Annotated in this window: 54 protein-coding genes, 1 pseudogene and 1 riboswitch (2 of these 56 only partly in view); of the genes and pseudogenes, 40 read left to right on the top strand and 15 right to left on the bottom strand. The window is 34.3% G+C overall.

The window, feature by feature from the left end:
* Positions 1-445: the 3' end of an arginine--tRNA ligase gene (gene argS, locus H628_RS0101420; protein WP_027824850.1), read on the top strand. 1,232 nt of this gene lie to the left of the window's left edge; 445 of the gene's 1,677 nt are visible here — the last part of the coding sequence; its start codon lies beyond the left edge, outside the window; its stop codon occupies positions 443-445.
* A gap of 77 nt (positions 446-522) precedes the next feature.
* Positions 523-1,434 carry a class II fructose-bisphosphate aldolase gene (locus H628_RS0101415; RefSeq protein ID WP_006586423.1) on the top strand — a complete coding sequence of 304 codons (912 nt, stop codon included), beginning with the start codon at positions 523-525 and terminating at the stop codon, positions 1,432-1,434.
* A 27-nt stretch (positions 1,435-1,461) separates the two neighbouring features.
* On the opposite strand, the gene H628_RS0101410 is transcribed toward H628_RS0101415, so the two are convergent.
* Positions 1,462-2,331: an RluA family pseudouridine synthase gene (locus H628_RS0101410; protein WP_027824849.1), complete on the bottom strand. Its 870-nt coding sequence runs from the start codon at positions 2,329-2,331 to the stop codon at positions 1,462-1,464.
* 81 nt (positions 2,332-2,412) lie between these two features.
* Here H628_RS0101410 and H628_RS0101405 point away from each other — a divergent pair, with 81 nt between their 5' ends.
* From H628_RS0101405 to H628_RS0101370, 8 genes are all read left to right on the top strand, one after another.
* Positions 2,413-4,473: a PBP1A family penicillin-binding protein gene (locus H628_RS0101405; protein ID WP_027824848.1), complete on the top strand. Its 2,061-nt coding sequence runs from the start codon at positions 2,413-2,415 to the stop codon at positions 4,471-4,473.
* Positions 4,474-4,485: 12 nt separating this feature from the next.
* Positions 4,486-4,839, top strand: a complete 354-nt coding sequence (locus H628_RS0101400; protein WP_027824847.1) for a YlbF family regulator — start codon at positions 4,486-4,488, stop codon at positions 4,837-4,839.
* A 5-nt stretch (positions 4,840-4,844) separates the two neighbouring features.
* Positions 4,845-6,068, top strand: a complete 1,224-nt coding sequence (locus tag H628_RS0101395) for a metallophosphoesterase family protein (protein ID WP_027824846.1) — start codon at positions 4,845-4,847, stop codon at positions 6,066-6,068.
* Positions 6,049-8,478, top strand: coding sequence for an AAA family ATPase (locus H628_RS0101390; protein WP_027824845.1), 2,430 nt, complete (start codon positions 6,049-6,051; stop codon positions 8,476-8,478). Before H628_RS0101395 ends, H628_RS0101390 begins: the two co-directional genes overlap by 20 nt.
* 1 nt (position 8,479) lies before the next feature.
* A complete protein-coding gene (locus H628_RS0101385) occupies positions 8,480-9,424 on the top strand; it encodes a 3'-5' exoribonuclease YhaM family protein (protein ID WP_027824844.1) in 945 nt (314 codons plus the stop codon).
* Between the two features lie 129 nt (positions 9,425-9,553).
* On the top strand, positions 9,554-9,964 hold the full coding sequence (locus tag H628_RS0101380) for a hypothetical protein (RefSeq protein ID WP_027824843.1): 411 nt from the start codon (positions 9,554-9,556) through the stop codon (positions 9,962-9,964).
* A 37-nt stretch (positions 9,965-10,001) separates the two neighbouring features.
* Positions 10,002-10,199, top strand: a complete 198-nt coding sequence (locus H628_RS0101375) for a hypothetical protein (protein WP_027824842.1) — start codon at positions 10,002-10,004, stop codon at positions 10,197-10,199.
* 85 nt (positions 10,200-10,284) lie between these two features.
* Positions 10,285-10,845, top strand: coding sequence for a TetR/AcrR family transcriptional regulator (locus H628_RS0101370; RefSeq protein WP_236692226.1), 561 nt, complete (start codon positions 10,285-10,287; stop codon positions 10,843-10,845).
* Between the two features lie 30 nt (positions 10,846-10,875).
* Here the strand turns inward: H628_RS0101370 and H628_RS0101365 are convergent, their stop codons facing one another.
* From H628_RS0101365 to H628_RS0101345, 5 genes are all read right to left on the bottom strand, one after another.
* Positions 10,876-11,610, bottom strand: a complete 735-nt coding sequence (locus H628_RS0101365; protein WP_027824840.1) for an amino acid ABC transporter ATP-binding protein — start codon at positions 11,608-11,610, stop codon at positions 10,876-10,878.
* Positions 11,610-12,287: an amino acid ABC transporter permease gene (locus H628_RS0101360; protein WP_027824839.1), complete on the bottom strand. Its 678-nt coding sequence runs from the start codon at positions 12,285-12,287 to the stop codon at positions 11,610-11,612. The genes H628_RS0101365 and H628_RS0101360 overlap by 1 nt, the downstream gene beginning before the upstream one ends.
* Before the next feature lie 105 nt (positions 12,288-12,392).
* Positions 12,393-13,178 (bottom strand): transporter substrate-binding domain-containing protein, encoded by a 786-nt coding sequence (locus H628_RS0101355; RefSeq protein WP_027824838.1) that lies wholly within the window; start codon positions 13,176-13,178, stop codon positions 12,393-12,395.
* A 229-nt stretch (positions 13,179-13,407) separates the two neighbouring features.
* Positions 13,408-14,703 (bottom strand): MFS transporter, encoded by a 1,296-nt coding sequence (locus tag H628_RS0101350; RefSeq protein ID WP_027824837.1) that lies wholly within the window; start codon positions 14,701-14,703, stop codon positions 13,408-13,410.
* 109 nt (positions 14,704-14,812) lie between these two features.
* On the bottom strand, positions 14,813-16,180 hold the full coding sequence (locus H628_RS0101345; RefSeq protein WP_027824836.1) for an MFS transporter: 1,368 nt from the start codon (positions 16,178-16,180) through the stop codon (positions 14,813-14,815).
* A gap of 122 nt (positions 16,181-16,302) precedes the next feature.
* A riboswitch (TPP riboswitch) is annotated at positions 16,303-16,400 on the top strand.
* Positions 16,401-16,439: 39 nt separating this feature from the next.
* On the opposite strand from H628_RS0101345, the gene H628_RS0101340 reads away from it, so the two are divergent.
* The 3 genes from H628_RS0101340 to H628_RS0101330 all read left to right on the top strand — a co-directional run bounded on the left by H628_RS0101340 (position 16,440) and on the right by H628_RS0101330 (position 19,217).
* Positions 16,440-17,009 (top strand): ECF transporter S component, encoded by a 570-nt coding sequence (locus H628_RS0101340; RefSeq protein WP_027824835.1) that lies wholly within the window; start codon positions 16,440-16,442, stop codon positions 17,007-17,009.
* A gap of 108 nt (positions 17,010-17,117) precedes the next feature.
* On the top strand, positions 17,118-18,611 hold the full coding sequence (gene yjeM, locus H628_RS0101335) for a glutamate/gamma-aminobutyrate family transporter YjeM (protein ID WP_027824834.1): 1,494 nt from the start codon (positions 17,118-17,120) through the stop codon (positions 18,609-18,611).
* Positions 18,612-18,695: 84 nt separating this feature from the next.
* Positions 18,696-19,217 (top strand): GNAT family N-acetyltransferase, encoded by a 522-nt coding sequence (locus tag H628_RS0101330; protein WP_027824833.1) that lies wholly within the window; start codon positions 18,696-18,698, stop codon positions 19,215-19,217.
* 42 nt (positions 19,218-19,259) lie between these two features.
* Here the strand turns inward: H628_RS0101330 and H628_RS0101325 are convergent, their stop codons facing one another.
* The 4 genes from H628_RS0101325 to H628_RS0101305 all read right to left on the bottom strand — a co-directional run bounded on the left by H628_RS0101325 (position 19,260) and on the right by H628_RS0101305 (position 24,187).
* Positions 19,260-20,579 (bottom strand): cytosine permease, encoded by a 1,320-nt coding sequence (locus H628_RS0101325; protein ID WP_027824832.1) that lies wholly within the window; start codon positions 20,577-20,579, stop codon positions 19,260-19,262.
* A 56-nt stretch (positions 20,580-20,635) separates the two neighbouring features.
* Positions 20,636-21,901, bottom strand: a complete 1,266-nt coding sequence (locus H628_RS0101320) for a dicarboxylate/amino acid:cation symporter (protein ID WP_027824831.1) — start codon at positions 21,899-21,901, stop codon at positions 20,636-20,638.
* 129 nt (positions 21,902-22,030) lie between these two features.
* Positions 22,031-23,293, bottom strand: coding sequence for a uracil-xanthine permease family protein (locus H628_RS0101315; RefSeq protein WP_006585076.1), 1,263 nt, complete (start codon positions 23,291-23,293; stop codon positions 22,031-22,033).
* A 183-nt stretch (positions 23,294-23,476) separates the two neighbouring features.
* Positions 23,477-24,187, bottom strand: a complete 711-nt coding sequence (locus H628_RS0101305; protein ID WP_006585075.1) for a winged helix-turn-helix transcriptional regulator — start codon at positions 24,185-24,187, stop codon at positions 23,477-23,479.
* A 114-nt stretch (positions 24,188-24,301) separates the two neighbouring features.
* Between H628_RS0101305 and H628_RS0101300 the strand changes: the two genes are divergently transcribed.
* The 6 genes from H628_RS0101300 (at position 24,302) to yjeM (H628_RS0101275) (ending at position 30,040) form a co-directional block, all read left to right on the top strand.
* Positions 24,302-25,168 (top strand): phosphate ABC transporter substrate-binding protein, encoded by an 867-nt coding sequence (locus H628_RS0101300; protein WP_034538077.1) that lies wholly within the window; start codon positions 24,302-24,304, stop codon positions 25,166-25,168.
* Positions 25,169-25,172: 4 nt separating this feature from the next.
* Positions 25,173-26,072 carry a phosphate ABC transporter permease subunit PstC gene (gene pstC / locus H628_RS0101295; protein WP_027824829.1) on the top strand — a complete coding sequence of 300 codons (900 nt, stop codon included), beginning with the start codon at positions 25,173-25,175 and terminating at the stop codon, positions 26,070-26,072.
* Positions 26,073-26,075: 3 nt separating this feature from the next.
* Positions 26,076-26,957: a phosphate ABC transporter permease PstA gene (pstA, locus tag H628_RS0101290; RefSeq protein ID WP_027824828.1), complete on the top strand. Its 882-nt coding sequence runs from the start codon at positions 26,076-26,078 to the stop codon at positions 26,955-26,957.
* A 14-nt stretch (positions 26,958-26,971) separates the two neighbouring features.
* Complete coding sequence (gene pstB, locus H628_RS0101285) at positions 26,972-27,724, top strand: phosphate ABC transporter ATP-binding protein PstB (protein WP_027824827.1); 753 nt, start codon at positions 26,972-26,974, stop codon at positions 27,722-27,724.
* A 17-nt stretch (positions 27,725-27,741) separates the two neighbouring features.
* Positions 27,742-28,449: a phosphate signaling complex protein PhoU gene (gene phoU / locus H628_RS0101280; protein ID WP_027824826.1), complete on the top strand. Its 708-nt coding sequence runs from the start codon at positions 27,742-27,744 to the stop codon at positions 28,447-28,449.
* A gap of 112 nt (positions 28,450-28,561) precedes the next feature.
* Positions 28,562-30,040: a glutamate/gamma-aminobutyrate family transporter YjeM gene (yjeM, locus tag H628_RS0101275; RefSeq protein ID WP_027824825.1), complete on the top strand. Its 1,479-nt coding sequence runs from the start codon at positions 28,562-28,564 to the stop codon at positions 30,038-30,040.
* Between the two features lie 65 nt (positions 30,041-30,105).
* Here yjeM (H628_RS0101275) and H628_RS0101270 read toward each other — a convergent pair whose 3' ends face one another.
* The gene (locus tag H628_RS0101270; RefSeq protein ID WP_027824824.1) at positions 30,106-31,548 is read right to left on the bottom strand and encodes an APC family permease; all 1,443 of its coding nucleotides are present in this window, start codon (positions 31,546-31,548) and stop codon (positions 30,106-30,108) included.
* A gap of 90 nt (positions 31,549-31,638) precedes the next feature.
* Complete coding sequence (locus H628_RS0101265) at positions 31,639-32,850, bottom strand: MFS transporter (RefSeq protein ID WP_027824823.1); 1,212 nt, start codon at positions 32,848-32,850, stop codon at positions 31,639-31,641.
* A 132-nt stretch (positions 32,851-32,982) separates the two neighbouring features.
* Between H628_RS0101265 and H628_RS0101260 the strand changes: the two genes are divergently transcribed.
* Positions 32,983-35,247, top strand: a complete 2,265-nt coding sequence (locus tag H628_RS0101260) for an ArnT family glycosyltransferase (RefSeq protein ID WP_236692227.1) — start codon at positions 32,983-32,985, stop codon at positions 35,245-35,247.
* 16 nt (positions 35,248-35,263) lie between these two features.
* A complete protein-coding gene (locus H628_RS0101255; RefSeq protein WP_027824821.1) occupies positions 35,264-36,223 on the top strand; it encodes a glycosyltransferase family 2 protein in 960 nt (319 codons plus the stop codon).
* Between the two features lie 47 nt (positions 36,224-36,270).
* Here the strand turns inward: H628_RS0101255 and udk are convergent, their stop codons facing one another.
* Positions 36,271-36,906: a uridine kinase gene (udk, locus tag H628_RS0101250; protein ID WP_027824820.1), complete on the bottom strand. Its 636-nt coding sequence runs from the start codon at positions 36,904-36,906 to the stop codon at positions 36,271-36,273.
* Positions 36,907-36,987: 81 nt separating this feature from the next.
* On the opposite strand from udk, the gene H628_RS08030 reads away from it, so the two are divergent.
* The 8 genes and pseudogenes from H628_RS08030 (at position 36,988) to H628_RS0101210 (ending at position 42,909) form a co-directional block, all read left to right on the top strand.
* Positions 36,988-37,344, top strand: a complete 357-nt coding sequence (locus H628_RS08030; protein WP_342341410.1) for a MarR family transcriptional regulator — start codon at positions 36,988-36,990, stop codon at positions 37,342-37,344.
* Positions 37,329-38,125 (top strand): annotated as a pseudogene (locus H628_RS07510) (ABC transporter ATP-binding protein); the annotation flags it as partial. The gene H628_RS08030 and the pseudogene H628_RS07510, both read left to right, overlap by 16 nt.
* Before the next feature lie 132 nt (positions 38,126-38,257).
* The gene (locus H628_RS0101235) at positions 38,258-38,998 is read left to right on the top strand and encodes an amino acid ABC transporter ATP-binding protein (protein ID WP_027824818.1); all 741 of its coding nucleotides are present in this window, start codon (positions 38,258-38,260) and stop codon (positions 38,996-38,998) included.
* Between the two features lie 9 nt (positions 38,999-39,007).
* Complete coding sequence (locus tag H628_RS0101230) at positions 39,008-39,835, top strand: transporter substrate-binding domain-containing protein (RefSeq protein WP_027824817.1); 828 nt, start codon at positions 39,008-39,010, stop codon at positions 39,833-39,835.
* Positions 39,832-40,470: an amino acid ABC transporter permease gene (locus H628_RS0101225; protein ID WP_027824816.1), complete on the top strand. Its 639-nt coding sequence runs from the start codon at positions 39,832-39,834 to the stop codon at positions 40,468-40,470. The genes H628_RS0101230 and H628_RS0101225 overlap by 4 nt, the downstream gene beginning before the upstream one ends.
* 13 nt (positions 40,471-40,483) lie before the next feature.
* Complete coding sequence (locus tag H628_RS0101220) at positions 40,484-41,146, top strand: amino acid ABC transporter permease (protein ID WP_027824815.1); 663 nt, start codon at positions 40,484-40,486, stop codon at positions 41,144-41,146.
* A 77-nt stretch (positions 41,147-41,223) separates the two neighbouring features.
* A complete protein-coding gene (locus H628_RS0101215) occupies positions 41,224-42,273 on the top strand; it encodes an inorganic phosphate transporter (protein ID WP_027824814.1) in 1,050 nt (349 codons plus the stop codon).
* Between the two features lie 12 nt (positions 42,274-42,285).
* On the top strand, positions 42,286-42,909 hold the full coding sequence (locus H628_RS0101210; protein ID WP_027824813.1) for a DUF47 domain-containing protein: 624 nt from the start codon (positions 42,286-42,288) through the stop codon (positions 42,907-42,909).
* Between the two features lie 68 nt (positions 42,910-42,977).
* Here the strand turns inward: H628_RS0101210 and H628_RS0101205 are convergent, their stop codons facing one another.
* Positions 42,978-44,270 carry an extracellular solute-binding protein gene (locus H628_RS0101205; RefSeq protein WP_027824812.1) on the bottom strand — a complete coding sequence of 431 codons (1,293 nt, stop codon included), beginning with the start codon at positions 44,268-44,270 and terminating at the stop codon, positions 42,978-42,980.
* 196 nt (positions 44,271-44,466) lie between these two features.
* Between H628_RS0101205 and H628_RS0101200 the strand changes: the two genes are divergently transcribed.
* The 10 genes from H628_RS0101200 (at position 44,467) to H628_RS0101155 (ending at position 55,894) form a co-directional block, all read left to right on the top strand.
* Positions 44,467-45,273 (top strand): DUF4931 domain-containing protein, encoded by an 807-nt coding sequence (locus H628_RS0101200; RefSeq protein WP_027824811.1) that lies wholly within the window; start codon positions 44,467-44,469, stop codon positions 45,271-45,273.
* A 38-nt stretch (positions 45,274-45,311) separates the two neighbouring features.
* Positions 45,312-46,241, top strand: a complete 930-nt coding sequence (gene rbsK / locus H628_RS0101195; RefSeq protein WP_027824810.1) for a ribokinase — start codon at positions 45,312-45,314, stop codon at positions 46,239-46,241.
* Complete coding sequence (gene rpiA / locus H628_RS0101190; RefSeq protein WP_027824809.1) at positions 46,234-46,920, top strand: ribose-5-phosphate isomerase RpiA; 687 nt, start codon at positions 46,234-46,236, stop codon at positions 46,918-46,920. The genes rbsK and rpiA overlap by 8 nt, the downstream gene beginning before the upstream one ends.
* Positions 46,921-46,991: 71 nt before the next feature.
* Positions 46,992-47,912 carry a nucleoside hydrolase gene (locus H628_RS0101185; RefSeq protein WP_034538074.1) on the top strand — a complete coding sequence of 307 codons (921 nt, stop codon included), beginning with the start codon at positions 46,992-46,994 and terminating at the stop codon, positions 47,910-47,912.
* A 17-nt stretch (positions 47,913-47,929) separates the two neighbouring features.
* Positions 47,930-48,655, top strand: a complete 726-nt coding sequence (locus H628_RS0101180) for a GntR family transcriptional regulator (protein ID WP_027824807.1) — start codon at positions 47,930-47,932, stop codon at positions 48,653-48,655.
* 139 nt (positions 48,656-48,794) lie between these two features.
* Complete coding sequence (locus H628_RS0101175) at positions 48,795-51,164, top strand: phosphoketolase family protein (RefSeq protein ID WP_027824806.1); 2,370 nt, start codon at positions 48,795-48,797, stop codon at positions 51,162-51,164.
* Between the two features lie 116 nt (positions 51,165-51,280).
* Positions 51,281-51,937 (top strand): nitroreductase, encoded by a 657-nt coding sequence (locus H628_RS0101170; protein ID WP_027824805.1) that lies wholly within the window; start codon positions 51,281-51,283, stop codon positions 51,935-51,937.
* A gap of 56 nt (positions 51,938-51,993) precedes the next feature.
* Positions 51,994-53,334, top strand: coding sequence for a hemolysin family protein (locus H628_RS0101165; protein ID WP_027824804.1), 1,341 nt, complete (start codon positions 51,994-51,996; stop codon positions 53,332-53,334).
* 103 nt (positions 53,335-53,437) lie between these two features.
* A complete protein-coding gene (hpt, locus tag H628_RS0101160; RefSeq protein WP_027824803.1) occupies positions 53,438-54,007 on the top strand; it encodes a hypoxanthine phosphoribosyltransferase in 570 nt (189 codons plus the stop codon).
* Between the two features lie 123 nt (positions 54,008-54,130).
* Positions 54,131-55,894 carry an ABC transporter ATP-binding protein gene (locus H628_RS0101155; RefSeq protein ID WP_027824802.1) on the top strand — a complete coding sequence of 588 codons (1,764 nt, stop codon included), beginning with the start codon at positions 54,131-54,133 and terminating at the stop codon, positions 55,892-55,894.
* Between the two features lie 57 nt (positions 55,895-55,951).
* On the opposite strand, the gene H628_RS0101150 is transcribed toward H628_RS0101155, so the two are convergent.
* The gene (locus tag H628_RS0101150) at positions 55,952-57,253 is read right to left on the bottom strand and encodes an APC family permease (RefSeq protein WP_027824801.1); all 1,302 of its coding nucleotides are present in this window, start codon (positions 57,251-57,253) and stop codon (positions 55,952-55,954) included.
* Positions 57,254-57,349: 96 nt separating this feature from the next.
* Here H628_RS0101150 and H628_RS0101145 point away from each other — a divergent pair, with 96 nt between their 5' ends.
* Positions 57,350-57,671: the beginning of a GH25 family lysozyme gene (locus tag H628_RS0101145; RefSeq protein ID WP_027824800.1), read on the top strand. Its footprint extends 389 nt past the window's final position; only the first 322 of its 711 coding nucleotides appear in the window; the start codon lies at positions 57,350-57,352; its stop codon lies beyond the right edge, outside the window.

Raw genomic sequence — 57,671 nt, 5'->3', positions numbered from 1 at the left:
TATTGGTGCCGTTGTCTTCCACGACTTGAAGAATGACCGTCTTGATAGTTTTGACTTCGATCTTGAAGATGTGGTTCGTTTTGAAGGTGAAACTGGTCCATACGTTCAATATACTAATGCTCGTGCACAAAGCATCTTGAGAAAAGCTGGCCAAACTGTGACAATTGATGAATTAGACTTAAGTGATGATTGGGCATTTGCGGTAGCTAAGGATTTAGCCGACTTCCCAATGACAGTTGCCAAAGCAAGTGAAAAATTTGAACCTTCAATCATTGCTAAATATGCTTTGAAATTAGCTAAGAGTTTTAATAAGTACTATGCTAATGTACGTATTTTAGATGAAAATGAAGAATTACCTGCAAGATTAGCTCTCGTTAAAGCTACTTCAATGGTCTTAACCCAAAGCCTGAACTTATTAGGGGTTAACGCTCCAAAAGAAATGTAATAAAAGGATAATCTCCCCTTGTTAAAAGCATCACTTATGGGTTAAAATAATAGTGTAAATTTCTAGGAGGTATATCAATGGCTTATTTTGACAATGGTAATGAAATTTTTAAAGAAGCTCGTAAACACCACTACGCAGTTGGTGCTTACAACACTAACAACTTGGAATGGACTCGTGCAGAATTACGTGCTGCAGAAGAAACTAGAACTCCATTATTAATCCAAGTTTCTACTGGTGCTGCTAAGTACATGGGTGGCTACAAGTTCGTTAAGGATATGGTAGCTGATCAAATGGACGCAATGAATATTTCAGTTCCAGTTATTTTAAACTTGGACCACGGTGACTTCGAATCAGCTAAAGAATGTATTAAGCTTGGTTACTCATCAGTTATGTTTGATGGTCACGCACTTCCAACTGAAGAAAACTTGGCTAAGACTAAGGAAATCGTTAAGTTAGCACACGAACGTGGTATTTCTGTTGAAGCTGAAATTGGTAAGATTGGTGAAAACCAAGGCGGTGGTGAATTAGCATCAGTTGAAGACGCTAAGGCATTCGTTGCTGCAGGTGTTGACAAGCTTGCTTGTGGTATCGGTAACATTCACGGTGTTTACCCAGCAGACTGGAAGGGTCTTAACTTTGACCGTTTGAAGGAAATTGCTGAAGCAGTTCCTGATACTCCACTTGTACTTCACGGTGGTTCAGGTATTCCTCAAGACCAAATTGAAAAGGCTATCCAACTTGGTATTGCTAAGATTAACATTAACACTGAATTCCAATTAGCATTCCAAGAAGCTACTCGTGATTACATCATGTCTGAAAAGGACCTTGATAAGGATCACAAGGGTTATGACCCACGTAAGCTTTTATTACCAGGTACTGAAGCTATTACTGCCAAGATGAAAGAAATGATTTCTTGGATGGGTACTAAGACTATCGATGATGAACTTAAGGATGCATCATTCGACCGTTCTTCATTAAACGAAGAATAATAGGATTATTCCCCTTATTAAAAAAGACTATCCGTGAGGATAGTCTTTTTTGTTTGGTAAAGTAATTTTTAATTTTTCAAAAGTAAAGGGCTTAATTAAACTCATCTGATAGGCTGTTAGTTCTAATGGTTCACCATTAAAATTAGGATTGTATAAGGGATCACCGATAATTGGAAGTTTGATACTAGCAAGGTGGACTCTAATTTGATGAGTTCTACCAGTTTCTAAGTCTAATTTTAGTGTCATTGTTTTAGTAGTTATATTTCGTTCAACTACTTGGTAATGAGTAATTGCTCTTAAACCATCTTTATCTATCATACGTTTTCGTTGATCATTCGGATCTTGAGCGATAGGCTTATCAATTATTCCTTGATTAGGGATTGAAGCTAATTTTACTTTAGCATAATAGCTTCTAGACATAATTTTGGTATTTAATTGCCGATTTAGAATTGGAACAACTGCTGGATTTTTTGCAAATAAAAGTAAGCCATTAGTTAGCATATCTAAGCGATGAATAATAAATGGAGTGTAATTCAAATAATGAGTTACGTCATTCATTGCGGTATCATTTTCAAATAAGTTGGGATGAGTTTTTTGGCCAGCCGGTTTGTTTACAATGATAAGATTTTGGTCTTCGTAGACGATTTGAGGTAAGTTATGGCTGGGACTAAGTGGATGTTGCTGATTTTCTATCTTGTCTAGAATAATAGTATATTTATCTCCAGGGAAGATTTTTTGATTAAAATTACGATAAGCATCATTAATTAATATATTTTTTTCGGTTCTTAAAAAATGTCGCCACTTACGGGGAATTAGTAGCTTTTTCAAAAAGTCAGAAACAGTTAGTGCTTCAATATCAGGATATGTAGCAGAAAATTTGTAATGGTAGTTAGTCATATTCTTAAAAAATTCCTATCTTCAAGTTTCAATTTATACTTTGTGCTAAAATCAGTTTGATAACAAAAAAGGAGTATGTTCATGACAGAATTAACTCGTGATAAAAGTCAAAGACATCCTATTTGGCTTTTTATTAAGAAGGTTAACCATCGTTTTCAGTTAGTACGTTGGTTAATCTTGATTGGATTGAGTTTAATCTTTTTAACTTCATCTTATTATACTATTAAAGTTAAAACTTCAAATATAGCAAATCTGAAAGCTTCATTGTCGACAACTACTACAATCTATGATGATCAGGGACAAAAAGCTGGTAGTTTATATTCACAAAAAGGCACATTTGTAGAATTAGATAAGATTTCACCAGCAATGCAAAATGCTGTTATTTCAACTGAAGATCGGACTTTCTATCATAACCCTGGATTTAGTATTAAGGGGATGGCGAGGGCTGCTATCTTATTAATTTTGCATAGGGGAGATATTAGTGGTGGGGGTTCAACTCTTACCCAGCAATTAGCCAAGAATGCGCTATTAACACAGAAACAAACCTTTTCTAGAAAATTAGAAGAGTTATTTTTTGCAATTGAAATTAACCATGTTTATTCTAAAAAAGATATTTTAACTATGTATCTTAATAACGCCTATTTTGGAAACGGAGTTTGGGGAGTAGAAGATGCTAGTCATAAATATTTTGGTATTTCAGCTAGTGAACTAGATGCATCTCAAGCTGCGACTTTAGCTGGGATGTTAAGAAATCCTAGTTTTTATAATCCGATTGATCATATGCAAAATGCACTTGCTCGTAGAAATTTGGTCCTTAGTTTAATGGTACAAAATAAAAAACTCTCTGCTAGTTCAGCAAAAAGTTATCAAGCAAGTTCATTAACATTGAGAGATAACTATGTTCAAGATGATGGTTATAAATACCCATACTTCTTTGATACTGTTGTTGATGAGGCAATAAAAAAATATGGCTTATCTGAAGAAGATGTAATGAATAAAGGCTTGAAGATTTACACAACTTTGAATACTAATTATCAAGCTGGGATGCAGAATTCTTTTGAAAATAGTGCCAATTTCCCTGCTTCAGCTAGTGATGGTACCAAGGTACAAGGTGCTAGTGTTGCTGTTGATCCAAAAACTGGAGCGATTAGAGCAATAGTTGGTGGCCGAGGGACCCATGTCTTTAGAGGCTATAATCGTGCAACTCAAATGCAGCGTCAACCAGGCTCCTCCATTAAGCCATTAGCTGTCTATGCACCGGCTTTAGCAAGTGGATATCATTATGATTCGGATTTGTCAGATAAACTACAAACTTTCGGTAAAAATAAATATGAACCTCATAACGTCGATAATCAATATTCCAATTCAATCCCAATGTATCAAGCTGTTGCCCAAAGTAAAAACGTGGCTGCAGTTTGGCTTTTAGACAAAATTGGGGTTAATAAAGGAGTTCAAGCCTTACAGAATTTTGGCATAAAAGTCGCAAAAAGTGATCAAAATTTGGCTTTAGCACTTGGGGGCTTATCAACAGGAGTTTCTCCATTGCAAATGGCAAGAGCATATAGTGCATTTGCAAACCAAGGGAATTTACCTAATAACACCTATTGTATTACTAAAATTGAAGATGCTAGTGGCAAAGTAATTGCTCAAAATAATAATATTGGAAAGCATCGGGTAATAAGTTCAGATAATAGTAAAGAAATGACTTCAATGCTTTTAGGAGTTTTTACTAATGGGACTGCGCAAGCGGCACAACCAACTGGTTATAAGGTAGCAGGTAAAACTGGCTCAACTGAAGTTTCTTGGGCATATGGGACCAAGGACCAATGGATTGTGGGGTATACTCCAGACATTGTTGTTGCAACCTGGGTAGGATTTGACCGAACAGATCAAAATCACTATATGCAAGGTATTTCAGAAACTGGAATTACTCATCTTTATAAATCTGAAATGGAAAATATTTTGCCATATACTAAAGGAACAAGTTTTACTGAAAAACCAGCTGGACAATGGGCCAATAATACTGGCTCTAATTCTGATTGGCTAGGTCAAACTTCGGAAAATATCCAAAATGGGCTCAATCAGGCAGGCAAGACGCTTAATCAATGGTACAATAATATCAAAGGGCTTTTTGGCCACTAATAAGGAGGATTTATGATTAACATTTATGATACAGCTAATCAATTAGCTTCAGATTTTCAAGAAACAGACCAATTTAAGAAGTTGGCAGAAGCAATTAATCAAGTAAAAGCAAATGAAACAAGCTTAAAGCTATACCAAGAAATGGAAAGTTTTCAAAAAACTATTATGGCTAAAACTCAGGCTGGCCAAGATTTAGATGAAAATGAAAAAGCTAAATATCAAGAATTAAACAAGAAAATTGGTGAAGATGAAAATGTTCAAGCTGTCATTAAGGCTGAACAAGGTTTATATGTTCTTTTAGACGATGTTCAAAAGACAATCGCTAAACCAATTACTGATTTGTATAAAGAAATCTCAATCGGGTAATAGAAATGAAGTTTATTCATTTAGCTGATGCGCATTTAGATAGTCCATTTCGTGGGCTATCTTTTTTGCCTTTAAAGACCTATCAAGAAATAAAAAATGCGGCAAATCAAAGTTTTAAGGCAATTGTTGATTTAGCCATAAGAGAATGTGTAGATTTAGTTTTAATTGCTGGAGATACTTTTGATTCAATCAAGCCGAGTCCGAAAAGCCAAATCTTTTTTTGTAATCAAGTAGCGCGCTTAACTGACGCTGAAATCCAAGTTGTGATGATTTTGGGTAATCATGATTACATTAACCCGGAGAATTTAGCAATTTCAACTAGTCCATATTTCCACTTACTTGGATCTAATGAAGTAGTTGAAAGTTTAGATTTAGAGACTGAAAGTGGATTTAGTTATCAAGTAAATGGCTTTTCTTATCAACATAACCACTTAAAATCTAATTTTATTCCTCTCTTTCCACCAAAAGGTCATAAATATACAATTGGAATGATGCACGCTGGTGCAAAGAGTAGTGAGCCTTCACAAAATGTTTATGCTCCTTTTGAATTAAAAGAAATTCGTAATTTAAATTATGATTATTTTGCCTTGGGGCATATTCACTTGCGACAAATATTATGTCAGAATCCACTAGTCGTCTATCCAGGTAATATTCAGGGCCGGCACATTAATGAATTGGGTGCAAAAGGATGTTATCTGGTTGATGTTGATGAAAATAGTGGTAAGACCAAGCTTACATTTAAGCAAACAGCTCCGATTTTATGGCAAAAAGTAGAGTTAAACCTGACTAAGTCATTATCACAAAATGATTTGGTTCAAGTAATTAAGGATACTTTAGCAGAAAATAACCATGAACAGACTTTTATTTATCTAGAAATATCTAATGCGCAATATCTATCTGAAGAAGAAGTGGAATTTTTACAAGATCATGATGTTTGGCAAAGCTTTAGTGAACAATTAGCTTTTAATTCCCAGGTTGTTGATCTACGAATGAAATCACAATTAAAATTGAGCTTAGCAGAGAAAGATCAACTAGCTTTTGAAAAGGCAAAAGAAGAACTACTTACTTCAAAAGAGCTCTCAGAATTGATTAAACCTTTGATTAAGAAAGATACAAATTTATTGCTAAAATCCAATTCAGAGTCTTTTGAGGCACAAGTTAACGATGCTACTGTTGTTAAGTTGGCAGAATTTTTAAAGGGGATAACTGATGAAACTAATACAAATTAAAATTATTCATTTTGGTCAGCTTTCAAATATTACTTTTAATTTGCCAGAAGATGAGAATATTACTAGCTTTTTTGGGCCAAATGAAGCAGGAAAGAGTACGACAGTTGCCTTTATTAAGCAGATCTTATTTGGCTTTTATTTACGTACTAATAAAAGTGCTTTTTTTGAAGAATATCAACCTTTAGCTCAAGTTAGTCCGATGGGTGGAAGTTTAGTTTTTAAAGATGAAGCTAAAAATGTTTATGAACTTGAACGTTTGTGGGCCAAGGGAGATAAGACAAAAAAAGGTATTTTAACAGTTAAGAAAAATAGTGAAATAATAGATGCTAGTTTATTTTTTAATAAAATCCAGAATATAGATAGCAACTTCTATACTGATAGCTTTATCTTTAACCAAGATACATTAGCACAAATTTTAAGTTTGAAAGAGCAAGATCTAGTTGAGCAAATTTATTACTTGGGCGCAGCCCAATCAACTGAATTTCTGAAAGTTCGAGATAAGCTAGAAAAACAGGCTGATCAATTATTTAAAAAAACGGGGAAAAAGCCAACGCTTAACCAATTATTCTCAAAAAAGGCCGCGCTTAAAGATGAATTAGCTAAAATATCAGATGAAGCGCAAGCTTATCGTGATTGTCAGAAACAAGTAGCGAATGAAAAAGCGCAACTTGAAGAAGTAAATCAGAACATGACAGCTGTTCGAAAGAAAATAAATCAAAGAAAAAATCTGGTACAGAAACTAAGCACTTTCAAGAAAGTGCAAGATTTGCAACGCGAGCTGGTAGATGTAAATTTTAATCCTCAGAATTATCAGCTGGTGCAAGAATTAGATGCGAAAAAACAAAGTTTAGAGCTTAATCTGAAAAATATTACGCAACAACTTGATAGCTTGAATCAAACAGATTTCGATCTAGAACGAGGCAGCCAATTTGTTTTGCAAAAAGCTCAAGTGCTAGATTGGCAAAATGAAATTCAAGTTTGTCAAAATCAGCAAAATCAGCTTAATGATCAACTTAATCAACTACAGGAATATTATCCTAAGCTAGAAAAAATAGCTAAATTATCTCATGAAGAAATTAATGAAATCAGAAAGTCTTATAATTCGTTTGAAAAGAAGCCACAAATGCCTAAATTAGAGCTTAATCTTCTCATTGGTGTAGTTGGACTGGTTTTATTGTTTTTTGCTCCATTAGGTACAGTTTTAGGTGCACTGGCACTTATTGGATTAGGAGTTTGGAATTATCAAGCTAGAAATAAGTTACAAGATTATCAACAAGTAAAACGAAAGTTTAATTCGAAATTTGAATTAGGTACTACTACAAGTTCTGAATTTGAAAGCACGTTAAGTCAAATTGCTACTATGCAAAGCTTAAAAGTAAATATAGCTGCAAATCAAAATAAGTTAGGCTTATTACAAGAAAAATTAAAAAAATTTGTGGCCAATCTATCTGATTTTTTAAAGCAAGAAATTGAATTAGACGAAATAGTCACCACTTTAGATGAATTAGATCTAAGAATACGTAAATATGAAAAAGAGCAAGCAGCTCGAAATACTTTGATGGCTAATAAGACTGACTTAATTGCCAAACTTGCTAAAGTAAGTACAGAGTTAACTCAGGCATTAGCTGCAGACAAAGTAGAGAATTTAGTTCAATATCAGCAAAAATATCAAAAGTATTTGGAAGCTGAAAAGAAAGCTAGTCAACTTGCAGCATATCGGGATGCAATTAAGGATGATGAGCAAGAATTAAAAGCAATCGTAGCAAATGAAGCTAAATTTAATCATGAAAATACACTTTTAAATGAACAAGAATTGTCCTTGACTCAAAAATTAAGTCAGCTAAATCAAGCTTTGGCAGAAACAAAGCTAAAATTGACTAATTTTGCTAATTCTTCTGAAGTAGCAAGTAAGAAGCAAGCACTAGCTGATTTAGATACGCAGATTGAAACTGTAAGTATTGATTATTTATCAAATTTACTTGCAGCCAAAATCATTAATCGTGCTTTAGATTTAGCTTCAGGAGAAAGACTGCCCAAAATGATGCAGGCTAGTCAAGCTTATTTTAATTTATTAACTCAAGGTAGATATAAGAAGATAAACTTTGAAAAAAATATAAGTGTAACTAATCAAAATAGTAAAAAGATTGATATTAAGTACTTGTCTAGGGCTACTAAAGAACAATTATATTTTGCACTTAAATTAGCCTTCGCTCAGCAAATTCACGATGAAATTAGTCTACCAATCTTGATTGATGATTCATTTGTGAATTTTGATGATAATCGGATTAATGAAATTAAGAACTTATTGATTAAATTGGCTAAAGATAGTCAAATCTTAATTTTTACCGCAAGAAAGACGCTTAGTCAGAATTTACCAGGAAATAAGTTAGAGTATCCAGAAAGGAAATAGCATGCTAAAAAAGTTAATGGATTATAATTTTGGCGAAGAATTTGATCAAGTATTGGTTGTTAAATCCGCTCAAATGCTTCGGACAAAGAAAAATCAATCCTATCTAATGTTAGAGCTAGGCGATAAATCAGGTAGTCTTAGGGCTAATTTGTGGGATGCAACTAATAATGATGCTGATAAATTTCAAGTTGGGACTTTAGTTGCTGTTAATGGAGTAAGAGAAGAATTTCAAGGTCATCCTCAGATTAAGTTATTTTCAATTAATTTAATTAGCTCTGATTCAAATTATGATTTATCAGAATTCGTCGAACAAGCACCTGAAAAGGTTGCTGATATGCAGGAAGAATTAAATCAATATATCTTTAAAATCCTAAATCCATCTTACAATCGAATTGTAAGATTCTTATTGAAAAAGTGGCATCATCGATTCTTTGACTTTCCAGCAGCTAAGTCAAACCATCATGCTATGCAAGGAGGGCTATGCTATCACAGTTTATCAATGCTTAGACTGGCCGAAGCAATTAGTAAAATTTATCCGCAAGTTGATCAATCACTGCTTTTTGCTGGTTGTATTTTACACGATTTAGGAAAGGTAATTGAGTTTACTGGCCCAGTTGCTACGCAATATACCAGTTCTGGTAATTTAATTGGCCATTTAGTGTTGGGAGACGAAGAAATTGTTTTAGCGGCTCAAGAATTAGGACTTGATAAAGAGAGTGAAGAGATAATGGTTTTACGCCATTTGGTTATTTCACATCATGGATTACCTGAATATGGTGCAGCAAAGAGACCAGCAATTTTAGAGGCAGAGCTATTACACCGAATTGATGATATGGATGCCAGCATTTTTGAAATCACGGCAGCTTTAAAGAATACTAAACCTGGTGAATTTACTAAGCCAATTTTTGCCCAAGGAAATCGTAAATTTTATCGCATAAAAGGATAGCCTATCTACTTATTGATGACAGCTTACTTACAAATTGATTTCAATCAAGTAAAACATATTTATAATTTACAATTTTATTTGTATAATTAACCATACTTATGTGTATATATGAGTATAAGGAGTATGTTAATGAAAAAAATGAGGGACACATCATTCAGACCACTGATAATCAGTACTTTGGCTATTGTTGGTATCCTGATTGTTGCAGCTTTTATTACAGTTAAGATAAACAATTCTGGTAGTCAAAATATTAATGTTAATTCGGTCAAAATTTCTAGTAGAGCCTTAAAATCATTACCTATAAGGAGTGATAATACTTTTCAAGTAGATGCTAACTTATCTAAAATAACCTTTGATAACAAAGAAAAATTGACTAATATGTCTAACGAAAATCTGAAAAGACTTAATTATATTCAGTTTGCAGCGTTAATTTTGAATTTTGGAAAAAATGAATTGAGAAATCAAGATTATCAACAAATGTGGAATGTGGCAATTAAGTCAAAACAATTGAAGGTAAGTATTATCCCCCAATATTATTAAAAATAGTCCATTTTCAAATAAAGGTACTATTTATCAAATGCAAACAACAAGTGGGTTACGCTTGAGCTATACCATTAATAAAGATGGAGATACTGTTTTATTTGGGCGTGGAAAAAATATTAATGAAATTGCTCAAATTGGAAAGTTTAGAATTAATCGCATAGTTGCTTCTGCTAATCAAGATGAAAATCGACTGGCAGTTAAAGCAATGCTTAAGTATTGCTTGGGTGCGTAGCGTTGCGAATATAACGCTTTTTATTTATCCAGAAGATAGTGTAGTATAATATCTAAATAGCATTATTTGTGAATAGAGGAAAATAATGATGGTTGATTCGAGGGTCCTTAGAACAAAAAAGCGACTTTACAAGGCAATGGGTGAACTTTTAGAAGAAAAAGCGTTTAATGAAATTACAGTAACCGATTTAACTAAGAAGGCTAAAACTACCAGAAAAACCTTTTATACGCATTATCAAGATAAAATTGAATTGATTGAAGAATATCAAAGTCAACTTTTTGATATGTTGAATGATAAGTTGAAAAATTATAAATTTTTGGATGAAAATTACATCAGAACATACTTTGAGATGGTAGATAAACAAGATGCCTTGCTAAAAGGACTAATGTCATATCAAGGTTCACTCGAAATGCAGAATTTATATCGCGAAGGTATGAGGCATGATGTAATGATTTTATTTGCAAATCAAATTACAGATAAAAATCAATTACGTTATGTTTCAATTATTGTAGCAAATGGTCTTTTTGGAGTTACACAAGAGTGGTTGTTAAATGGCAAGAAAGAAAGTCCTGATGAAATGGCAAAATTAATTGTTTCTTTGGGATTGATTCCAGGAAAAATTTTTGCTGAAAATCATAGCAAGTAGTAATAAAAAAGCGTGCCGAAAGGCACGCTTTTAAAATTGCATTGCATTTAAAAATTCTTCAATTCTCGGTGTTGGTTTTTCAAAGAACTCATGACTTGAACCACTAAATTGCACCTGTCCATCTTCTAAAAAAATCACTTTATCTGCGACTTTTTTAGCAAAAGCCATATTATGTGTTACGACAATCATGGAATAGTTCTCTTTGGCTAAATTCTGCATTAAATGTAATATCTGAGCTTCAAGTTCTGGATCTAGAGCACTAGTTGGTTCATCAAATAAAATATAACTAGGCTGTAAGGCTAGCGCTCTAGCAATTGATATTCTTTGCTGTTGTCCTCCTGATAACTCATTTGGATAGCGGTTTTCAACTCCAGTTAGACCAACAGCTTTTAATAACTTTCTTGCTTTTTGAATTGCATCAGTCTTGCTTTCGCCGAGGACTTGGGTAGGTCCTTCTATTATATTCTCTAAGATTGTCATATGTGGGAAAAGATTCCAACTTTGAAAAACCATAGCTGTTTTTCTACGTAGTGTAAGAATTTCTTTATTAGTTAGTTCTTTGCTATAATCTAGCGTTAAATCACCAAAATTAATTATCCCACTTTCAGGATGATCTAAGATATTAATTGAACGCAATAGAGTGCTTTTACCAGCGCCACTGGGGCCCAAGATTACTGTAGTTTGATTTTCTGGAAACGAGACACTAACATCTTTTAATGCGACATGTTTTTCATAAGTTTTATTAATGTGACTTAGTTCTAACATTACTTAACCTCGAATTTCTTTTCTAAATAATATTGAAAAATAGTTAAAACGGAGCAGAAAAATGCATAGATTATAGCCACAATTGAATACATCAGCATGGGTTGATAATTGTGTGATGCAATTTGCTGACTAGTCATAAACATTTCAACTAGGGTAATTGAACTTGCTAAGGAAGTGTCTTTTACTAAGCCGATAAATGAGTTCGATAGTGGCGGAATTGCAATTCTAATTGCTTGAGGGAAAATTATTCGACTTAGGACTTTATGGTATGGTAACCCAATTGAATAAGCTGCTTCCCATTGCTCCTCAGGTACAGAACTAATTGCAGCTCTGAGAGTTTCAGACGCGTAAGCTCCACTATTTAGTGAGAAAGTAATAATGCCTGCAGTCCATGGTCCGAGTTGAATACCAACACTAGGTAGACCATAAAAAACAATAAATAGTTGAACTAATAATGGTGTCGATCTAAAAAGCCAGACATAAAAAATAAAGAAGCTCTTTAAAAGTTGCCATAAAAATCTTTTTATTGGACTTCCTTTTGGAGTCGAGATTCTTACAAGAGCAATTATAGCTGCAATAATCAAACTAATAATAAAAGAAATAATAGCTATTGGAATTGTGTATTTGATACCGGAAATAAAGATCTCAGGGGTTGTTGATTTAATTATATCCCACATAATAAACCTTTCATAATTAACAAAGTCTCGTTATTAAACTTTACTCTCTTACTAATTGTAAGTCAAACAAAAAGGCCCAGAAAATCTGGACCTCAAAGATAATTGTTACTTATTTGTAATATCGTCACCGAAGTATTTAATTGAAAGTTTCTTCAAACTACCATCAGCACGCATTTGAGCTAAAGCCTTATTAATTCTCTTTTGTAAGCTCTTATTATTCTTTGCCATCATAATTCCAATACCTTGACTTGCAATTTGTGAAGTAGGAATCGTTTTGTATTTTAAGTCGGTAACATGCTGACTCTTAGCAAAGTATAAGAATGCTTCTTTAGAGTTAAGTGCTGCAACAACGCGATTCTGACGAACTAATTCCATCGCAGTTGAAAAATCGGTTGATGATACGTTATCACCACCAAATTTTTTGACATTGTCAGCATTGGCAGTTCCAGTAGCAGCAGCAATCTTTTTACCTTTGATATCCTTAATTGAATTTAAGCTAGTACTATTTTTCATAATCAAGGCTGATTTTGAATAAATATATGGTGTTGAAAAGGCATAGGCCTTTTCTCTTTCTGGAGTCATCGCAATATCATTGATTGCAATATCAAATTTTTTAGCCCCAATTCCTGCAATCAAAGAGTCCCACTTAGTAGGAACAAATTTAACTTTATAGTTTAACTTTTTAGCAACATTTTTTGCTAATTCAACTTCAAAACCAGTTAATTTACCATTTTGACGGTAAGAGTAAGGGGCGTAGGTACCTTCCAATCCAACAGTTAAAGTACTTTTATTTAGAACTTCGCTGGATTTTTGATTTGAACAAGCTACGATACCAACACTTAGAATACCCAAACCAGCAATAATTCCAATTTTTTTAATCCATGATTTCATGGCTAATCCTCCTTGTAAATCTACTAACTATTTGTTAGCAATCACTGAATAATAATTTATCATCTTACAAAAAGTAAGTCAACTGTTTTATTTTATGATTGAACCACAAAACGCATAAATATAATTTCAATTATTGTTTAACTATTAGTAGCACTTTCCCTCTCGCTCTGTGGAATAGGCTGTAAGAGAGTAGTATAAAAAAAGAATCGCTTCATTGAAGCGATTCTTTTTAATCTTTATTAATATATCTAGGGTTAGTTTCTGGAGCAACAAAGTAACAAATGATAGTACCAAGAAGTAATACGATACCACAAATTGCCATTGTTACATATGAGCCATATGAGCTAACTACTACTGGTAGTAAGAAGGTACCAAGTGCAGCCCCAATTCTACTCATAGCAATAACAAAACCAACACCAGTACCTCGAATTTTAATATCAAATAATTCTGAAGTATATGGAAAATCTAACAGAACGGATGCAGTTAAAATGACTGCTAAGAGTGTGAAGATTGTTATTTCAATAATTGAATTGATTGATTTACCAAAGGCTAAGATAAATAGACAAAGACTGGAAATTGAAAAAGTAACAATTAAAAAGCTTCTTCTACGGTATTTATTGAAAAAGTAAATACCAATTGCAGGACCAGCTACAGTGGCAATATTATAAAAGAGCCCAGCTAAGTATGTATCAGTAACGTCCATACTCTTTAACAGAATTGGCAAGAAAATGTTAATTCCAAAGAAAGCAAAAGATTGGGTAGCATAAAAGGCGGTTCCGGCTAAAGTTTGACGCCAGTAGTTTTTTGAAAAAAGGGTCATCCAGTTGATATTTGGATCTTCTTCAAGATCAACCAAATGCTTAGGTAAGCCCCATTCTTTTCCTAGTCTTTCTTGGATTAATTCAGTCGCAGATTCATTTTGATTATGACTTGCTAACCAGGATGGAGATGCTGGTAAGCGAATGAAGCTACGATTAAGTGCAGCAATTAATCCAAAAACTGCACTTGATGCTAAAAGTAAACGCCAATCGCTGACATAATGTCCAGTCACATAGGCAATTAAAAGACCTAATGTCCAATAAAACAATAAGTGACTTTGCTTAGCTGCAGCATCCTTAGTTGGTAACCATTCAACCATTAGAGCGTTCCCAACCGTATAGTCAACGGCAATCATTAATCCAATTAATAATCTGAGTACTAACAAAAACCAGACGTTAGTTGTAAAGTACTGCAATAAAGATAAAATTGTAAAAATGTACATATTGCTCATTAGCATATGTCTTCTACCAAATTTATCAGCTAATTGGCCCATGAAGAAGCTACCTATTAATCCAATTAAACTTGCGGCTCCTAATAGACCTAAAATAAAGTTGTTGATACCTAGCTCATGCTGACCGTTTCCAAATGCAATTCCAGCTACGTTAAGAGCATAAGCGCAGGCAATCTGTCCTATATTCATTGCCCAATATATTTGTGAATGCACCTTAGAAAAAGGTGCATCTTTATAATTCTTAGTTTGATTCATTAAGAATTTCCTTTCAATTTAAATTCGCACAATAAGAATAATACCATGATTGGTCTAATAAAAAAATAGCCATATATTGGTGGCTATTTTTTGCTTTTATATTATTGGTTTAATTGTTTGTGTTCTTTTGCTTAGCGAACTTAGGATGAGTTTCTGGAGCAGTAAAAATACAAATAACCGTTCCAATTAATAAAATAATTGCACATACAATTAAAGTAACGTAAGCACCCGCAAGATTAACAATAATAGGTAATAAGAAGGTACCAGCAGCTGCACCAACACGGCTCATCATGATAACAAAACCAACACCAGTCGCTCTAATGCGAAGATCAAATAATTCTGTAGTATAAGTAAAGTCAAGTAACAATGAAGCTGAAAGTACAACTGAGAAAATTGTAAATACTAGCAGAGTTAATGTAGAAGGCAAATGTGGCAATAAAGCTAGAATAAATAGACAAACAATTGGAATTGTAAAAGTAACAATTAAAAAGCTTCGTCTGCTCATCTTATTGAATAACCAGATACCAATTGCAGTTCCGACAATAATTGCAAGATTATAAAGTAAGCCTGATAAAAAAGCATCATTCATATGCATGTTTTTCAATAGAATTGGCAAGAAAATACTAATTCCGAAAAATGCAAATGCTTGAGTTGCATAAAAGGCTGTACCAGTTAAAGTAGACTTCCAATATTTTTTACCAAATAATTCGGCTGTTGAAGCATCAGATTTCTTTCTAATACGCAATAATTTTTTGGGTAGGCCCCATTTTTTACCAAGATTCTTTTGAATAACTTTTTGTGCTTGGCGGTGCTCACCATGGCTAGCAAGCCATGAAGGAGAGTGAGGGATTTGAACGACACTTCGATAGATTGCTGCAATAAAACCGAAAATTGCGGAAGAACAAAGCATTAAGCGCCAATCGCTAATAAATTGACTGGCTAAAAATGAAAGGCCAAATCCATATGACCAGTATAGTAGTAAATTACTTTGTTTCTTTGCCCCATCTTTAGTAGGTAACCATTCGACTAAAATTGAATTACCAACTGTGTAGTCGATAGCAATCATTAATCCAATTCCGACTCTTAAAATAAATAATAAGAGTAAGTTATTAGTAAAGAATTGCAAAATGGATAAAATTGTGTAGATATACATGTTGGCCATTAATAGATGCTTTCGCCCAAAACGGTCGGAAATTCGTCCCATAATAAAACTACCAGCTAATCCAATTAATGATCCAGCACCTAATAATCCTAGCCAAGTATCATTAATACCTAAAGCTATCTTAGCATGATTAAAAGCACTACCAGCAATCCCTAAGGCATATGCACAAGCAATTTGTCCTAGGACTAATGCCCAATATAGTTGTGCATGGACATCAGAAAAAGGTGCTTTTTTATAATTTTTACGTTTGTAAAAAATGTTCTTCTTCTGTTTTTGTTGTATTTCTTTTTTGTCTTGTTTATTTGGTTCACCCATGTGAGGATGCAACACCCTTTCTAAAATTTTTTATTAAGACTAATAACAATATGATAGCATAAAAGGGATTTTTACTTAAATAATATGTTATACTAAGAATATATCTAAGTATTAACATTAATTTATGTCACTAGGGGAGCTAGTAGCTGAGAGACAAAAAGTCGACCCTTTGAACCTGAACTGGATAATGCCAGCGCTAGGGAAGTGGATTAAAGAAGTAATTAACCCTCCTTTTGACTAAGTTAAAAGGAGGATTTTTATGTTTAAAAAGAAATTTACCTGGGATATACAAGCGATTGTCTTAATTAGCTTAATTGGATTAATAATGGGAGTTATCTATACTTATGGTTTTAACCTAATTTATAATTTGACTAAAGCAGCTTTATTACCAACGGGGTATGCTCAATTAGCTGATACATTGATGAGTGGACTTTGGTATATGGCTGCACCGCTTGCAGTTTATTTTGTGCCAGTCAAAGGAAGTTCAACTTTAGGAGAAACTTTAGCAGCTTTTGGTGAAATGCTAGTTGGAGGACAATGGGGAGCTATTACAATTTTGTCAGGTTTTATCCAAGGACTTGGTAATGAAGTTGGATTTATTAGGGCTAAGGGACGAGAACACTTTTCCTGGCCTGCAGTTTTATTAGGAGCAACAGGTGCTCATGTAACTGGCTTTTTTTTAACTTATGCATTGTATGGGTGGTATAAATATAATATTAACTTGCAAATTTTGATGTTTCTTAGTGGATGGTTGAGTAGTTTGATTTTTGATGGCGTGTTAGTAAAGCTGATATGTCAAAGATTAGAGCGAGCTTTTAATAGAAAATGATAAAAAATTGATATTTCTTATATTCTATCTTTTTTTACATTTTGATTAGTATTAAAATGAATATTGTCGTATATGAAAGTTTAGAATATATTTGAAACGAGGATTTTTATGAGTGAAAAGAAAAAGAAGATAACCTTAATTGGGTTAATCTTGATGATTTTTTCTTCAATTTATGGTTATAGTAACTCATTAACAGCTTTTTATCAGATGGGATATGCCAGTATAATTTGGTATGTTATTACAGCTATCTTGTTCTTCTTACCATCAGCATTAATGTTTGCCGAATATGGTGCTTCATTTAAAGCAGCTAAAGGTGGTATTTTTTCTTGGTTACGTGGTTCAATTGGTGAAAAGCCTGCCTTTGTTGGTACATTTATTTGGCTTGCAGCTTGGGTTATCTGGCTTGTTTCTTCAACCCAATTTTTCTTGGTGTCAGTTGCAACCGCAATTTTTGGGAGAGATACAACAACAAGTTGGCATTTATTTGGTTTATCTAGTGATCAAACATTAGGTATTTTAGAAATTATTTTCTTAGTTATTGTTTGTGCGATTGCTGCTAAGGGAATTAATGGGATTGTTAAAATTTCAAGTGTCTGCGGAGTGGCAACATTAGGAATTTCAGTAGTTTTCATTGTTGTTAGTTTAATTATTTTATTAATGCAACATGGACAATTAGCTGAACCTTTAACTACAACTAGTCTAGTTAAATCACCCAACACATCATTTACCAGTCTGTTTTCAGTAATTTCATTTATTGTGTATGCCTTGTTTGCTTATGGTGGTCTAGAAACTATGGCTGGTGTCATTGACAATGTTGATAAACCTGAAAAGACTTTCCCACGTGGCTTAATTTGGGCCATGATTATGATGACAGTGCTTTACATCTTAACTATTTTCCTTTGTGGAGTAACTGCTAATTGGAGTGAGATTTTAGGTAAAAAGAATGTAAACTTGGCTAATGTTGAGTATGTTTTAATTAATAATATGGGATTGGTTTTTGGTAATGCTTTTGGCTTAAACCATGCTCAAGCGTTGGTTTTAGGTAAAGTATTTTCACAGATTACTGCTATAAGTGATGTTCTTGGTGGATTAGGGGCAGCTTTCGTAATGCTTTATTCACCTATTAAGTCATTTATTGAAGGCTGCGATCAACGTCTTCTTCCTAAACGTCTTACTACTTTGAATAAATACGATATGCCAGAATTTGCTATGTGGTGTGAAGTAGCATTTGTTTCACTTATTATTTTATTTGTTTCATTTGGTGGGAGTTCAGCAAGTGCGTTCTATACAGTTTTGACGGATATGATGAATGTTTCATCAGCGGCTCCATATTTATTCTTAATCGGAGCTTTTCCTTTCTTTAAGATGAAGAAGAATTTGGATCGTCCATTCGTCTTTTATCGTAGTCAAAGATGGGTTTGGATTGTAACTGCGGTTGTTTGGGTTGTGATTGCGGCCGGAATTATTTTCACAATCATTGAACCAATTGTAGAAGGTGACCCTGCAACTGCCTTTTGGACTGCCTTTGGTCCAGTTTTCTTTGGGGTAGTAGCTTGGATATTCTACTCAAGAGCAGAGAAGCGAATCAAGAATTTAAAATAAGTTTAGATTAGAAGAAGCAGCGATACCTTAAGTCGTTGCTTTTTTGATTTAGTATTTTATTTGTTTTGAAAGAGGAAGATGAATATGAATCAGAAAATAAGGATTCAGCCAATTCAAACTGATGATATTAAGCAATTAATTGATCTTAGTAAGCAATGCTTTCATCAAACTTTTGATTCATGTAGAGCACTTAACGATGTTAACACTTATATTAAAAGTGCATATACACAAGAAAAGTTGCAGTCAGAATTAAAAACTGCAACTTCTAGAATGTTTTTTGCTTTTGTTGATAATCAAATAGCAGGCTACTTAAAAGTTAATTGGGGGATGTCACAAACTGAAACCAAATGGCCTTCAGCTTTTGAGATACAGAGAATTTATGTGTTGAAACAGTTCCAAGGAAGACATGTAGGCTCGGAACTGATGATAAAGGCTATTTCTCTTGCCAAAGAAAAGCACTTTCGACGTATTTGGTTGGGAGTTTGGGAACATAACGATAAGGCTCAGAAATTTTATCATTACTTTGGTTTTAAAGCTAAAGATGAACATATTTTTATGATGGGCGATACTCCTCAACGTGATTTAATGATGGTAAAAGATATCTAAAAAAGCTGCCCCTTCTCATTGAGAGTGAGCAACTTTGTTAATTTATTTTTTCATTAGAATCCAGTATAAGCAACTACAAATAGCTATATCGATGAATGTGATTCCAACGGTAGTTGATAGGAAAGGGGCGTTTTTACCTAAAAGAAAAATAATGATCCCAGCTATAAAAACAATAACAGCTTTCCAGTTGATGCCTGATTTATACCAATATTCTCCAAACTTCTTGCCAAATTGGTTAATATTGTAATTTTTCTTCTTAATAAGGTAATAATCCGTACAAATGATTGCAACGGTTGGCCCTAAGACCATTCCTACATAATCAAGGAAGCTCTCAAAAGTTTCTAAGAATGATCCTACAAACATCGGAATGAAAGTCACAATGGTAGCTGCACCTACTACTATCCAAAGTGAATACTTTAGCCGGATTTTTGGAAAGATATTTGAAAGTGCAGAGCCAGCCGCTAATAAATTAACTGCATTAGCAGTCATTGAAGTTAAGATAATAACTAATAGTGCAACAATTCCCAAGCCTAATTTGCTAGCAATTGTTGAAGGATCTGAGTTGTTAGCATTGTATACACCAGAAGTAATTGCAATGCTAATAGTTGATATTAAACCGATTACTGCAAACCAAATTACGCCAGTTAGAGCTCCCCAAAAAGGTGCAATTGTGGAATTACTTTTTTTCTTGGTAAAACGTGTAAAATCAGCGCCAGCTGTAACCCAAGCTAAATTAAAGGCGGCAACATAATCAATAGCACTTCCTAAGGCCATTTTGCTTGAATTAGGGACTTTCCAAGAGATAATTTGATTTAATGAAACGGCTTTGAAAACAGCAATCGATTCCCAAATTACGAAGATAAATACTAGTGCAACACCAATGCGTTCGATTAATTGAATAGATTTTGAACCACTAGCAACGCTCAAAATATGTAAAATACTCATAACGATAATTCCGATTGTTAAACCTAGCGTCTCGTTATCCATCATAAAAAGGTCTTTTAATAGCAAGCTGACAGATTGTGCGGCAATAAAGGTGTTAACCGCTGTCCAACCGATAAATTGTGTAATATTTACCAATGAAGGAAGATAACTGCCACGTTCACCGAAACTAGCTCTTGCTATTGTCATAGTTGATAAGCCGGTTTTGTATCCGATATAACCCACTAAACTTAAAAAGAGATATGATAGTGCAGAAGATAAAACAAGAATTTTAGTGGCTAGTACAAATCCACAAGCTGCTAAAACGCCTCCGACAAACCAAGTTCCGTTATTTGCATTTGCTCCGATCCAAGTAGCAAACATATCCCAACTGTTGGTAGTTCGCTCTGATTCTTTTACTTGAAATGATTCGTGATTCATAAGAACTCCTTATTTTTAAAGTAAAACGCTATAGAAATTTCCTATAGCGTTTTTTGTTACTCGTTTAAATATTGCTCGTATTTTTTACGGTCAAGTGCTTTTTCACTTTCACCAATAACCAAGCTAGCAAAGGTATTACCAACTACATTTACACTGGTTCTTCCCATATCAACGAAGCGGTCAATTCCAGCAATAAAGGTCAATCCAGCAATTGGAACTCCGATTGTCGCAACACTGGCTAATAAAACAACAAATGATGCACCTGGAACACCAGCCATTCCCTTAGAAGTAATCATTAGCACAACTAATAAAGTAAATTGATGTTCCCAAGTTAGGTGAAGTCCATATGCTTGAGCTAAAAAGATTGCTGCTAAACTTTGATAAATAGCACTACCATCTAAGTTGAAAGTATAGCCTGTTGGAATAACAAAACTGGCAACACCTTTTTCTACACCCATATCTTGCATTTTTTTCATTAGACGTGGCAAAGTCGCTTCTGAACTAGCAGTAGAGAAGGCAAGCAAAATCTCTGGCCAAATCTTCTTCATTGTTTTCCAGTAGTCAAGTTTAAAGAGATAAGCAACAATTCCCAAAATAACAATACAGAAGAAAATCATAGTTAGATAGGCAACTAAAATAAAGTAACCTAATGGCAGTAGTGCAGACAAGCCCATTTGAGCAATGGTCATACCAATTAAGCCAAACACGCCAAGTGGGGCAAACTTCATAACCCAGTTGGTTACTCTAAACATAACGCCACTAACGGCATTCAAAAATTGGGTGATAATTTTTCCTTTTTCGCCAATTGCTGCAATTCCTAAACCAAAGAAAACACTGAAAAAGATAACAGGCATCATATCGCCTTCAGACATTGATTTGAAAATGTTGGTAGGAATCACAGCAAAAATTGTATCCCAGATACCAGTTTTAGAGGCTGTTTTGGCAGTAGCAAGATATTTAGAAATATCGCCACCCTTTAGTGAATGGATATTAATAAAATCACCAGGACGCGTTATGTTAGCAACTACTAACCCTAAAATAATTGCAATAGTAGTTAAAACTTCAAAATATAGTAGGGTTTTACCACCAATACGTCCTAACTTGCGCAAGTCACCAATATTAGCAATTCCAACTGTTAAACATGAAACCACAATTGGCATAACAATCATCTGAATTAAGCGTAAAAAGATAGTTCCTAAACCAGACATAGTGGAGATTGCTACCTGATTATGATAAGTAGCAGCTCCAACTATGATTCCTAGAATTAGGCCAATGATAATTTGTGTTCCTAGGCTAATACGCGGAACTCGTGAATGCTTCATCATTTTTCCTCCAGCAAAATATTTTAACAATAATAACTCTATCATAAAAAAGCCTGCTTTGGTTAAGCAGACTTTTTTTATTTGATATTGGCATTTGAAAACAATTAATTATAAAAATCTAAATGAACTTTATTCTTTTTCACTTGCTGCTTCTTGAGGCAAGACTAAGTTCAAAATAATCCCCAAGATAGTTGCTACAGCTACACCAGAAAATTGAAAATCACCTAATTGAAGGTAGGCATTACCAATTCCAATAACTAAAATAACTGATGCAATCATTAAATTACGTTTTTTATTGAAGTCAATCTTTCTTTCAACAATCACTTTTAGTCCGCTAGCAGCGATTACTCCGAATAATAAAAAGCTAATCCCACCAATAACTGGACTAGGAATTGATTCAATTAAAGCACTTAACTTACCGACAAAACTAAAGAGAATTGCAAAAACAGCTGCTCCCATTAAAACATAGACACTGTGCACGCGGGTAATGGCCATAACGCCGATGTTTTCACCATAACTTGTTACACTTGGACCACCTAATAAACCAGCTGCGATGCTAGCGGCGCCATCGCCGGCTAATGTCTTTTTAAGACCAGGATCTTTGAAGAAATCTCGGCCAGTTAACTCGTTTAATACCATGATGTGACCCATATGCTCAGTCATTGTTACAAAGGCAATCGGTGCCATACTCAAAATGGCTCCCCAATACATCTTAGGTGAATATGAAACAAAAGGAATTTCAAATTTAGGCATGGAAATCCAACTTGCACTCATTACTTTTGAAAAATCGACAATTCCAAATAGGCAAGCAATGATATAGCCACTAACAATTCCAAGTAAAATTGGAATTAATCCCCAAAAACCCTTGAAGTACATATTGAAGATAATAGTAACTAGCAAAGTCAACATTGCAACTGCAAAATAGCGTAAGTCATACTTGCTATTATTCATTGTTGCATCAGTTGCAGCTGTTCCAGCAAGTGACAAGCCGATAACCATTACAATTGGTCCGACAACAATCGGAGGTAAAATTCGATCAATCCAGTCACTTCCTGCAAAAGCGACAATTAAAGCAACAATCAAATATACTAGCCCACTAGCAATAACCCCTTGTGCAATTGCAGGATAACCAGCTGTCTTCATTAATGCAATCATTGGTGTAATGAAGGCAAAACTAGATCCCATATATGCGGGGATTTTATGGTGCGTAATCAAGAGGTGAAGCAAGGTACCTACACCAGATGAAAATAGGGCAATACTTGGATCTAATCCTACTAGGATAGGAACTAATACAGTTGAGCCAAACATGGAAAACATGTGCTGCATGCTTAGTCCAATCCATTGACCAAAACTAGGCTTTTCTTCTACATCGAGAACAACATCTTGTGCCATTTTGCAAACCTTTCTATTTTAGAAAATAAAAGTCCTAAGGCCTGGGCCCAAGGACTAAAAATAGCACCTGCAGGCCCGAGTGGCCTGGATGTAAAAATTCATCTTGACTAGGATACAAAGAAAAAAGCTTTTTGTCAACTTAAAGACTTACAAAATTAAAAACAAGCTATTAAAAAGTTCGACTTATATAAAACAATATCCAAAACCTCTTTTGGTTAAAATATGCTCTGGATGAGTTGAATCGTTTTCTAATTTATCTCGTAAATGAGATATATGAATATCTACAATTCTTGAAGAACCTAGTAAATCATAGCCCCAAATCTTCTGCAGTAATTGTTCACGGCTGATAACATTACCTTTATTTTGGGCTAAATAAGCAAGTAATTGAAATTCTTTTGGGGTTAATACAACAGGTTCGTTATCTTTAAAAACCGAATATTTTCCAATATTAATTTTTATGCTTCCAGTTTCAATTATTTCTTCATCTGCTCTATTAGTTAATTTCTTTTCTTGAGTGTGAATTTTGTAAGAATAGCTCCATAATCGCTGCTCAAAAATTCTTAATAACAATTTCTCGTTAATTTCTAAACCGGCTACAAAGTCGACTTTTGCCTTATAAAGCTTATCTAGCGTTCGATCAGAATGGCTATTTGTAAAAATAATAATGGGGCCAGCGACCTGATTACGAATTAATAATAATGTTGCAAGTGTTGTGTCTAAGTTGGATTTGGTAATATCCCAAAAGATTCCAGAATAGTTTTCGTCATTTAATGCAACAACTAATGATGTCGGTGTAGTTAAGTGTCGATAATTCTCTCTTTTCTTTTTTATTAGTTGTTCTATTTTAGTAGTTAAATCCGGGTTTTGAGATAAAATTAAGAATCTATTTGTCATTTTTCCCTCAAAAATTTACAAAGCCTTTACATAAGAAAAACTTTACATTTACATTCCTTTGTTATTATTTGTACCACAAGAGTTAGAAAAATAACAAGAAAACAGGTGGAGAAGATGAATAAAAAATCAATCTTTGGCCTCGTGTTCATTGCCCTAATAGCCTTTTGCTGGTGGGATTATGAATCACATGGAGTTAAACAAACGAGTAAAGTAACCAATGTAGGCTCTACTGCTTTGCAGCCACTTAGTGAAAGTGCTGCGGCAGGCTTTTTGAAAAAGAATCCTGTAATTAATTTAATTGTTCAAGGTGGCGGTTCAGGTACGGGCTTATCGCAAGTTCAAAACGGAACTGTCGAAATCGGATCTTCTGATGTATATGCTGAAAGTAAAAAAGGTATTAATGCTAAGAAATTAACAGACCACATTGTAGCTATTTCTGCCATAGTTCCAATTGTAAACAAGAAATTGAATATTAAGAACTTAACCACTAATCAATTACGTGATATTTTTCTAGGGAAAATTACTAACTGGAAGCAAGTAGGTGGACCTAATTTAGAAATTACGATTATTAATCGAGCAAGTGGTTCAGGTACTAGAGCAGCATTTCAAGAATTGATTTTAAAAGGTAAAGAACCTTTAAAGGCTCAAGAGCAAGACTCAAATGGATCAGTTAAGCAGATTGTTAAAGCAACTCCTGGTGCAATTTCGTATGTCGCAACTTCATATATTGATAATTCTATAAAGACCTTAACTATTGATGGCATTGATGCAAGTAGTAAAAATGTTGAAACTAATAAATATAAATTATGGTCTTATGAGCATATGTATACACAAAAGAATGCAAGTGCAGCAGCAGTTAAATTTATTGAATATATTCAGTCAAAAGAAGTGCAAAATACGTTGGTTAAGCGAGCACATTACATAAGTATTTATGATATGAAAGTAGTTCGCGATATTAATGGCGTAGTTAGAAAGAAGTAACGTGATGAAGCAAAATAAAAAGCATCTTTTATTATCTCCATCAAAAGAAAGTTATGAAGAAAAATGGGGAAAGACAATATCATATGGTTCTATTGCCTTAATTGGGCTAGTAGTTATTAGTATTATCTTTTTCTTAACTGGAAAGGGATTAGCTTTATTTTTTAAAGATCATGCTAATGTTTGGCAATTTTTAACAAGTAGTAATTGGGAACCCAGTCACAATAGTTTTGGTGCTTTACCAATGATTGTAACTTCGTTTGTAGTAACATTACTTGCTGGTTTAATTGCAGCTCCTTTTGCTTTAATTATCGCTTTAGCAATTAATGAAATTTTTCCAAAATGGTTTGGTAAAATTTTACAACCAATAATTGAATTACTAGTTGGAGTACCATCAGTTGTCTATGGTTTTGCTGGATTAATTTTAGTTACTCCTGTTTTAAGAAGTCTTTTTGGTGGATCAGGATTTGGAATTTTAGCTGCCGTAGTAGTTTTGTTTATGATGATTTTACCAACGATGGTTTCAATGATGGTTGACAGTTTACGTGCTACTCCTAAAACTTTCCGAACTGCAAGTTATGGTTTAGGGGCAACTAGATGGCAAACATTACATATGGTTGTAATCCCATCAGCAAAAGGTGGTCTTTTAACAGCAATAGTTTTCGGAATGACTAGAGCTTTTGGAGAAGCATTAGCTGTTCAAATGGTAATTGGTAACGCTGCTTTAATGCCACAAAACTTAATGAGTCCAGCAGCTACTTTAACTAGTGTTTTAACAACTGGAATGGGTAATACGATTATGGGAACAAGTGCTAATGATGCTTTATGGAGTTTGGCATTCGTTTTATTAGTTATGTCATTAGTATTCAATATTTTAATTAAATTGATTAATAAAAAGAGAGGATAAGCAATGAATGCAGAAAAACGCGACCGTTTAGCCACTATTTTAATTAGTAGTGGTGCAATTTTTGCGGGAATACTTGTTATCTTATTCTTGCTTTATTTGATAGTAGAAGGATTACCTCAACTATCTTGGCATTTTTTAACAAGTGCAAGTGATTCTTTTAGTACCAATGGCGGAATTAGAGATCAATTATTTAATTCATTTTATTTAGTAGTTATTACTTTAATTATTTCAATCCCTCTTTCACTTGGGGCTGCTATTTATTTAAGTGAATATGCTAAAGATAATGTTTTTACAAGAGCATTGCGGTTAGCTATTGAAGTTTTATCATCCTTGCCAAGTGTGGTAATTGGACTTTTTGGATATTTGATTTTTGTAGTTAATTTTAAAATGGGCTTTTCAATTTTAGCTGGTGCTTTAGCACTAACAATATTGAATATTCCACTTTTGACTACAAATGCAGAACAAGCTTTAAGACAAATTCCCTACTTACAAAGACAAGCAGGTTTAGGATTAGGGATGACTAAATGGAGAGTCACTAAAGATATTGTGATTCCAGCTGCTTTTCCAAGTATTTTAACAGGAGTAATTTTAGCTTCAGGGAGAATTTTTGGTGAGGCAGCAGCATTAATTTTTACTTCCGGACAGAGTTCAATTGCAGTTAGTTATAGTAATTGGAATCCGTTTGACCCAACAAGTTTCTTAAATTTAATGCGACCAGCAGAAACTTTGGCTGTAAATATCTGGAAATTAAATACAGAAGGATTAGTTCCAAATGCACAAGCGATTAGTAGTGGGGCAGTAGCAGTTCTAATTTTAACTATTTTGGTTTTTAATATTTGCGCAAGATTGTTTAGTGCATACATTAGTAAAAAGTTAGGTAAGTAGTAAAGGAAAAATCAATGGAAAAGATTGCTTTAGAATTGAAAAATGTAGGCGTTGCATATGGTGACAAACAAGTTGTAAAAAATGTTTTTATGAAATTCCCCAAAAATCAAATTTCTGCTTTAATTGGGGCAAGTGGTTCTGGTAAATCAACTTTATTGCGTTCAATTAACCGAATGAATGACGATTTAGCTACCGTAACTGGTGAAATTATATTTGAAGATATTAATATTAACGATCCCCAAATCAATGTTTATCGTCTTCGCCGGCAAATTGGAATGGTCTTTCAGCAGCCGACTCCTTTTCCAATGTCAATTTATGATAATGTAGTTTATGGTTTGCGTCTTGCAGGAGAAAAGCGAAAAGAGGTTTTAGATCAAAGAGTTGAAGAAAGTTTAAAGCAAGCCGCCTTATGGGATGAAGTAAAGGATTCTTTGCATAGCAATGGAAATTCTTTATCTGGAGGACAACAACAAAGATTATGTATTGCTAGAACTTTAGCAACCAAGCCTGAAATTATTTTGATGGATGAACCTACTAGTGCATTAGATCCAATTTCTACTAGTCAAATTGAGCAAACAATGCTTGAATTAAGAAAGGACTATACAATTATTATTGTTACTCATAACATGCAACAAGCTAGTCGTTCATCTGACTGGACAGCATTTATGCACCAAGGAAAATTGGTGGAATTTAATAAAACAAGTGAAATCTTTATTAATCCACAAAAGCAGCAAACAAGTGATTACTTGAGCGGTAAGTTTGGTTAAAGGAGGATATTTGAACAATGGGTGTAATGTTTGATTCAGAATTAAAAAAGTTAAAGAGTCGCTTCGTTGAAATGGGATTAGATACTAATGAACAGCTTTATCAAGCTACTAAGGCTTTTTTAGAACATGATTCAGTTTTGGCTAATAAAGTAATCAATGGTGACTTAGCAATCAATGATGAAGAAATTAGCTTAGAAAAACGAGCTCTTAAGTTAATTGCATTGCAACAGCCTTTGGCTAATGACTTTAGAACCATTATTTCTATTTTAAAAGCAAGTAATGATGTTGAACGTTTAGGCGATTATGCGGTTCATATTGGTCGTGCTACAGTTCAATTAAAGGGAAATCACCACTCTCCTGAAATTGAACAGGCAATTGAAGAAATGAGTGCAATTGTCCGCGAAATGCTAGAAAAAGTTCTAGATGCATATGTTTACACTGATGAAAAAGCAGCCTATGAAGTAGCTAACCAAGATTTGAAAGTCGATATTATTTATGTCAGAGAACAAAAACGTCTTTTAGAAAAAATGATGGCTAATGGTGAATCAATCCCATCATATGAACAATATGTCAGTGTAATTAGAACACTTGAGAGAGCAGGAGATCATATTGTAAATTTGGCAGAATGGGTAATTTACATTGCAAGTGGTAAGCTAGTTGAGTTAAATCCTGGTAAGACTGATCCAGAATTAGTTGAAAAAGGATTAAAAGAAGAAAATGACTAAGTAAAGGAGAATGAATTTTCATTCTCTTTTTTCATATATACGAGTAATCAGCAACGTGATAAAATAAAAAAGATACTTTAAGTAAAAAATGTAGAAGGAAATTTGTTATTTTATGAATGATAAACAGAAAAAAATTGGGCTATTTAGTCTAATTATGATGATATTTTCAAGTATTTTTGGTTTTGCCAATATGCCGGTAGCGTTTTTACAAATGGGATATGCAAGTATTCCATGGTTTATTTTAGCCGCAATTCTCTTTTTCTTGCCAGTTGCAATGATGATTGCAGAATATGGTGCTGCGTTTAAAGATGATCGTGGAGGAATGTATGCTTGGTTAAAAGATGCTATTGGTGAAAAATGGGCTTTTATTGGCACTTTTATTTGGTTATCAAGCTGGATTATCTGGCTTTTAACCATTTCATCTAAAGTGTTCATTCCATTTTCTGCTTTGATTTTTGGAAAAGACATGACCCAGACTTGGGCATTTGGCCCGTTTAATGCTACTCAAGTAATCGGAATTTTGGCAATTTTGTGGATGATTTTTGTGACTTTTGCAGCAAGTCACGGTGCTGAAGTTATTTCTAAGGTATCATCAATTGGTGGATATTTTGTTACAAGTATGATTTTTGTCTTTATTATTGGCAGTATTATTACATTGATTGCCGGACATGGTCATATTTCTCAAGCATTAACTGCTAAGTCTTTACTAGTATCACCAAATCCAGAATTTCAAACACCGGTTGCCACCATTTCATTTGTCGTATATGCAGTTTTTGCATATGCGGGAATGGAAGCATTAGGCGGAATTATTGAATCAGTAAAAGAGCCTGAAAAAACCTTTCCAAAGGGAATGTTAATTTCTTCATTACTTATTGCAGCTGGCTATTCTATCATGATTTTACTTTGGGGAATTAGTGTTAATTGGAATAAAGTATTAAACTCTAATAGTGTTAATCTTGGAAATATTACTTATGTCATGATGGGACATCTTGGATACTATTTAGGACAAACGTTAGGTTTAGGAACAGCTACAAGTTTATTACTTCAAAGTATTTTTATTAGGTTTGTAGGTTTAGGGATGTTCTTGGCTTATGTAGGTTCATTCTTTATTTTGATTTATTCACCAATCAAGTCATTTATTTTAGGTTCAAAGCACTTGTGGTCAGAAAAGATGACTAGATTAAACAAAGTTGGTGTTCCAGCTCATGCTATGTGGATGCAAGCTGCGTTGGTTTGTGTTTTATTGTTTTTGATTGCCTTTGGTGGAGGTGAAGCGAAGACCTTTTACACAATCTTGACTGATATGTCTAACGTTGCAACTAGCTTTCCATATCTTTTCTTGATAGCTGCTTTTCCAGTATTCAAGAAAAAGCATCAAAACTTACCATTTGAAGTTTTCAAGAATCCTAAGTTTACCAATCTTGTTGTTATAATTAGTTTCTTAGTAGTCTTATTCGGAATTATCTTTACTTGTGTACAACCATTCTTGCAAGGTGATTTTGTAACAGGCTTTTGGACTATTATTGGCCCAATTTTCTTTGGTAGTTTAGCTTATGCAATCTATGCTAGAGCTGAGAAAAAGCAAAAATAAAATTGATTTAATCTAAGTAAAAAGGCTATAGCTTCATGAAGCTATAGCCTTTTTACTTGCTAATATTATTTATTGTTTTTACTTTTTGCAAGGGCAGAATGACTAATACCGTAACTAAAGTAAATAATTAATGCTAAAATGAACCATCCACCAGCAGTAAGCTTGGCTGCAGTATCTAAGCCTAAAAATACGATTAATGATGCGATAAAGGCTAAAGCTGGTAATACTGGATAAAGTGGCATTTTAAAGCTAGGATCATTGATATCTTTACCTTCACGCTTACGCAGCTTATAGATACCTAAAGTTACGAACATGAAAGCAATTAATGTTCCAGCAGATACCATTTGAGCTAGGAAACTAAATGGTAATAATGCTCCTAAAACAACACATACAAGTGTTAAAAAGACTAACGCATGATTTGGCAGCTTATCTTTATTAAGCTGACCTAACCATTTTGGAAGCATACCATCACGACCAAAAGAATATACAAGTCTAGATCCAGCAAGCATCATACCAATAAGGGCAGTAAACATACCGACAACCGCAATAGATTGAACAATTACAGCAATAACAGGGTGACCAGCATGGCGTAACGCCCAACCAACAGGTTCGGCGTTATTGGCATATGCTGAATATGGAAACATACCGACAAGTACTAAACCAACACCGACGAATAAAATTACGGCAATTAACAATGAGCCCATAATTCCGCGAGGCATTGTTTTTTGTGGATTTTTAGCTTCAGCAGAGTTGGCTGCAATTGAATCAAATCCAACATATGATAAGAAAATAGTTGAAACACCTTCGTAAATACCAATCCAACCGCCAAAGATAGTACCATCACTGTTAATTTTGGTGGCAGGAATAAATGGAGTATAATTTTTGGAATTTATTGCAGTAATACCAACGGCTATAAAGATGAGGATTGCTAATACTTTTAATACAACTAAGATATTTTGAACCCGAGCAGCTTCTTTAACCCCTCGCGAAAGTAAGATGGCAATTAGTAAAATTACCCCACACGCAAAGAAATCAAATAGGCCACCATTTGTTCCTAAAGCAGCTTGAAGTTGCTTAGGTAAAGAAAATCCCATTGGAGAAAGCAATCCTTGAAGATTAGATGACAAGCCACTAGCAACAAAGGCAACGGCTATAAAATATTCAGCTAGTAGTGCCCAACCAGCAATCCAGCCCCAAAATTCGCCAAAGATAACATTAATCCAAGAATAGGCACTACCAGCAAAAGGCATTGCTGCAGACATTTCAGCGTAGGCAAAAGCGACTAAGCCGGCAACTAAAGCAGCTAATAAAAATGAAATAGTCACAGCTGGCCCAGCATATTTAGCAGCTACAACACCAGGTAGAGTAAAAATTGAAGCTGAGACGATAGTACCAACACCTAAGGCTAAAAATTCTTTAACGCCAAGTGTTCGTTTTAAATGTGAATCTTTGTCTTCATATACTGATGGATCTTCTTTTAATGAAAGTCGTTTAAATAATTCCTTCAAAAAATCGCTCCTCCTTTTGAGTGATATTTTAAAAACTTTTTAAAATTATAGCAGATGCTTAACTTAGTGTAAACGAAAAAAGCTAAAAGACTAGTTTCTGGTATCTTTTAGATGATTAAGTACATTTATTTTAAATAAAAATAGGTTGAATAAAACAATTATAGCTGTGCTTATAAATACCATACTATAGTTGGATAAGCCAGAAATAGTTGTTCCAATTAATGGCCCAGCAATATTGCCGATATACATTGCTGATTGATTCCAAGAAAAAACTCTACCAGTAACATCAGCTGGACTATTTTTGGTCAGCATTGTTTGAACTTGTGGAAAAAGACAGGCGTCAGAAAAGCCAACTAAAAATCGTAAAATCCCCAGTTCAAATGTATTTTGAACAAAAGCGGTAGCAAAAAAGAAAATACTTGCTGCAATAAAGCCAGCGATAATAATTTTGTGAGTTCCAATTTTATCACCAATTGCACCAAATTTTGACGCAACTGCAAAAGTAGCAATTCCCGGTAAAGCAGCAATAATACCAGAGAGAAAAATGGTATTGCCACTACTATGTACTAATTGTTTAACGAAAAGTGAGACTATAGGATTAATTGAATTGTTTGCGGCTTGAATAATCATTGTTGTAAGTAATAGCCCAAATATTAAAGTGGGGGATTTAAATTGTTTAATTACATCTTGTGTTTTACCAATATCTTGAGTATTTTTAACAACAAAATTATCTTCCTGGACCCAGAAAAGTGACATGATAAAGGTTATAAATAATAAAAAGCCAGTAATAAAGAAAGTGATTCGATAACTAAAGACTGATGCTAAGAATCCACCGATGAGTGGGCCAAGTAGGGTGCCGGCGGTAACTGAAGAAGCCATAGTTCCCATAGCTTGCCCAGCTTTTTCTTTAGGAGTTTGCGTAGCAATTAGGGCATTGGAATTTGATACAAAGCCAGCAAATAGCCCTTGTAAACAACGCAACGCAAATAGTTGGTAAACATTTGTAACAAGGCCCATAGCACCAATAGCTATAGCCATTCCCAGAGATGCTCTGAGAATCATTAGCTTTCGGCCTTTTCTATCAGCTAGTTTTCCCCACCAAGGTGAAGTAATTGCTGAAATAATAAACATTCCTGAATAAATAAAGCCCGACCAAAAATTTAGAGCTTGATGAGAAAACTGCCCTAGACTTGATATATATAATGGTAAAAATGGCATTATTTCAGAAAATGCAATTCCAGCTATAAAAACGGCAATGGATAAAATAAATAAGTTCTTCTTCCAAATGTTATCAGCTTTCATAAAAAATCACCTCTGTGTAATCAATCTCTCTTATTTTATTACAAAAAAGTCACAATTTGGTCATAATACTAGAATAAACTTGGTTCATAAGCTAAATAAAATATTTGCTTTAAGAATAGAGGAGGCATACCAATGAAGCAGAAAATGCGAGAGAAAATAAAAAAACTAGACTATTGGTTGGTCGCGATTTTAATTTTAGCGGCCTTCCTCTATGGTTGGAATATTTGGAAAGCAGGCTATGCAAATCAATTTTATACGGCTGCAATAGTATCAATGTCAAAAAGTTGGAAGGCTTTTTGGTATGGTAGCTTTGATCCAGCAAACTTTATTACCGTGGATAAGCCTCCTGTTGCACTATGGTTTATGGTAATTTGCGTTAAGATATTTGGCTTCCATTCTTGGAGTATAGTCTTATCATCTGTACTCTTCGGAATTGGTTCTGTCTTCTTAATGTATAAACTGATTAAACCATACTTCGGGCGCTTAGCAGCTAACTTAGGTGCTTTGTTTATGACTTTAACTCCAATTGTCGTAGCCAATTCAAGAACCAATAATATGGATGCAACTTTGGTATTTTTCTTGTTACTGGCAGGATATGTATTACATAAGGCAATTAAAAAGCACAAGCCATTACTTGTTTTAGGATCATTTGCTTTAATTGGGGTTGCTTTCAATATTAAAATGTTGCAAGCATTTATGGTTTTACCTGCAATGTATTTCTTTTATTTCATTGCTAGTAAGCAAAATTGGAAGAAAAAGAGTTTATGGACAATTGCAGCGACAGCAAGTTTAGCAGTGTTTACATTGGCATGGCCACTTGCAGTTGATTCAACAAGTAAAAGTAGTCGACCATATATTGGTAGTTCTACTAAAAATTCAGTCTTAGATTTAGCTTTTGGTTATAACGGTACAGAAAGATTATTAGGTCAAAGTACTGGGACTGGCGGTGCTTTTCCAGGGATGAACAGTAAAAATAAGGGAAAAGCAGGTAATATGCCAGGCGGTAATAAACCTAGTCAAAGTAAAAACGGCAATATGAAAAAGCCAAGTGGTACTAAGCCATCTGGCTCAATGAAAAAACCAAGTGGTCAAATGGGCCAAGGTGGCCCTGGCGCAGGTAAGCAAAGACCAGGACAAAACCAAGCACCAACAAACTCAACTAAGACAAACCAAGCTACTAATTCAATGAAAATGAAGAAACCAAGTGGCAAGATGGGTGGCAAAAAACCAGGCAAGATGGGCCAAGGTGGCCCTGGCGGTAAAGGTGGTGGCCAAGGAGCCGGCGGTGGTATCTTTAACGTTGGTAATGCCGGACCATTTAGAATTTTCCAAACAGCGCTTGGTCAACAAGTCTCATGGCTACTGCCACTGTCACTAATTGGTTTTGTAATTGCTTACTTCAATGAATGGCGCAAGAAGAGAAAGTGGTTCAAATTTAATAAGCGTCAAACTCACTTGTTATACTGGCTTGGCTGGTTAGTTCCGGTTTATGGATTCTTCAGTATGGCTCAATTCTTCCACCCATACTATATGATTATGATTGCTCCACCAACTGCCGCTCTTGCAGCAATCGGAATTGCATCATTCGTTGAAAATAAAACCAAGAAGAAAAAGCAGGAAGAATTAGCAGAACTTGATTCAGCAGTAGAAAAAGAATCAAGTGTTGATGCAACTACAGTTGAAAAAGAAGCTAAATTTGCTTCAAAGGTAAACACTTATCTCATGGCCTTTGCGGTTATAGCTACTGCAGGTTTGCAAGCATGGTATGTGAATGAATATTATCCATGGGCAACTTACTTATTAATTATTGCAGGGTTAGCAGTTGCAGCTTATATCGTTTTATCAGCTAATAAGAAGTTTAATAAGAAAGCTAGCTTATCTGCAATTTTAGTAACTTTGCTTTTTGCTCCAGGCTTTTGGTCACTAACCCCAACTTTATCTGGAGAAAGTGCAGCTGTACCAACTACAGGTCCAAGCTTATTGTCTTCAACGAATGTAAATGATTCATTTGGTTCAGGTAGTGTAAATAACAAGTTGATTTCCTACCTTGAAAAGCATAACGGTAACGCTACATACTTGTTCGCAACAATGGATTCAAATACTGCAGCACCATATATTATTAAGACAGGCAAGGCAGTAATGACTATAGGTGGATATAACGGTACCGACAATGCAATTAGTTTGAAGAAGTTTAAGCAATTAGTTAAAGCTGGAAAAGTGAAATATTTCTACTTGACTAATGATAACGGCAACAATAATGCAATCGTTAAATGGGTGAAGAAGTACGGCACCAAAGTAAGTACCGGTAAGTACAATAATAATTCAACTAGTTCTCACTCAATGGGCGCAGGACCTGGTAACTCAAATGGAACATTATACAAGTTATCTGTTAATTAAGAAGGAGTGATTTAAGATGGCAAATAAAGTATTAACAATCGTCGTTCCATGTTACGATGAGCAAGAAGTATTACATGAAACATCTAGATTGCTCAAAAATATCATTTTAGATTTAGTTGATCAAAATAAGATTAGTGCAAATAGTAAAATCTTGTTCGTGAATGATGGTAGTAAAGATAAAACCTGGGAAATTATTGAACAATTACAAAGCCAGGATAAGGTCTTTACGGGCATTAGACTTTCAAGAAACTTTGGTCACCAAAATGCTGTGATGGCGGGCTTAAGTCGGGCGGTTTGGTATTCTGATATGATGATTACCATTGATGCAGATTTACAAGATGATATCGAAAAGATATACGAAATGGTTGATAACTATTATCAAGGCTTTGATATTGTTTACGGCGTTCGAAATAATCGCGATACAGATACTGGATTTAAGCGAACAACTGCGGAAGTTTATTACTGGTTAATGACTAAGATGGGAGTTAATCTTATTCCTAACCATGCTGACTATCGTTTGATGAGTAAAAGGGCAGTTGAAGCTTTACTAGAATATCATGAAGAAAACTTATTCTTACGTGGGATTGTCCCTGAATTAGGGTTTAATACTACCAAGGTTTACTACAAGCGAAAAGAACGTTTTGCAGGAGAAAGTCACTATCCATTAAAGAAAATGCTGGGACTTGCCATTAACGGGATTACTTCTTTTACTATAGCTCCAATTAAGATAATCTTATATTTAGGTATTTTGATGATGCTATATGGCGGTGGCGCGATGATGTTATTAGGAGTTACCCATCATTTAAGTAACTACAGCTCATTGATTAATTCACTTTGGCTAGTTGGTGGTATTCAAATGATTACCTTAAGTGTTATTGGGACTTATGTTGGTAAAGTCTTTAACGATGTGAAGAAGCGACCAAGATTTATTATTGAAGATGATACTTATAGCAACATGATGAAAAATGTGCGTTAAAAAATAAGGGCATTAAGGAATTTTTTTCCTTAATGCCTTTTTACTTGTTAATCATTTGCTAGAACCGAACGCATCTTGGTAGTTAACATATCAATTGCAACATTATTTTCTCCACCTTCAGGGACAATAATATCAGCGTAACGTTTAGTTGGCTCAATAAATTGGTGATACATTGGCTTAACAGTAGCTAGATATTGATCAATAACTGAATCTAGTGAACGACCACGTTCTTTTAAATCACGTTCTAATCGACGGATAAAACGAATATCATCATCAGTATCAACGTAAACCTTAATATCCATTAAATTACGTAAATCTTCATCTGCTAAAACTAAAATTCCTTCTAAAATAATAATATCTGCTGGCTCTACATGAATTGTTTGGCTACTACGAGTGTGTTCTGTAAAGTCATATACTGGCATTTCTACAGCTTTTTTATGCATTAGTTGATTAATTTGAGCAACTAAAAGTGGCATATCAAAAGCATCAGGATGATCATAATTGATCTTTTTACGTTCACTCATTGGGATGCCAGTATTGTCTTTATAATATGAATCCTGAGTTATTGTAATAATATGATCATCATCATTAATTAAACGGGCTACTTCATGGGCAATGGTGGTTTTACCTGATCCAGACCCACCAGCAATCCCAATTACAATTGGGCGTTTTAATTCAGTCATAATCTTCTCCTTGTAATAACTCTAACTAGTATAACCCTTAGATTGGTAGGGGTCTAGAGGGAATTTCTATGTTCAGCTAAAATGTTTGGCTTTAGTCCTTACATGTACTATATTTTAGAAATAGTATATGGGAGGACTAAATTGAAATACGCAGAACTAATTGAAAAAATGAATATGGCCATTATAAATTCAGGCCGAGCTTATCAAGCCTGGGATATGACTAATGGATTACCAACATATTTGAGTGTGATTTTGTATGAACTGTTTTATCATAAACACCTGAGTCAAAAAGAATTAGTTGAGCAATCAGGTATTCCAAAACAGTCAATTAACAAGGGTATCAAGCTGTTACAAGAGAAGAATTATTTGGCTTTTAGAGATGTCAAAGGAGATCGACGAGTCAAAGAATGTTATTTAACTATGGATTGGCAACTTTAAATTTTGCAATTGTAATTGTTGGAGGGACATACCTAATTCTAACAAAGCAAGTATCAATGGCGACTGGTTTAGGGTTAATAGTCATGTTCATTGAGTATTCTTATACCTATTTTCAACCGCTTACTCAGCTTTCTTCATTATATAACTTAATTGAATTGGCTATAACAGGAGCGAAAAGATTAGCAAAAGTTGAGCAAGAAAAAGAAGAAAAGCGTGGGAGTGATGGAAAACAACTTTCTACTTTGAATCAAGGCTTAGTCTTAGAAGATGTTCATTTTGGGTATGACAAAGATAAAGAGATTTTACATGGAATCAATATCACAGTTCCCAAAGGAAAGAGTGTTGCTATAGTTGGTCCTACAGGTTCAGGTAAAATGCGACTTTAGCTGAAGTGCAAGTTGCAGCTAAAAGAGCTCAAATTCATGATTATATTTTAAGTTTACCCAAGGGCTATGAAACAGAGATTAGTGAAAATGGTGATGTATTTTCAACAGGACAAAAGCAATTAATTTCAATTGCAAGAACTTTGTTAACTAATCCAGATTTTCTTATCTTAGATGAAGCTACTTCAAATGTTGACACGGTTACTGAAGAAAAAATTCAAGTAGCAATGGATGAAGTGATTAAGAATCGAACTAGTTTTGTAATAGTTCATCGACTTAAGACAATTATTAACGTTGATAAAATAGTAGTTCTTAAAGATGGTAAAGTTCTTGAAGAAGGTAATCATAAGGAACTTCTTAAGCAAAAGTTTTTTTATTATAAGTTATATACAGATTAGATGGTCTTAGATTAAGCTAAGACAAATATTGAATTAAGTTAGCATGTATAAGTGCTAACTTTTTTAATGTTTAATGAAAAAAGGTAAAATATCATATGTAGCTATATCTCTGTGAAAGGAAAAATAAGTATAATGGGAGCAGTTATTGAATTCAAAAACGTTGATAAATACTATGGTAAATATCATGCCTTAAAAAATATCAACCTAGAAATTGATGAAGGAGAAATCGTCTCAATCATTGGCCCATCTGGTTCAGGAAAGTCTACATTGATTAGGACAATGAATGGATTAGAAAAGATTAATAGTGGCCAGTTAATTGTAACAGGGTATGATTTAGCCGATAAAAAAACTGATATTAATAAAATTAGGAAAAACGTAGGTATGGTATTTCAACATTTCAATTTATATGAAAACCATACTGTTTTAGAAAATATTATGTTAGCTCCACGGATTGTTTTGAAACGACCAGAAGCAGAAAATAAAGAAATTGCGATGAAACTTCTGAAGAGAGTAGGCCTAGAAGAAAAGGCTAACTTACTTCCAAAACAACTTTCTGGTGGACAAAAGCAGCGTGTGGCCATTGCGCGGTCGCTGGCAATGAAACCTAAAGTAATTTTATTTGATGAACCAACTAGTGCACTTGATCCTGAAATGATTCAGGATGTATTAGATGTCATGAAATATATTGCTCAAGCTGGTATTACAATGGTAGTAGTAACCCATGAAATGGGCTTTGCTCGTGAGGTGGGAAGCCGCTTACTCTTTTTTGATAAGGGAGCGATATTAGAGGATTCGCACAATCCAAGAGAATTTTTTGCTCATCCTAAAACTGAAAGAGCAAGAGAGTTTTTGAGCAAAGTTATTAGCCATTAGGAGAATAAAATGAAGAATTTTTATAGATGGATTTTTGCTTCATTATCTTTGCTAGTTCTTTTAACATTATCAGCTTGCCAAAACAAAAGTAAAAGTTCTGATACTTATGAAAAAATAAAAGCTTCTAAAACTATCACCTGGGGTGTAAAAGCTGATACTCGTTTATTTGGAATCATGAACATCAAAACTAGTCAGTTAGAAGGATTTGAAATTGACTTGGCTAAAGAATTATCAAAGAAAATGTTGAGCAAAAATGTCAAAGTAAATTTAGTTCAAACAACAGCTAAAACTAAAATCCCTTTATTACGCAATGGAAGTGTTGATGCACTTTTATCAACAATGACAATTACTGAGGAAAGAAAAAAGATTGTTGATTTCTCAACACCCTACTTTAATGCAGGGCAAGCAATCTTAGTACCCAAAAATAGTAAAATAAGAAACGTTTATGATTTGAATAAAAATGGAATTACGGTTCTTGCAGTAAAAGGAACAACCGCTGTTGCAAATATTAGAAAATTTGCACCTAAGGCAAGTGTTTCTGAATATGATGATTATGGACAAGCTTTCAGTGCTTTAAAAGCTGGCCAGGGCCAAGCTTTAACTTCTGATAATGGTATTTTAGCCGGGATTGCGGCAGAAAATCCGGGCTTTAAGATAGTTGGAGGAACATTTACTAGTGAGCCATATGGTGTTGCAGTTAGAAAAGGTGATACTAAACTCCGTAAAAAGATCAATCAAGCTTTAGTAGAATTGAAGGCTGATGGAACTTATCAAAAACTGCTTAAAAAATGGTTCAGTGGTATACCAGGTTTCAGCATTAAGGAGGCAAGTAGATGATTGAAATTTTGCAGAATAATTGGTCAAACCTGCTTTCTGGATTTGGCATAACAATTATGATTAGCATAATTAGTTTATGTGCTTCGTTAATCTTAGGAACTGTTTTTGCAATTATGGAAGTAGTACCTAACAAAATTGCTCAAGTAGTAGCCCATACTTATATTGAGCTTTTTAGAAATATCCCATTATTAGTTATTACTATGATTTTTTATTTGATTGTTCCGCAATATCTTTTTAAGATATCCGGCTTTACTGCAGGTTGTATCGGTTTATCTTTATATACTTCTGCATTCATTGCAGAATGTATTAGAGCTGGTATAAGTTCTGTTGGAGAAGGTCAGATGGAGGGGGCAAGAAGTAATGGTATGACTTATATGCAAGCTATGCGTTTTGTTATTTTGCCACAGGCTTTTAAAGTAGCTATTCCTTCATTAGGCAATCAATTTATTAACTTGATAAAAAACTCGAGTGTCTTAGCATTCGTAGCTGGTTTTGATCTGATGTATCAAGGCGATGTAATTGCATTTTCAAGTTTTCAAACCGTCAATACATATTTAGTTGTGGGATGTTTCTATTTAGTTTTAACATTGCCATTAAGCTATTATATGAGATATTTAGAAAAGAAAATTGCTTAGGAGGGATGAAAGAATGTCTACGTTTATTAATGCATACTCTCCCACAAACTTGCGTTTTTTGCTTGAAGGATTGCTGGTAACAGTTGAGGTATCGATTATTTCTATTGTGTTAAGTTACATTATAGGCTTAATTTTAGGGACAATTAGATATATGAAGATTAAATATATCTCAGCAATAGTTGGACTTATTATTGATATTATTAGGAATCTACCATTGCTATTAATTATTTTCTTTACATATTTTGGCTTCCCTGAATTAGGCATACATGCAACACCATTTTGGGCAGCAATTAGTGCATTAGTGATTTTTGAGTCAGCAATGTTGGCGGAGATTGTGCGAGGTGGTATAAAAGCAGTCCCTGAAGGACAAATGGAAGGGGCTAGAAGTAATGGAATGACTTACTTACAAGCGATGCGTCATGTCATTATGCCACAAGCAATGCACATGATGATGCCAGCGTTATTATCGCAATTTGTTTCTCTGGTTAAGGACACTTCGCTAGCAACAATTATCATTTTGCCAGAGCTTTTATATCATGCTCAAATTATTTATAGTCAAAATACGACTTATATGATTCCAATGTATTTAATAATTGCTGCAATGTATTTTGTTGTTTGCTTTGCTTTATCGCTATTTGCACAACGGTTAAGAAAAAAGTTGGGAAAAGAGGCCTAAAAGGCCTTTTTTTCTGCTTGACTAAGTAAGCGCTTTTGTGTAAAAAGGTAGAGAAGTATTTTTTGAGGTAGAGAAGAATGGATATAAGTTTAAGTGGCTTTTTGCAAAGTTTAGCCAATCCAGCAATGTTGACTACAGTTGTTTTGACCTTAGGAGTTATTTTTGTTAATGGCTGGACAGATGCACCTAATGCCATCGCAACAACTGTAACAACTCGCGGCATGGCTGCTAAACCAGCGATTATTATGAGTGCTATTTTTAATTTCTTTGGCGTTTTAATAATGACTCAGCTGAATGCAAGCGTGGCGGAAACAATTTCTAATATGGTGGACTTTGGTGGGGATGCACATGCTTCAATGATTGCTTTAGCGGCAGCGCTTTTTTCAATAGTTGTCTATAGTGTAGGTGCTTCTATTTTTGGAATTCCTACTAGTGAAAGTCATTCATTGATTGCTGGTTTAACAGGAGCAGCAATTGCAATCCAAGGTAGTTTCAAGGGGATAAATTGGAATGAATGGATTAAAGTCTTGTATGGGATGGTTTTAAGTTTGGTATTAGGCTTTGCTTTGGGCTGGATTATTTGTAAAGGGGTTATTTTAATCTGCCAAAACATGGATCGTAGAAAGACTAATCGCTTCTTCTCAGGTGCACAAATTGCTGGCGCAGCTGCAATGAGTTTTATGCATGGAGCTCAAGATGGGCAAAAGTTTATCGGAGTTTTGTTATTAGGAATGGCATTTGTTAATGGACATGCTAGTGCTGCAAGTATAGCAATTCCAGTTTGGCTAATGATGCTTTGTTCAATTACAATGGGAGTTGGTACAAGTGTTGGCGGAGAGAAGATTATCAAATCTGTTGGAATGGACATGGTAAAGCTAGAACCATTTCAAGGCTTTTCATCTGACTTAGCTGGAGCAATTAGTATCCTGATATCAACTCTTTATGGGATTCCAATATCAACTACCCATGCTAAGACTAGTTCAATTATGGGAGTTGGAGCGGTTAAAAGGCTGAGCTCTATTAATCTAAATGTAGTTAAAGATATGGTCTTAACTTGGATTTTTACTTTTCCAGGTTGTGGCTTAATTGCGTTTTTGATGGCGAAGTTATTTTTATTAGTATTTTAAAAGGATTGAAAAATGAGTAGAAAATCAGATCAATATTATTTTGATACATTTTTGAAGTGTGCCAATTTTGCATATGAAGCTAGTCAATTGCTTAATGAAGTTGTTAATGATTATACACCTGATCGAGTATCAAATTTGACAGATAAGATGCATGAAATAGAACATAATGCTGATCATGAAAAACATGAAATGACAGAAGTTTTAATCAAGGCTTTTGTGACACCAATTGAGCGTGAAGATATTATGGAATTGGCTCATAACATTGATAATATGGTTGACCGAATTGAAGATGTACTTATGCGTTTATACTGCGATAACATTCAAACAATTCGACCAGAAATTTTGCCAATTTGTGAATTATTGATTCAAAACACAAATGAAGTTGTGGAATTAATTAAGGACCTGCCCAAATTCAAAAAGAATGCCGAATTTAAAGAACACATTGTCAATATCAACACGATGGAAGGAAAAGCTGACGTGATGTTTATTGATAATATGCGTAACTTACATGTGCATGAAAAAGATGCTTTACAAGTTTTAGTTTGGCGTGATGTATTTAACTGCTTGGAACGTTGTCACGATGCTTGTGAAGACGTAGCTTCAAGTGTTGAAAAGATTGTTTTGAAGAATGCTTAATTTTTATAGTTAGTAAAAAAGAAGGTTGGATTTCCAACCTTCTTTTTGTATATGTAAACTAATAAATCTTATTGTTTCCAAGCGTTAGCGAATTTACTTTGGGCTGTCTTAATATCATTAGTCCATGATTTACCTTTTTCGGCACTTGCTAAGATAGTTTGCATATTTGCGTTTACCTGGTCATAAGCAGATTCAGAATTCTTCAGAACTGGAAGATAGTATAGTTTCTTTGAAGTCTTAGCCAAAATCTTCGGTACTTTGCTTTGAGTTGAAGCTTCATAGCTAGCCGAAGTTAAAACGCTAGAATTTACAGGCATATAACCTGTTGAATCAGCCCAGATTCTTTGAACAGACTTGCTGGTTAAATACTTCAAGTATAAAAATGCTGCAGTTCTTTGAAGCTTGCTTGCATGACTAAACATGTAGATATCGGTACCTTGTTGAACGTTATAGTTGCTTGGACGAGCAGCAATTCCATATTCATTTCCTTTGGCTAAACCAGGCTTTACGTAAGCTTCATTTGCAGTTGAACCAATAAACATAGCTACTTTTCCAGCATTAAATGGAGTTGACATGTATTTTTCAGTGCCAGCAGTCATAAAGTAGCCTGCTTTAACACCTTCGGCATAGTAATTAATTACCGCTTTTGATTCCTTGCTATCAAATTTAATCTTAGAGTTAAAATCGATACCTTTATCTTTCATAGCTAACATATAGTAGTTATTTAAAGAGTCAAAACCGACACCTTTAACTTTGTGATTGCTCTTTTGGTAGATTTCTTCACTTGCTTTCTTTAATTCAGCCATAGTTGTTGGAACTTGGACATGATATTTATCAAGTAAAGTCTTGTTATAAAAGAGAACTTCTACTGATTTATTAAAAGGGACACCATATTGAGTGGTGTTAATTTTGGCGCCATCCCAAAGAGCTGACTTAATATCAGAATTTTGATATGATGACCAACCAATTTTCTTATTTGTTATATATGGCTTTAAATCAACTAATAATTTGTTCTTTGCGGCACTATATAACCAGCCAGGATAGGCTTGACTAATAGTGGGTAAGTTCTTAGGTGATTGTAAACTGGAAACTAGTTTTGATTGTAAATCACCTAAGTTTCCACCTTGACTTTGCAATTTAACAGTAATATTCGGATTTTTCTTTTCAAAATCCTTGGTTAACTTTTCTAAAGTTGCCTTAGATTTACCAGTTAAAGAGTACCAAAAAGTAATAGTGGTCTTTTTGCTAACTTTAGTAGCAACTGCATTGCTAGTTGATGCGGACTTGTTATTGGAACAAGCGGTTGTTAATAATAAAGTGCTAGCTAATACAGCTAAGGCAAATTTATGCTTAAAATTCATTCTTTTGGGATCCTCCCCCATCAAATCAAACGACATTCTTCTATATTTGTAAAAAAACTAACAAATACATTTGTATTTTAGCATAAGTGGTTATTTTTTCGAACGATAATTAAATAATGTTGTCAATTGACCTATTAAATTCCCTAATTTAAGATAAAATAGAAAGAAAAGATTGATTTGAATTGGGGGTATTGCCATGAATGATGAGCCTTTGGTATATATGTATAATGTTGGTAAAAGAAAGCCGTATGATTATGACTATGCCAATCGACAAAGTAATACGCAAAATCCTTGCCCTTTTTGTAATCCAAGTTCTTTAACTGATATTTATGAAACTGATGGAGATAAGATTTGGCTTCATAACAAGTATCCAACTTTGCGTGATACGATGCAGACGATTTTGATTGAATCTAGTGACCATCAGGGTGATATTTCCACTTATACCCGTGAGGAAAATAGGGAACTTATGAAATTTGGCTTGAAATGTTTTAAAGAAATGTACCATTCAAGTAAGTATAAAAGTGTTTTATGGTATAAAAACTTTGGCCCTAAGTCAGATGGATCATTGCAACACCCACACATGCAAATTGTGGGGCTGTATAAGATGGACGGCTATAAGAATATTCAGCCTAATAATTTTACCGGCTTTGAAGTCGGAAAATGTGGTGACGTTGAAATGAACTTATCAGCACATCCAGTGCAAGGATATCAAGAGGTTAATGTGGTGACGTGGCATAATCAAGATTTGGATGTGTGGGCTGATTTGATTCAAAAGGCAACGCAGTATGTACGAAGTGTTTTGTCTCATGGGGTGGATTCATATAATTTGTTTTTCTATCCAATTGATCATGGTACTGGAACTTGTTGTAAGGTAATTCCACGTTTTTATGCACCACCATACTTTGTGGGCTATAAATTATCGCAAGTTGATGATGAAGAAACCCTTGAATGGGAAGCAGCTCGATTAAAAGGTTTTATTACTAGTGGAATTAGGTTAAACTAAACATTGAATAAGACGCTTTTGCGAAAGGAAAAATAAAAATGAAAAAGATTGTAGTTGTTGGTTCAAGTAATGTTGATACCACTTTACATGTTAAAGATTTCCCTAAACCAGGAGAAACAATTAACGCTTTAGATATTACTTCCGCTGGTGGTGGCAAGGGAGCAAATCAGGCGATTGCTGCAGCAAAAGGTGGTAGTGATACTAACTTCATTAATCGTGTTGGCGAAGATAGCGATGGACGTTTTATTTTAAGCCAATTAAAATCGTATGGTGTTGATACTACTTATGTTCAAACTACTTCTGGTAAAAATACCGGACATGCTTATATTAACTTGAATGAAGCGGGACAGAATAATATTATTATTGATCATGGTGCTAATTATGAATTAAGTATTGAAGATATTGATGCAGCGGAAGATTTAATCAGTGAAAGTGATGCTGTGATTACTCAATTTGAAACACCACTTGATGTTGCAATCGAAGCTTTTAAGCTTGCTAAAAAGCATGCTGTGGTTACGATTTTAAATCCTGCGCCAGCAATTGAAAATATTCCGAACGAGTTGTTAAAATTAACAGATTTGATAACTCCTAATGAAACTGAAGCTGGTGTAATTACTGGAATTGAAATTAGTGATGAAACTAGCTTAAAAGAAGCAAGTGATAAGCTTCATGGTTTAGGTATTGAAAATGTTGTAATAACTAATGGTGCCAAAGGAAGTTATCTTTCAACCAAAAAGGTTGAAAAAATGGTACCTGCTTTTAAAGTGGAGGCCGTGGATACAACTGGTGCGGGTGATACTTTTTTAGGCTTTTTAGCTAGTCAGCTTGAAACTGATTTTTCAAATATTGAAGAAGCTGCAATTTTTGCATCTCGTGCCTCTTCAATAGCAGTTAGTCGTTTAGGGGCTCAACCATCTATCCCAACTTTTAATGAAGTTAAAGAGGCTATGGGGAAAAATAATGGATAAAACAGAACAAGATGAATTAAAAAAAGCAGCAGCTAAGATTGCGGCTGATAAAGTTGAAAATGGTATTGTTTTAGGAGTTGGAACTGGTTCAACTGTTAAGTTTTTTATTGATTGGTTAGGTCAAAGAAGAAACGAAGGCTTAAAACTTAAGCAAATTGTGACCACTTCAAGTCGCTCCAAAAAACAATTAGAGGATTTAAGCTTTAAAGTTGATGAACTCTGTGATGTAGATCAAGTTGATTTAACAGTTGATGGTGCTGATCGAGTTGACGACAATTTAGATGGAATTAAGGGTGGCGGTGCTGCATTAACCCTTGAAAAAAATGTGGCTGTAAATTCTAAAAAGAACATTTGGATTGTTGATGAAAGTAAGTTAGTTCACCATTTATCTGGATTTAAGCTACCGGTAGAAGTTTTACCAATATCTGCAATGCAAGTAAAACGTCGCTTTGAATCTCAAGGCTTGAATCCAGAATTTAGAATGGTAGATGGAAAGAGACTGAAAACACACTATGGCAACTATATTTTGGATTTAGATATTAGTCCAATTCCGGTGCCAGAGGGATTAGCTGATTATCTAGATCATACAGTTGGTGTTGTTGAGCATGGGTTGTTCTTAAATATTTGTGATGAAGTAATTGTTGCTAAAAGTGATGGAATTGAAGAAATAAAACGATAATTTTTTAAGCGAAGAGCTATCTCTCCGCTTTTTATATTTGATTGAAAAGTTTGTATAAAAGGAGAAACTTAATGATGAAGAGACCATTAATTATTAGTACTGATCCTGGAATTGATGATGCAGTAGCAATAACTATTTCTTTATTTGCTGCAGAACTAGATGTGAAATTAATCTCTGCTACTTGGGGAAATGTTAGTTTAGATAAGACATTGGCTAATTGCTTAAAGCTAGAAACTTTTTTAAAGAAACGTGTTCCAATTGTTTCAGGTGCGAAAAGACCCCTAATTAAGCCAGCTATTGATGCAAGTGATGTTCATGGAAAAAGTGGGATGGATGGCTATGATTTTCCTGAACCAGATCAAAGTTTGCTGATGCCAGGACTTGCTGCCACTAAAATTCATGAAGTAGTTGCTAAAAGTCAGGAAAAAGTTACTTTAATGCAGATTGGACCTGCAACTGATTTTGCCCTTTACTTTAGACAATATCCTGAAGATTTGAAAAATATCGAAGAGTTAGTCATAATGGGTGGTGCAATTGGTCGCGGTAATTATGGCCCTTATGATGAATATAATGTATCTGGTGATCCCGAAGCAGCAAAAATTGTCTTTAATAGTGGTGTGAAAATTAGAGTTGCACCATTAGAATTAGGACATCAAGCCTTTGTTAAGCAAGATACTATGAATGAAATAAAGGCTCTAGGCAGAACGGGTGAAATGCTTTATAGTATTTTGGATAATTTACATGATGGCAATTTTACTGATGGTCTTGAAATTTATGATGCTTTAGCAGTAGGAATGTTGTTAAATCCAAAAATGTATACTTTTAAAAGGGCTTTTGTAGCTATTGATACTAATGAATCATATACTTATGGAGCCAGTGTGATGGATTTTGATAATTTCTTTGAAAAACCAATAAATGCTGAAATCGGTGTTGCAATTGATCGCAAGCAATTTGTAAAATGGTTTGTTGAAGCAATTAAGAAAGCAAATTAGAGTAAAGAAGGATTAAGATGGCAGACTTTGTTTATCGAGCAGTAATGCGCGACATTAAGCAAAATATTATTGCTGAAAAATATGAAAATATGAAACTGCCTGATGAACGTAGTTTAGCTAGTCACTATCAGGTATCACGTTCTTCGATGAAACGAGCATTAGAATTGTTAGCGCAACAAGGGATAATTTTTAAAAAACGAGGTAGTGGAACCTTTATTAATCCATTATATTTAAAAAATCAGGCCTTATTTCGCTATGAAGGATCTAATTTGGGCTTGACTGATAGTTTTAAAGTTCCTGGTAAAGAACAAAAAATTAAACTTCTTGATTTTCAAGTTGTTAAAGCTAGTCCTGAATTAGCTCAAGATCTTTTCCTTAAAGAAAATGATTTTGTTTATCAATTCAAACGTTTACGATTAATTGAAGCACAGCCATTTCTAATTGAAACAGGATATGTTCCAATCAAAATTGTGCCTGAACTGACGCCGGATATTTTGAAAGATTCACTCTTCAATTATCTTGAAGATACACAAAACAAAATAGTAAGTAGATCATTTTTAAATATCGAAGTTGAACCTTCAAATAAAGTGGATCAAGAGATATTGCAACTAAAACCTGTTGAACCTGTCGGAGTGATGGAAGGTATTTTCTTTTTGGACGATGGAACTCCTTTTGAAGTCTCCAATATGCGTATTCATTATAAGTATATGAGATACAATAGTTTTGTTAATTTAAATCAATAAGCTCAGCTGAGCTTATTTTTTCTTTTTCATTTTAAATTGGACCGTTCCAATTTTAAAAATAGTTGAACTTTTATTTGATATTGGTTATTATATAGGTGTAATAAATTTAGCAAAGAAATTCCGTAAAAGGAGAATAAAAATGGCTGTAAATTACGATTCACAAGATTATTTAAAGAGTGTTGACGCTTACTGGCGTGCAGCAAATTATTTATCAGTTGGTCAATTGTTTTTAATGAAGAACCCATTATTAAAGACAGAATTAAAGGCTGAAGATGTTAAACCTAAGCCAATTGGTCACTGGGGTACAATTGTCCCACAAAACTTTATTTATGCTCATTTAAACCGTGTAATTAAGAAATACAACTTAAACATGTTTTACATTGAAGGTTCAGGTCACGGTGGTCAAGTAATGGTTTCTAACTCATATCTTGATGGCTCATATACCGAAAGATATCCTGAAATTACTCAAGACGAAGCAGGAATGACTCGTTTGTTCAAGCGTTTCTCATTCCCAGGTGGTGTAGCTTCACATGCTGCTCCTGAAACTCCAGGATCAATTCATGAAGGTGGAGAGCTTGGTTACTCACTTTCACATGGTGTAGGTGCAATTTTAGATAATCCTGATGTAATTGCAGCTGTTGAAATTGGTGATGGTGAAAGTGAAACCGGTCCGCTTGCAGCAAGTTGGTTTAGTGATAAATTTATCAACCCAATTCACGATGGTGCCGTTTTACCAATTCTTCAAATTAATGGTTTCAAGATTTCTAATCCAACAATTGTTTCAAGAATGAGCGATGCTGATTTAACTAAATACTTTGAAGGTATGGGCTGGAAGCCATACTTTGTAAATGTTCATGGCTTAAGTCATATGGATGCACATGAATTGATGGCTAAGACAATGGATAAGGCTGTTGAAGATATTTTAGCTATTCAAAAGCATGCTCGTGAAACTGGTGACGATTCAATGCCACAATGGCCAATGATGGTTTTGCGCGCACCAAAAGGATGGACTGGTCCTAAGTTTGACCTAGATGGTAACCCAATCGAGAATTCATTTAGAGCTCACCAAATCCCAATCCCAGTAGATCAAAAGCATATGGAACACAAGGATATGCTTATTGACTGGATGAAGAGCTACAAGCCAGAAGAATTATTTAATGAAGATGGTTCACCAAAGGATATTGTGCTTGAAAACACTGTTCAAGGTGACCAAAGAATGGCAATGAATCCAGTTACTAATGGTGGCATTAATCCTAAGCGTCTTCACTTACCAGATTGGAGAAATTATGCAATTGACTTTGATAAGCCAGGTAGTGTTGAAAAGCAAGATATGGCTGAATGGTCTAAGTACTTAAATGAAATTGCTAACTTAAACCCAACTAACTTCCGCGGTTTTGGTCCTGATGAATCTAAGTCTAACCGCTTATTTACTATTTTGGATGGTCAAAAGCGTCAATGGATGGAAGATATTAAAGAACCAAATGATGAAGACTTAGCTCGTTCAGGTAGAATGATTGATTCTCAATTATCAGAACACCAAGCAGAAGGTTGGCTTGAAGGCTACGTCTTAACTGGTCGTCACGGCTTCTTTGCAACTTATGAAGCATTTGGCCGAGTAGTTGATTCAATGCTTACCCAACACATGAAGTGGTTAAGAAAGGCTAAGGAACAATACTGGAGACATGACTATCCAGCTCTTAACATCGTTGATACCTCAACTGTATTCCAACAAGACCACAATGGTTACACTCACCAAGATCCAGGTTTGTTAACTCACCTCTTTGAAAAGAATCGTCCTGACTTGATTCATGAATATTTACCTGCAGATACCAACTCATTACTTGCAGTAAGTAATAAGGCTTTTGCTGATCGTGAATGTATCAATGTTTTGGTTACTTCAAAGCAACCTCGTCCACAATGGTTCAGTAAAGAAGAAGCTCAAAGATTAGTTGAAAATGGTCTTAGCTACATTGACTGGGCATCAACTGATGGTCACGCAGAACCAGATGTTGTCTTTGCCTCAACTGGTACTGAACCTACCTTGGAAACTTTAGCTGCAATTGACTTATTGCATAAGAACTTCCCAGACCTTAAGATTCGTTATATTAATGTCTTGGACGTAATGAAGTTGCAAAGTCAACGTAAGAACCCTAATGGTTTGTCAGATGAAGAATTTGATCGCTTATTTACTAAGAATAAGCCAGTTATCTTTGCATGGCATGGCTTTAAGCCAATGATGGAATCAATTTGGTTTGACCGTCACAATCATAATGTTTCAATTCACGGCTATGAAGAAAATGGTGATATTACTACTCCATTTGATATGCGGGTCTTGAATGAAATTGACCGCTTCCACTTAGCTAAAGATGCAGTAGAACACCTTGACTTGCCAGCTGCAGGCTTTGTTGATGAAATGGACAAGTTATTGTCTAAGCACCACACTTACATTCGTGATAATGGTAAAGATATTCCTGAAGTTACTGAATGGGAATGGAAAGGGCTTAAGTAAAATATAAATAAAAGCATCTGCTTCGTGCAGATGCTTTTATTTATAGCTTTTAATAGTAAAAAAATAATTTTTTATTTATAATGGGAATATGTAGAAAGATTATGAGGTAAGCGCTTATGGATTTTGCTGATGTTTTTGAAAAAGAGCGTGCAACGCGTAAATTTTCAAGTAAAAAGATTGATGAACAACTGATAGCTGAGATTATTAAAAAGGCTCAACAATCTCCTTCTTTGCTAAATTCTCAGCCTTGGAAAGCATATGTAATTACTGGGGATGCTTTAAGTAAATTGAGAAAAGAAAATAAGACTAGGGTTGAGAAAAAAATCCCAGCCAATGAAGATTTTTCAGCAATGCTTTCAATTGATTGGTCAACTTTTGCTAGTCAAAACATGTCTAACATGGGTGCTTTTGTAACCTATTTTTTGCATAATCGAACTGAATTATTTAATGATGCAAATAAAAATATGTTTGATGCACCATATGTCATTTATTTGACGATTCCTAAGAAGTCCCCTTTATGGTCTGTATTTGATTTGGGGATTTTTGCCCAAAGTATTATGCTTTTGGCAATTAATCATGGGATTTCAACAATGCCAGCTCATTCATTAGTTGCATACCCAGACTTAATTAGAAAATATACTGGAATCAATGATGATGAGGCCATTGGTATGGCAATTGGTTTGGGATATAGTGATAAATCTGCAGAAGTCAATGCAAGTCATTTTATTCCGAAACGAGTACAATTTGATAAAATTTATAAATTAATTAAGTAATTGGCAGAATAATGCTAGAATAGATGTGAAAAACGATTAAAAAGGTGAGATAAACTTTGGATACAAGTCAGATAGTAGTTAATTTAGTAGCTACGTTAATCATTTTCGGCTTTGCAACTTTTTTTGTTATGTCTGAGTTTGCGTTAGTTCAAACTAGACCAAGCCAACTTGAAGATATGATTGCTAAAAAGCAAGGTAATTTAAAAAAGCTTAAGCATGCACTTCATATGGTTCACAACTTAAATGAGTTTTTATCAACAACTCAAGTAGGGACAACTTTAGTTGGTGTTGTTCTTGGTTGGTTTTCAACTGATACTTTATCAGTCCTTATTACTAATGGGTTATTGAAAACACCGATAAGTCAAACTTTAGCTAAATCAATTGGTGCAGTATTAGGCGTTTTGCTCTTAACATATTTAGAAGTGGTGTTTACTGAAATTGTACCTAAAAACATTGCAATTGATATGCCAGTTAAGATGTTAATGCTGGTGGTAACGCCATTGCGGCTGTTTCATTTATTAGTTTATCCATTTGTTTGGATACTAAACGCTAGCTCAAATTGCGTTCTAAAACTAATGGGCTTTAAAGAAGCAGATGAAGAAAATGAAATTTATTCACAATCTGAAATTATTAAGCTTTCTCGAATGGCAGTTACTGGTGGTGCGCTTGACAAAGAAGACTTGAAATATATGGAAAGGGCCTTCGAATTAAACGATAAAGTAGCCAAAGATATTATGACGGACCGGACTCGTTTAACAGTCTTAGATGCAACTGATACTGTAGCGACAGCTTTAAAGATGTATTTAGATGAAGGATTTAGTCGTTTCCCAGTTGTTAGAGATAATGATAAAGACGATATTGTGGGTTATGTTTATGCTTATGACATTATCCAACAAAGTCGCGACAATGCAGAACAACAGCTAACAAGAATTATTAGAGCCATTATTACGGTACCTGAATCGATGCCAATTCAAGATATCTTGCAATTAATGATTCAAAAGCACACGCCAATTGTCTTAGTAGTTGATGAATATGGTGGTACGAGCGGAATTGTAACTGATAAAGATATTTATGAAGAGCTTTTCGGTTCAATTAAAGACGAAATTGATGATGTTGCTGATGAATACATCATCAAAGACAAAGACGGTAAGGTTAGAGTATCAGGTAAAACTACCTTATATGACTTTGAAAGATTCTATCATGAAAAAATTAAAGCCTTTCAAGATAGCGATATTATCACTATTGGTGGTTATATGATGGAACACTATCCAGACTTGAAGCAAGGCGATTCAGTTGAATTGGAAGGCTATAAGTTTGAAGTTAGTGAAATTGAACAAGGCTTTATGAGATGGTTTATCGTTGAAAAAGTTACTTCAAAGTCTAATAAGTCTAAATAAGGTAAGCAAAAGCACTTTTAATAGTGCTTTTTTACTTGCTTTTTGTTATGATTGACTACAAGAAGACTATGAAGTGATAATCAAAACAATAAAGGAATAGAAAATGGCAAATCAAGACAATATTCAAGATATTTTAGAAAATACTTTATTTAGTGAAGCAGACATTCACGAAATGTGTACTCGGTTAGGTAAGCAATTAACTGAAGAATATGCTGGAAAAGAACCAGTTTTGGTTGGTGCATTAACAGGGGCAATCTATTTTATGACTGATTTAAGTCGTCAAATGGATGTTAAATGTAAGATGGACTTTATTGATGTTTCAAGTTATGGCAATGGCACAGAATCTTCAGGTAAGGTTAAGCTAGTTAAAGATGTTTCTACTGATGTGAAGGGTAAAGATGTCTTAATTATTGAAGATATTGTTGATACTGGTCACACTTTGAAGTTTATGAAAGATCACTTTATGGAATTAGGGGCAAGAAGTGTTAAGTGTGCGGCTCTTTTAAATAAGCCATCAAGAAGAGTTGATGATGTCACAGTTGATTTTTATGGCTCAGAAGTTGGAAATCAATTCGTTGTTGGTTATGGCTTAGATTTCTATGGAATGTACCGCAATATTCCATTTATCGGTATTGTCAAGCCTGAAGTAATTCAAGCATACGCAAATAAATAGTAGAGAAGGGCAATCGATTAAGTATTGCCTTTTTTAATGCACAATAATGGAAGCGATTACAAAAAATAGTATAATGAAATTGTTAGTTAGTTGAATTCTGTTATAGAAGAAGGAGGTCGCTTTATGTCAAGTTTTAAAAAGTTCAAACAATATCTACTTGAATTAGTTCAAACCTATAAGCTCTTCTTTAAAGCAGCACCACTTGTTGCTTGTTTAGTCTTCGTACTTGCACCACTTCAAGCAATAATTCCCTTAATTGCTGTTGCAGCTGGTCAAAATGTGATTGATGAAGTAACAGCTCATAATCCCTTTTTAACAATGATCCTTATCTGGATTGTTGCAAGTGCTCTGCAACAGTTTTTGCCGTCGCTAGGAACGATGCTTCAAGGCCTCTTAACTGATAAACTAACAGGATTTATTAACTTAAGCTTGATGAAAAAATCACGGGATTTGCATTCACTTAGTATTTTTGATGACAGTAAATATTTTGACGATTTACAAATGCTTCGCGATGACGCAAGCTGGCGTCCAGTTAACTTAATTGTCTTTGGAGTTTCAGTTTTACAAAACAGCTTAACTCTATTGTTTATGTTGGCATATTTAGCACGTTATAACTGGATTATTGCGATTGCAATGCTGTTGGTAATGATACCGCAAAGCATCTCTTATTATCGAATTCAGCAAGAAGCATTTGAGACGATGGTTGAAAGAAGTAAGAATGCCAGATATTTACACTATTACAGCAGTCTATTACTTGATCGGCAAGATGCTAAAGAAGTGCGCCTGTTCAACTTCTTCCCTAAAATAATTGCTAAGTATACCAAGCTTTTTGAAGAAACTAAACGAGATGTAAATGCAATTCGTAAAAAGCAGTTGTTAATCAGCAGTTTGTTTATTGGACTATCTGTTGCTGTGTTCGGCATAGGTTTTTACTGGTTTGCATTAAATGTTAGTACCGGTAACTTAAAAGTCGGCGTTTTATTAATGTTTGTTTCGGTAATTGCTTATATCTCGACTAGCATGGCGAGGGTAGTTGAAGATAGTAGCTTACTGTATGATTCATTACTTTGGATTGAAAAGTATTTTAACTTTTTGAAATATTCTGATGGCTTTGAAAGTGGTGATGATTCCTTTCCAGCTGATTTTCAAGAACTTACTATTAAGAATTTAGCCTTTACTTATCCTTTTTCAAAAGATGAAGTTCTACATAATTTGAATTTTTCTGTTAAAAAAGGTGAAAAAATAGCTATTGTTGGCGAAAATGGTTCCGGCAAAACTACTTTAGTCAAGCTATTGATGAGATTTTATGATCCAAGTGCTGGTGAAATAAAAATCAATGATGACAATATCAAAAATATTAATATTTTTGAATTACAAAAGAATTTGTCAGCAACCTTTCAAGATTTTTCAAAATTCAAATTAAGTTTGAAAGAAAATATTGTAACTGGTCATCAAGAACAGGATGAAAGAATTACTCAAGCACTAAATGCAGCAGGGTTAAGTGAATTTATCGCTAAGAAACATATTAATCAGGATACAATATTAGCCAAAGATTTTGATGGTGGGACAGATTTGTCTGGTGGACAATGGCAAAAAGTTGCCTTAGCAAGAGACTTATATGCAAATGGCCAGATTGAATTTCTTGATGAACCAACAGCTGCTTTAGATGCGAAAAGTGAAGCTGAAATTTATGAAAGATTTTTACATGAGAATCAAGCTAAGACTATTTTCTTTGTCACACATAGATTATCTGCAGTTAAGTTCGCTGACAAGGTTTTGTATTTGAAGGATGGTTATTTAGCTGGCTTTGACAAGCATCAAAACTTGCTAAAAAACAATGATTCTTATCGTGAACTTTATGAATTACAGAAGAATGCTTATATTTAGGCAAAATAAAGGTCAAATATTTCAAAGTTAGAAATACTTGACCTTTTTACTATGATTTTATTTGTTATTTTGTTTAAGCTTATAAAGATAAATTGGTAAGCCTAAGGCTGTTAAACCAATACCTACCATACTTAACCAGAACTTATTGATAACTGTCATAATAATGATAAAAATACCGCCAAGCAGGGCGACAATTGGTGTAACAGGGTAAAATGGAACCTTAAATGGGCGGTTTAAGTTAGGCTCTTTAATACGTAAAATTGGTTGACATAAAGTAAGTAAAATTGTGAAGAACCACATTACAAATACCAAAATATCAGTTAAAACATCAAAGCTACCTAGGCTAATCATTAAGGCACTTAGTAACCAAATGATTAAGGCACTAAATACCGGTACCTCAGTCTTTTTAGTTGTATAGCTAAATTTGTCAGAAAATGGTAAGAGATTTTGCTTAGATAAAATAAAGGGAGCTCTCATACCAGTAATCATGAAGCCGTTAATTGCACCATAACAAGAAATTAAAATTCCGATAGTAATTAAACGACCACCAAGACCGCCAAATAAAATTTTACTAGTATCTAAGGCAGTATTTTGATTTCCAATAATTTGGCTAAATGGGAGGGTTTTCAAAAAGACTAAGTTAACTAAGACATAAACTGTGGTTACAATTGCAATTCCCCAAACTAGGGCTCTTGCCATATCTTTTTGGACATTTTTCATTTCCCCAGCTAAGTTAGTAACTGTAATCCAGCCATCAAAGGCAAATAAAGCAGCTAAAACTCCACCACTTAATGCTGTAGTTAAACTAACCTTATTACTGATGACAAAGTTAGTAAAATCAAAATTTTGCTGAGGTGCAAATAAACCGAAAGCAACAATTAAGAGTAATGGAATTAGTTTGACAATTGTTAGGACTTGTTGTAATTTCCCAGAAAAATTGTTTCCAAATAAATTGATAAAAAAGGCAAATGAGACAATCATCAAGCTAATTACTAGTTGCCAAGAATACTTTAAGCCAAATAAATTAGTAGCTTGAACACCAAAGATTGCAGAGTTGGCAGAAATTTCAGCAGGAAAATAAACGATTATTTGAGCCCAGCCGAATAAAAATCCCCAGAGATTGCCATAAGTGTGATTTAAATATTCGATTGATCCATCTACGGGTAATTCTGCAGCTACCTCAGCAATTGTCAAAGCTGAAGCAAGAGATAAAATCCCCGCAATAATCCAAACCCATAAACTGATACTAGGTGATAGAGACTGCTTTGAAATTGTACTTATTTTGAAAAAAACTCCAGATCCAATGACGCTTCCCACCAAGGTTGCTAGAGCTTGTGAAAATGTTATTTGTTTTTTCATTTTTATTCCTTTCATTGTCTTTAAAGATTATACCTAATAATCAGCTCTTGGTATAGCGAAGATTATTGGTTAAAATGGTTTCAGGAGGTAAAAATCGTGTTTCATTTTCGCCATCGTTCGACCTTTTTCTTATTGATTGTAGCTTTTATAGTTGTAGTAGCAGGTCTATTTTTTGCTTATAAATCTTTCCCGCGCCAAACAACTTTGCCAGCTAATGCTAATTTGAGTGTAATTGGTGCAGAACTTGATCAGAGTAAAGATTATGTAGATTTACATCAATTAGAAAGTAATGGTTTATCCTTTGTATACTTACGTGCTACTCAAGGAAAATCATATTTTGATGAAGATTATAATTTGTATCGTGATCAAATCCAAGGAACTCGCATGGCCTTTGGGACAGTAATATACTTTAGTGATC

Source organism: Lactobacillus psittaci DSM 15354, assembly GCF_000425905.1.
GTDB lineage: Bacteria > Bacillota > Bacilli > Lactobacillales > Lactobacillaceae > Lactobacillus > Lactobacillus psittaci.
This window is presented reverse-complemented; position numbering and strand designations above follow the sequence as displayed.

Coding starts and splice junctions, on each gene's coding strand:
- H628_RS0101415 (WP_006586423.1), top strand. CDS start 523: ATGGCTTATTTTGACAATGGTAATGAAATTTTTAAAGAAGCTCGTAAA.
- H628_RS0101410 (WP_027824849.1), bottom strand. CDS start 2,331: ATGACTAACTACCATTACAAATTTTCTGCTACATATCCTGATATTGAA.
- H628_RS0101405 (WP_027824848.1), top strand. CDS start 2,413: ATGACAGAATTAACTCGTGATAAAAGTCAAAGACATCCTATTTGGCTT.
- H628_RS0101400 (WP_027824847.1), top strand. CDS start 4,486: ATGATTAACATTTATGATACAGCTAATCAATTAGCTTCAGATTTTCAA.
- H628_RS0101395 (WP_027824846.1), top strand. CDS start 4,845: ATGAAGTTTATTCATTTAGCTGATGCGCATTTAGATAGTCCATTTCGT.
- H628_RS0101390 (WP_027824845.1), top strand. CDS start 6,049: ATGAAACTAATACAAATTAAAATTATTCATTTTGGTCAGCTTTCAAAT.
- H628_RS0101385 (WP_027824844.1), top strand. CDS start 8,480: ATGCTAAAAAAGTTAATGGATTATAATTTTGGCGAAGAATTTGATCAA.
- H628_RS0101380 (WP_027824843.1), top strand. CDS start 9,554: ATGAAAAAAATGAGGGACACATCATTCAGACCACTGATAATCAGTACT.
- H628_RS0101375 (WP_027824842.1), top strand. CDS start 10,002: ATGCAAACAACAAGTGGGTTACGCTTGAGCTATACCATTAATAAAGAT.
- H628_RS0101370 (WP_236692226.1), top strand. CDS start 10,285: ATGATGGTTGATTCGAGGGTCCTTAGAACAAAAAAGCGACTTTACAAG.
- H628_RS0101365 (WP_027824840.1), bottom strand. CDS start 11,610: ATGTTAGAACTAAGTCACATTAATAAAACTTATGAAAAACATGTCGCA.
- H628_RS0101360 (WP_027824839.1), bottom strand. CDS start 12,287: ATGTGGGATATAATTAAATCAACAACCCCTGAGATCTTTATTTCCGGT.
- H628_RS0101355 (WP_027824838.1), bottom strand. CDS start 13,178: ATGAAATCATGGATTAAAAAAATTGGAATTATTGCTGGTTTGGGTATT.
- H628_RS0101350 (WP_027824837.1), bottom strand. CDS start 14,703: ATGAATCAAACTAAGAATTATAAAGATGCACCTTTTTCTAAGGTGCAT.
- H628_RS0101345 (WP_027824836.1), bottom strand. CDS start 16,180: ATGGGTGAACCAAATAAACAAGACAAAAAAGAAATACAACAAAAACAG.
- H628_RS0101340 (WP_027824835.1), top strand. CDS start 16,440: ATGTTTAAAAAGAAATTTACCTGGGATATACAAGCGATTGTCTTAATT.
- yjeM (WP_027824834.1), top strand. CDS start 17,118: ATGAGTGAAAAGAAAAAGAAGATAACCTTAATTGGGTTAATCTTGATG.
- H628_RS0101330 (WP_027824833.1), top strand. CDS start 18,696: ATGAATCAGAAAATAAGGATTCAGCCAATTCAAACTGATGATATTAAG.
- H628_RS0101325 (WP_027824832.1), bottom strand. CDS start 20,579: ATGAATCACGAATCATTTCAAGTAAAAGAATCAGAGCGAACTACCAAC.
- H628_RS0101320 (WP_027824831.1), bottom strand. CDS start 21,901: ATGAAGCATTCACGAGTTCCGCGTATTAGCCTAGGAACACAAATTATC.
- H628_RS0101315 (WP_006585076.1), bottom strand. CDS start 23,293: ATGGCACAAGATGTTGTTCTCGATGTAGAAGAAAAGCCTAGTTTTGGT.
- H628_RS0101305 (WP_006585075.1), bottom strand. CDS start 24,187: ATGACAAATAGATTCTTAATTTTATCTCAAAACCCGGATTTAACTACT.
- H628_RS0101300 (WP_034538077.1), top strand. CDS start 24,302: ATGAATAAAAAATCAATCTTTGGCCTCGTGTTCATTGCCCTAATAGCC.
- pstC (WP_027824829.1), top strand. CDS start 25,173: ATGAAGCAAAATAAAAAGCATCTTTTATTATCTCCATCAAAAGAAAGT.
- pstA (WP_027824828.1), top strand. CDS start 26,076: ATGAATGCAGAAAAACGCGACCGTTTAGCCACTATTTTAATTAGTAGT.
- pstB (WP_027824827.1), top strand. CDS start 26,972: ATGGAAAAGATTGCTTTAGAATTGAAAAATGTAGGCGTTGCATATGGT.
- phoU (WP_027824826.1), top strand. CDS start 27,742: ATGGGTGTAATGTTTGATTCAGAATTAAAAAAGTTAAAGAGTCGCTTC.
- yjeM (WP_027824825.1), top strand. CDS start 28,562: ATGAATGATAAACAGAAAAAAATTGGGCTATTTAGTCTAATTATGATG.
- H628_RS0101265 (WP_027824823.1), bottom strand. CDS start 32,850: ATGAAAGCTGATAACATTTGGAAGAAGAACTTATTTATTTTATCCATT.
- H628_RS0101260 (WP_236692227.1), top strand. CDS start 32,983: ATGAAGCAGAAAATGCGAGAGAAAATAAAAAAACTAGACTATTGGTTG.
- H628_RS0101255 (WP_027824821.1), top strand. CDS start 35,264: ATGGCAAATAAAGTATTAACAATCGTCGTTCCATGTTACGATGAGCAA.
- udk (WP_027824820.1), bottom strand. CDS start 36,906: ATGACTGAATTAAAACGCCCAATTGTAATTGGGATTGCTGGTGGGTCT.
- H628_RS08030 (WP_342341410.1), top strand. CDS start 36,988: ATGTTTGGCTTTAGTCCTTACATGTACTATATTTTAGAAATAGTATAT.
- H628_RS0101235 (WP_027824818.1), top strand. CDS start 38,258: ATGGGAGCAGTTATTGAATTCAAAAACGTTGATAAATACTATGGTAAA.
- H628_RS0101230 (WP_027824817.1), top strand. CDS start 39,008: ATGAAGAATTTTTATAGATGGATTTTTGCTTCATTATCTTTGCTAGTT.
- H628_RS0101225 (WP_027824816.1), top strand. CDS start 39,832: ATGATTGAAATTTTGCAGAATAATTGGTCAAACCTGCTTTCTGGATTT.
- H628_RS0101220 (WP_027824815.1), top strand. CDS start 40,484: ATGTCTACGTTTATTAATGCATACTCTCCCACAAACTTGCGTTTTTTG.
- H628_RS0101215 (WP_027824814.1), top strand. CDS start 41,224: ATGGATATAAGTTTAAGTGGCTTTTTGCAAAGTTTAGCCAATCCAGCA.
- H628_RS0101210 (WP_027824813.1), top strand. CDS start 42,286: ATGAGTAGAAAATCAGATCAATATTATTTTGATACATTTTTGAAGTGT.
- H628_RS0101205 (WP_027824812.1), bottom strand. CDS start 44,270: ATGAATTTTAAGCATAAATTTGCCTTAGCTGTATTAGCTAGCACTTTA.
- H628_RS0101200 (WP_027824811.1), top strand. CDS start 44,467: ATGAATGATGAGCCTTTGGTATATATGTATAATGTTGGTAAAAGAAAG.
- rbsK (WP_027824810.1), top strand. CDS start 45,312: ATGAAAAAGATTGTAGTTGTTGGTTCAAGTAATGTTGATACCACTTTA.
- rpiA (WP_027824809.1), top strand. CDS start 46,234: ATGGATAAAACAGAACAAGATGAATTAAAAAAAGCAGCAGCTAAGATT.
- H628_RS0101185 (WP_034538074.1), top strand. CDS start 46,992: ATGATGAAGAGACCATTAATTATTAGTACTGATCCTGGAATTGATGAT.
- H628_RS0101180 (WP_027824807.1), top strand. CDS start 47,930: ATGGCAGACTTTGTTTATCGAGCAGTAATGCGCGACATTAAGCAAAAT.
- H628_RS0101175 (WP_027824806.1), top strand. CDS start 48,795: ATGGCTGTAAATTACGATTCACAAGATTATTTAAAGAGTGTTGACGCT.
- H628_RS0101170 (WP_027824805.1), top strand. CDS start 51,281: ATGGATTTTGCTGATGTTTTTGAAAAAGAGCGTGCAACGCGTAAATTT.
- hpt (WP_027824803.1), top strand. CDS start 53,438: ATGGCAAATCAAGACAATATTCAAGATATTTTAGAAAATACTTTATTT.
- H628_RS0101155 (WP_027824802.1), top strand. CDS start 54,131: ATGTCAAGTTTTAAAAAGTTCAAACAATATCTACTTGAATTAGTTCAA.
- H628_RS0101150 (WP_027824801.1), bottom strand. CDS start 57,253: ATGAAAAAACAAATAACATTTTCACAAGCTCTAGCAACCTTGGTGGGA.